A 57,671-nucleotide genomic window follows, 5' to 3' on the forward strand; every position below is an offset into this window, starting at 1 on the left:
GCTGCTTCCAGCGAGACGACTTCGGCGCTGATTGGACCGTCCACAATGGCGGTGATTTCTGTGATCACTGCTTTAAAATCCCGGCCTTCTCTGGCAATCAGCGACGGGTTCGTGGTGACGCCATCGATGATTCCCAGTTCCTCGGCCTTCCTGATCTCTTCCACATTTGCCGTATCTAAAAAATATTTCATCTGGTTCTCTCCTTGTTTCATCCCCCACCCACCGGTGGAAAAATCAAAACCGCATCCCCGTCCTGCAATGGGGTACCCAGCCCAGCCAGGGCGAAGATCACGATGCCATTGACAAAGACGGCAATTCCCGGATTTAGCTGATGGGCATCATTAAAAATTCGCTTATACAGTACCCGTCCATAAATATTGCATAACTGATCCAGGGCATCGGCAACCGTCGCCCCATTTGACAGAGTCAGGGACTGATTCTTGTTACCACCCATCTGGGCTTTTAAGCCCATGATGGTGGTAATTTCTACGGTAATCATTTGATTGGCGTTTGTGATGCAACCATTTTACAGCAAGCCCCGGGCTGCCAGCAGCGCGGCGGCTTCCGGCAGGTCCAGTTCGACCAGTTTTTCCCGGCTGGGTACGCCGTCCTGACCCCAGTTTCGGGCTTCATAATACTCGTCGAGCATCAGGTCCAGATCTTCCTGAGAAATCCGCTGGCCACTGGAGCCACCGGCCTTGATGGTTTCCTCGATGATCCGTTTGGGGAAGGTATCGTCGGCCCGGGTAAAACCGGCCGAGATATTAAAGACCCGGGCCAGATTATTGACCCGTTCCCCGACCTTGCCAACATCTTCCTTGGTCAGGGCAATGCCGCTGGCACTGCTGACCAGATCGGCGGTGTTTTGCTCGGCAATCGCCGGCACGGCCATATCCATCAGAAAACCGCACATCGTCGGGCAGTCGGTGGTGGCACAGCGAATATCCTGGTTCCACTTGGTCAGCCAGCCCTTACCAGCCACAGCAAAGCGGTCATAGGCGTTGGGCACCGGTATCCCAAAGACTTCCTGGAAAGCATAGCCGCGGTTATGGTCAGCCCCGGTATAGCTGGTGGCAAAATTAAGGCCATGTGCCTTGGCGCCCCGGGGATCATAGGCCGGCAGTTCCAGTCCTTTAATGTGCATGGCAAAATAGCCGGCGTCACCACGAACCTTGTCAGCCATGATCCGGGAGCCGTCACACAGCAGCGCACCGATGCCCTCGCGCCGGAAAGCGATTTCCTCAATCAGCTGGGTCACCACCTGATGATTGCCAAAGCGCAGATCAAGCCCATTGGTGTCCGCGGCGGTCAGCATCCCCCGCTCAAACAGCTCCATCGCAAAGGCGATCGTGACGCCCACCGACATGGTGTCCAGGCCATACTTGTCGCAGAGCATATCATTATAGATAATGCTGTCAACACTTTCGACACCCACGACACTGCCGAGGCTGTAATAGGTCTCGTATTCGGGATCCGACATGCCCCCTTCATAGGCCCGGCCCTGGGCCAGTTTCAGCTGAGTACAGCCCACCGGACAGCCGTAGCAATGTTCACTGCCCTTGTTGCGGCTGATGCTGGCTTCCACCCCAATGGCTGTCGAATAGTCCTTTTCGCCGGTGTTGCGATAGTTTTCTGAGGGAAAAATACCCATCGCCGAGGTGGCTTCCACCACCATCGGCGTGCCCAGTTTGGAAAACTCCGGATAAAGCACCGGGCTTTGTTTCATCGCATCCAGCATGAATTTCCGGGCTGCTTCAAAGGCTTCCGGGTTGGCCAGCGGTACCTGACCGCTACCGCGGATGGCAATCGCCTTGAGGTTCTTGGACCCCATCACCGCGCCCACTCCTTTGCGGCCAAAGGCCCGGCGTTCATTGATGATCGCCGCCATTTTCGACAGGTTTTCGCCGGCCTGGCCAATACAGGCAATCCGGGTATTATGATCATTTACATCCTGCTTAATAATACTCTGGGTGATTTGGGTATCCATACCCCAAAGTTTTGCAGCATTTTTGATGGTGACCTTGTCGTCTTTAATATGAAGATAAACCGGGGTGTCCGATTGTCCCTCAATAATCAGTACATCGTAACCGGCAAATTTCAGTTCCACCGGGAAGTAGCCGCCGGACAGGGACATCCCCACCGCTCCGGTCAGCGGTGATTTGGTGGTTACCGCCATCCGGCTGGCACAGGGCGCCGGGGTACCACTCAGCGGACCCGGTGCAAAAATCAGCTTGTTATCCGGCCCCAGCGGATCAACATCACCGGGGACCTCATCAAACAGGTATTTAACCCCAAAACCGGCGCCGCCAATATAATCTCTGGCAATCGCTTCCGGTAAATCTTCAACCGTTACTGTTTTTGTTGTAAGATTTACCCGCAACACTTTTCCCATATAACCGCCCTGAAACATTTCACTACCTCCTAGTAATCTAAAAATGACTAACCATATCATTTTTGTATTCGTTTCTGATCAGGTACTTGATAACGTTATCATATCACTTTAGAAAATTTTAAGCAATATCCTGATTTAATCACAACTAAAATTTAAGCTCGCTTTTATATGACCGTCCTGTTTAATTCTAAACATCGTTTGCTAAAAAAATCAGTGACACTGCTTGCCCCGCCGTTTAAATTAATTATAAGTAATTTACGAAATAATTATTGAGTTTAGAACCGAACTATGTTATTCTTTTGTCTTGTGTTAAATATAATGAAAGGAGGTAATTTTCATGTCAAATCATTCAAACATCGCCAATCCATCACCCCTTGGCCTTTTAGGCTTTGCGATGACCACCATCCTGCTGAATTTGCACAATGCTGGTTTTATTCCACTTTCAATCGTTATTATTTCAATGGGATTTGCGCTTGGTGGTGCCGCTCAAATCATTGCTGGCGTCATGGAGTTCAAGAAAAACAATACTTTTGGAGCAACAGCCTTTACTGCTTATGGCTTTTTCTGGTGGTCACTGATCATCATCTGGATCAAACCATTTCCTGGAATCGAAGCAGCCGATCCACTCAGCATGGGCTTTTATTTAGGACTATGGTGTCTATTCAGCTTTTTTATGTTTATTGGTACGCTCAAACATAATCGGGCTACTCAAATTGTATTTGGTTCACTAACGGTGCTATTTTTATTACTGGCCGCAGCAAACTTCACCGGTTCAGAATCGATCCATACGATTGCTGGATATGTTGGAATCTTCTGTGGACTTTCAGCGTTTTACAATGCCGTCGGACAGATTCTTAATCAGGAATTCGGTAAGACAATCCTGCCATTATAATTATTTCTCAAATTTTCTTACCAAAAAGGGCTATTACATTTTTGTAATAGCCCTTTTTTTGATGACCCCTTGATTGATCAACGGTATTTACGCTAAAAACTGCTGCCAGGTTGTTTCAAAAATTCGATTTCTGCCGGGGTGGACACACGCTTTAGCATCACGTTGCGATGAGGATAGCGGCCAAATTGATCAATGATCTGCTTGTGCATGATTTCGTATTCCAGTGTCGTCGGATCACCCAGCTCTTCAAAAAGAACCACGGCTGTTTGATGAATGCCGGCCACTTCCGAATGCATAAAGGGCATCAGGACAAACCGCTGCTGTTCCTGTGACAGTCGGTTAAAATCCGGATGGCGGATGGCTTCCTGAGCCAACATCAGGGCCATCCCATCCTGGGCAAAAGCCTGATGATCTTCCCGGTTTAAGTTTCGGGAAAACTGATCCAGCAGAATGATCTCCGCCAGCCGTCCTTCGATCGTTTCCCGCCAGTCTGATAAAAGACCATTGCAACCGTCACGCCAGAGATCATAGAAATGCTCCCGGATTGATAAGTCAAAGGCATCATTCTTCTGAAACCAGAAAGGCTGGTTTTGGAGATCGAACCAGAAATCCAGCACCGCTTTAGCAGCCGGATGGGTGAGCTTTTGGGGCGCATTAAAGACATGGGCAAGAATTTCGGTTTTTCGGTCAGTACAGGCCTGGTAAAGCGCTAGGGCTTCCGTCTGGTAACGGTTTTTATAGTCATCGTCACGAATCAGCATCAGATTGACATCAATACCAGATTTGGAAGCGGCCGCGGCCGCTTCAGAAAGATAGGCGCCGCCAACCAGATCACCCAGAACACGTGAAAAGCTGCCGTTGATTACTTTTTCAATCTGACCTAGCAGGCTGTGGCAATGCCTGAGAATTTGCAGGAACGGTTCAGTGGCATCTTTCATCGCGACTTCATACGCTTCTCGGTCGTTGACTTTATTTTTTGCTGCCGCAATAACCCGGCCATAAGCTATCATATCTGTATCAGCCAATGCCAGACAGGCCTGGCGTATCTCGGCGCCCAGCACAATCGATTCCGTCAGCAGCGGGTTTTCCCCACTTTTTCTGAGACTGCCATCACAGGACATTTCCAGTAGTGCCGCTGCCATCGCAGCCGCTGTTGCCGCCGCACTACCGGCCGCCGGCCCCGGAAAATCACAAACTGACATTTTTGTCAGATAATCAGCTACTGTTAAATCACTAATTTTATACATTGTTTATCTCCAATCTATCGATTTAATTAGAGTCAGGCACCGTCAAATGGTGTTAAACCCGCCTTTTATTTTTTACTTTTAATTTAACTTTGTTGCCATCCACCGAGATTTCATCAATACTTCTTAAAAAGCTGGAAAACCGACTGAATCCATAATCTTGTATATTAAAATGATTATGCATCGTTTTTAAAGCATCATGTATTTTGGAAAGATTTTCAACCACTCCGCCACTTCTCGTTATCATTTCAATAATTTCGTCTTTAACCGTATTGAAATCCACGTCATTTTTCATCTTTACAAAGACAGTTCCATCTTTTTCTTCAATACAAATTTTCGAAAATTCTTCTCGAATAAAAACATTGAGTTTCGTATAACCATAATTTCTGACATCAAAATCAGTATATAATTTGCCGAGTGATGAACCAACCTGTCCCAGGGAAACATAATCGGCTTCTGCAATCATGTCTAATATTGATTCCTGGATTTGACTGATGGGTGTAACATTTGATTCGATCAGCTCCAGTGTTTTGGTGCTATTTCCATTCTGACGATTCTCGATAGTCGCTTCGATCTTGGGTTCATCAGAAGCAATCAAATCAAGATGAACAAATTTATTACAGGCTTTGGTAAGTGCAAGTGGTGTTTTAGATTCACCCATACCGATGACATACGCTTGCGATTCCCGTAATCTCATTGCCAGTTTGGTAAAATCACTGTCACTGGTTACAATGCAAAATACATCAATATTGTGGGAGTATAGCATGTCCATTGCATCGATAACCATGGCCATGTCAGTTGCATTTTTTCCCTTTGTATAATCAAATTGTTGAATCGGCTGGATTGAGTATTCCAGTAAAATATCTTCATTCCACCCATAAGTTCTTTTCCAGTTACCATAAATTCTTCTGATTGACACCGTGCCAAAAGCATTTAGCTCGTCAAATATGCTTTTCACATACTTTGCACTGACATTGTCGACATCAATCAATAACGCGATATTGTTTTCGTTCAATATATTCCTCCATTAATTTTTCTTATCAGTGAAGTGGGCCTGGCACTTCAATATTATCAAATTTTTATTTTTTATCCGTTCCATTATTATAACCATAATAACATATAATTACCGAAAAGACTCTGTTAATAACGATGAAAGTAACCGACTCAATGTATTTTTTCCTCAACCTGGGATATCTCGAACCAGACAGAAAAAGTATTATCCGGTAACGAATCCAGGGAGTTTTGCAAGAAACTGTGCCCGAATTGCATCAAAACGAAAAAAACTGGTTTTAATTTAAAAAATGCCTTAGTATATAGCGTGTAGGAGGGAAACGCATGAAACTCATATTTAAAACTGATCCCAACATTGCTGCAGAAACGGCGCTTATTTTTACGCATCCACAGGAACCGGAGATAAAACAACAGATTGAGACGGCCATTCAAATGAATGAAAAAACCATCACTGCACTTACTGCGTTGAATAACCGGAATATCCAGTTACCGATCCGGACAATCCTGATTGTCGAATCAGAAGAACGCATGTGCAATTTACGTCTAAAAACCGGTGAGTTGTATTTATACCCCAAGCGGCTAAAATATGCAGAGGCCGATTTCATTAACAATGGTTTTATCCGGATCAACAATCAAACGATCGTCAATATCAAAGAAGTAAAACAATTTGCACCCACAACAAATGCCAGAATTGAAATCACATTAAGTGATGGTTCCACATATTTTATCAGCCGGCATTACATTAAAAATTTTAGGAGGGCTCTATCATGATAAAAGATTTAAAACAATCATTCTTTCAGGTATTCGCAGTTACATCGGTCTGGGTAACACTACTACTCACTATTTTCTTTAACGGTCAAACCATCGCCTTGAATTATCTGTGGAACTTAATTGGCATTTCCACTATTTGCGCACTTTTATTTGGTGTTATTTACAGTGGTTTGTGGAACTATCTTACCTTTAAACCAATTACCAATATTCTGCTTACTTCATTTTTGAATATCGCAGGTGGCTTAACCGCCGTTTGGCTGTTTTCTTCTGAAATGTTTAATTTTATTGCCCCCTGGATTCCCGGCATGATGATTCTTTCGCTCATATTACACACCTTAGCTTTCTATGTGTATGCAAAGATAGACGCTAAAAAAAGTGCTGCAGAGCTTAATGACCTGGTAAAAAACAAAAATTAATACCAGCCATTCGCCTGCACATGAACAGCAAATTAAAAAGCCTTCCTGAGACAAAACAGTAACTGTCACAGGAAGGTTTTTTCAGGGTTAGATGCGATTTTCTCACACGCAAACAATCTGGTTTTTGCCCGTTTTTTTTGCGAGATACATGGCATCGTCAACGATTCTAAACAAACTTTGTGCTTCACAATTTGCCTGGGCACCGGAAATACCAATGCTTAAAGTAATCTCAGTCGCTATCTGGTACTCCCCATTTTGGACCGCTTTCCTGATCGATTCTCCGATGACCATGGCCCTGTCTAATTCTGTTTCCGGCAGCAGAATGACAAACTCATCGCCACCCCATCGCGCCACAATATCAGTTTTTCTTACTGCTTTGCGAATTGTTGCCGCGACTGATTTTAAGATTTCATCCCCGATCTGATGACCGTATTGGTCATTGATACTTTTAAAATCATCGATATCCATTAACATCAGGGTATAATCGCGCTTGAAGTTCTTAAACCTGGTCTGCTCGTTGATTAATGCTTCTTCAAAATAATGCCGGGATGATAGTTGCGTCAAACGATCCCGGTTAATCAAATCGGTTAGTTCGTCATAGGCTTGTTTTAAACTTTTTGTGCGTTGTTCCACCAATTTTCTGAGTAAATGGGTCCGTTCTTCCAGTTCTTTCAGCGGAAAGGACTCATCACTTTCATGCACATCAGTAGGAAAAGAAAGGTGCATGCCAACAATTTCCACCTTTTTATTGTCGCGGTGCATGACCAGCAGTAACCGTAAATTATTGAACTTAATCGTTTGCTCAAGAATCACGGTTTCCAGATCCAGTTCCGCCGCCACCAGGGCATTGTTTGAATCAATCAATTGAAATTCCTGCTGATGAAAGTGGGCCTGAATTTGGTTGGGGGCCGATTCAATGTCTTTTTCATACAGCAATAAAGCTTCTGCGAGACTGTAAGATCTTTCATCCAAACCCGTCCCATAACCACAGAATGATTTGGCGAACAAGGCTGCTGTTTTAGTCAGGTCGCGTTCCGTCAGATAAGCGTTGATATATTGGTCGAAGTGATTTTTGAAGGGGGTGATATTTTCATCTTTTATCGTATCATTCATCATAGACCTCCAGTTAAGCTGAATCAGGCAGCGCCAGTTTTATAACCATTTTTTTTATGATTGTTTTTTTCTTTATTTTTGTAATATAATAAGGCTAGTCACTAATATTATCAGACAGAAAGGATTACTCAATTGAAGACACTCATCTATAATAATATTTTAGAAACGATCGGCCATACCCCGATGGTTCGGATAAATCATTTAAATCCCAACCCTAATGTGGAAATTCTCGCCAAGTTCGAAGGCTTTAACCCAACCGGCAGCATCAAGGACCGGATTGCCCTTAAAATGGTGGAACAGGCCGAGGCTGAAGGCGTTTTAACCAAAGACAAGATCATCATTGAACCGACCAGCGGCAATACCGGGATTGGTTTAGCGATGATCGCTGCCGTCAAAGGCTATCAACTGGAAATCGTCATGAGCGAAGCCGTCTCTATCGAACGCCGCAAAATGATTCAGGCCTTTGGTGCCACCGTTACCCTGACCTCGCCCACCGAAGGAACTGATGGCGCGATTCGCAAGGTGCGGGAACTCATAGCCGCATATCCGGAACGTTATTTTAATCCTGATCAATTCAGCAATAAATATAATAAGCTCGCCCACTATTCCACCACGGCCGAGGAAATCTGGGAACAAACTGAGGGGAACATTACTCACGTGGTTTCTTCTTTAGGTACCTCCGGCACCATTATGGGGGTTGGCATGGGCCTTCGCCAGCACAATCCGGACGTTAAAATTGTGGAAGCCCAACCGGTCCTTGGTCATTACATCCAGGGCCTTAAGAACATGGAAGAAGCCATTGTTCCAGCCCTGTATCAACCCGATGCCATTGACGAACATATCATGGTTGAATCGGAGATCGCTTTTGATTTTGCCCGACAAATCGTCAAAAAAGAAGGGATCTTCGTGGGCATGAGCAGTGGCGCGGCAATGTATGCCGCTACCGAGGTGGCCAAAAAAATTGATTCCGGTGTAATCGTGGTGATCTTCCCGGACCGCGGCGAAAAATATCTCAGTACCGATTTATTTAAACTGTGAGGCTGTCGATAAACTACCGTACCGACCAATTGTTAATCTGTTGTTCGCCGCGGAATCGGACAGGCGATGCCGTGTCCGCTCCGATGCGTACAACATGATGTAACAATTCTCGGCACTGGGTTATCTTTTTTGACAGTCTGGTAGCGGCCTAGCTGGCCGCTATTTTTATGCCAGATATCCTCATCCCCTTAATCCTTAAGCAGCGGACTCGGGCGACCTTCCCACAACAGATACAAACGATGCAGAGCGCGGGTGCAGCCAATGTAAAGCAGCCGTTTGTCAGCCTCACTGCGGTAATTGGCGGCGTTGACGTCGCAGATAAAGACGGCATCAAACTCCAGACCTTTTGACAGATACATCGGCATGATCGATACGCCCTCGATCTCAGCGACCGTATCATGGCGGATCAGATTGACTGCCATTTTTTTCTTTAAGGCCTCAAAAAGGACCATCGTATTTTTCTGGGTTTTTAAAATCAGCCCGATCGATTGGTATCCATCTTTAACGCATTGGTTGATCGCATCACAAAGTTTTTCAACCAGGCTTTCGGTATCGGTCGCCCCCAGTAGCACCGGCTCAGCCCCACTGCGGTTGAAGCTCTCCACCGGGATAGCATCGTCAATGAATTTTTTACTGAAACGTAAAATCTCGCTGGTGCAGCGATAACTCTTGTTCATCGTCACCAGGGCGCTTTTCTTACGGTTCAAGCGCTCTGTGATCGCTTCATAAAAGCTGAGATCTTCATTTTTGTCCAGGGTCTGATTGATATCCCCCAGAATGGTCAGCTTGGCTTTTAAAAACAGCCGATTAAGAATTTCATAGTGGAGGGGATAATAATCCTGACCTTCATCGATGATCACCTGCTTAATGGAGGCGTATTCTTTGGCACCAAACAACCGTAAGCTCAGATACCCCAAGGCAATGGCATCATCGTAGTTCAGGTTGTGGTGGGCCAGATTTCGTTTGGTCACCGCCAGCATTTTGTCAATGTCATCCGGCAGGGCAATCCCCGCGGCAAGTTTAAAAAAGTAATCGTGTTTCTCAAAAAGCTGCTGGTAGAGATTCAGGGCATCGATTTCGGCAAAGCGCATCATTTCATTGCGGACCGAACTTTTCAGCGGCCGACGCCATTTTCCATAGACGGTTTCGTTGATCGCCTCTTCCAGATAGCCCAGTTTGGTTTTCAGGGGCGTATCGGGATTAATTTGCAGGCGTCTGATTATTTCAGCCCGGGTAAAAATTGTTTCACCTTTATAACGGATATCCCGGATCTTCATCAAGCGCCGGGGAATATCATCAATGAAACGATCGAGAATTGCAATAAAATCCGCCGAAGCCTTAAATGCCATGCTGTCATTCTTGAGCCGACTCTGGGGGCCATTTGACAAAACTCGTTCCAGAAAAATGTTCTTTGTTTCAAATTTTCGTTCGATCAGATCCTTGAGAATTTCGTCAAAGATGACGGTCCGGACATTTTCTTCGCCCAGTTCGGGAATGACGTTGGCAATGTACTGCTCAAACAGTTTATGCGGCGAGACAATGATAATTTCCCGGCCCTGAAGACGGTCAGATAAGCCCTGGTACATCAGATAGGCCGCCCGGTGCAGGGCAATTGAGGTTTTGCCGCTGCCGGCCACGCCCTGAACAATCAACAGGTCGTTTTCCATATCCCGAATTACCAGATCCTGATCCCGCTGGATCGATTCGACAATGGTTTTCATTTTTGGCGAGGTATTGCTGGATAACAGCTTCCTGAGAAAATCATCAAAGACCTGCAAATCGGCATCAAAAAAGAAATCCAGATGACCCGCGGTGATTTCAAATTGGCGTTTTAACAGCAGCTTGCCTTCAATCCGACCAACCGGAGCATCATACCAGGCATCGCCGGGCGCAAAACGATAGAAAACGCTGGCCACCGGTGACCGCCAGTCATGGATCAGCATTTTATAGGCGTTTTCTTTTTTTAGCGAATGGTGACCAATATAAATTGATTCGGTATGCTCGCTCTCACTGAAGTAAAAATCGATCCGGGCAAAATAGGGCGTGTCGAGAATGTCCCGAAGTTTGGTGATCTTGGCTTCGGTAAATTCATAAAGGGCCGTTCGCTCTGTCACTGGCGCCATCGCCTGGCTCAATTCAACCAGGGCTTCAAAGCCATCAGAACCGTAGAGACTGCCAATCCCGTGGGAAGTACTTTCACGGATTTCTTTTTTAGCGGCCTGAATCATTTCCCGGTTTTTCTCATTCGCATTAATGGCGTCATCCAATTGAAGGCTGGCTTCTACAATGGTTTCCTGCAGTCTTTGTTCTTCAATCCACCAAATGTTGTTATTATCATTCATTAAACATACCCCTTTATCTAAATCAGCAATGCCCGTGCAAAGCTTAGCTTGATATTTTACCACAACCCGGTACTTTCGACCAGTCATGTTGTTTTTGGGGTTTTATGATACTCACGAGTTAAGTTAATTTGAGCCCAGGTCTGATCGCCGCCATCATTTCCGGAATCTGCTACTTCGTTGCGTTTGTCTGCCAGATCGCCACCCGGTCATCCGGGGCAACATACATCTGATCGCCTTCTTCAATCTCATAGCTGTCATAAAATGCATCAATTGAGCTGAGTACGGCATTAACCCGGACCGGCGCCGGGGCATGGACATCGGTCAGTAAATAGTTCTTTTCCAGATCCGGAGTTGAGAGTTTGGCCCAGATCGTGGCCCAGCTGCTATAAACATCGGTCAGGGAGTCGCCCTGTTTTTGTGCCACCGCCGTCACCGTGGTCAAGGCCCCCAGATCGGCAATGTTTTCTGACAGGGTCAGGGTGCCATTAACCGACTCTCCGGTTGAAATGGTATAGTTCCCATAATAGTCAATGATTTTCTGGGACAGTTCATCATATTTTTGATACTCGGCCTCCGTCCACCAGACATTGTAATTGCCCTTCTCATCATATAACGAGCCGCTTTTATCAAAGGCATGACTGATTTCGTGGGCAATGACAGCGCCGATGCCGCCCAGGTTTTGTCCATTGCTTTGATTTTCATCAAAATATGGCGCTTGTAAGATGGCCGCCGGAAAGACGATTTCATTATTGGCCGGATTGTAGTAAGCATTAACTTCCTGGGGCGTCATATACCATTGCTCCCGGTTGACACCTTTTTTATATTCATCATCGTCATATTGGCGGGTCGCCTTCATCAGGGCCACTACATTGGCCAGATAAGTGCCGCCGTCTTGCGGCGCGGTCACCTGGAGCCTGTCGCCAATGGTTGGCCACTGATCGGGATAACCAATTTTTAAATCCATGGTATCCAGCTTCAGAATCGCTTTTGCTTTGGTCGCCGGGCTCATCCAATCCTGGGCGTTGATGATGTCCTTGTACTCATCCATGATCGTCGCCACCATCGTCTTAACATCCTGCTTGGCTGCTTCATTAAAGTATTTTTCGGCATAGATCTTGCCAAATTCCCATTTTAGCAGGCTTTCCACCTCGTCAAAGGCCAGCCGCTGATCGGTTTTTTTCTCTGTTGAGCCATCCAGTTTCATGGCCATCTCCAGTTTAAGATCCCGGTAAGCGACCGGAGCATAGTCGGCCAAATCATTTAAGACGACAAATTTCGTATACTCTTTCAGCACCGGCAGGTTTTCTTCGGTCAACATCGCATTGATCTGTTTGATGGCCTCCACTTCAAAGACCACATAGTGATCCTCGCTGCCAAGCCCTTGGGCGGCCAGATACTTCGCCATATTAATATTGCCATAAAGAGCCAGCAGTTGATCATAGCTATAGACATTATAGTAGCGCTCCGGGTCATAAAATTCCTCCGGTGCTAAGGCCTGGGCAGCCACAGCGCTGGCAAAAGTATAAACCGCTTCGGCATTTTTCCCGGCGGCCTCTTTATCCTCACCGCTAAGCACCAGCATATCCCGGATGTACCCTTTATAGGCGTCGCAGTATTCCTTCATTGATGGGTCTTCCATGTATTCTTTGCCGATTAAGGCATCCATCGACTCAAAGCCCACCATCAGCGTGTCCGAATTCATATCATCCTGATAATAATCGTAACGAATCAGGCTGGACTGGCCGACGGCCGACAGGTTGCTCAATCCCTCCAGATACTCATCCAGATTTCGGGCTGATTCAATCTTTTCCAGATACGGTGTCACCGCGGTCAGACCCTGGGCGTTGCGCGCGTCGAGATCGATGGCACAGGCATACAAATCGCTGATCTTTTGCTCACTGCTACCCTGAAGATAGGTTTTACCGCTGGTTGACAACTCACTGACAATCCCCTGTAGCTGGCTTGTTGTTTTTTCATCTAATTCATAAAAATAGTCCCATTCTCCTTCGGTTGCCGGAATCGTCTTTTCCGCCAGCAGATCATAATTAGTGGCGCCATAAAAGTCTTCGGACACACTTGGTTTAACTGCTTTTCCGGCCTGTGAATTGGCACAACCAGTGAAACTGATAAACGCCAGGACAACCATCACCAGGGCTAGTTTTTGCATAACTTTATTGTTTTTCATTTCATCTCCTTATTGGGGAATCATTTCGTATAAAACTTGGTACCGTTTACGTTATAACACCGCACGGTGGCTCCGACTGCCTAATCGATGGTCTGAACCTCAACGGGAATCCACATTTTGGGATTGTAATTAAGGGTGTATTTATATTTCGAAACATTGTTCTCACCTAAATCTTCCAACACATAAGTAACGTTGTCACTTAACCCGATATAATGCTTTTTGTAACTGCCGTCCTCATCTTCAACGATGACTTCCAACTGATTGTCTTCGGTGTCGGCGGTAATTGACATTTTGCCGGTCATTTGAAATAAAACGTCGCCCTCAATACAATTGATCACCGTCAACTGTCGGATCACATTAAAGTTATCAGCCTGTTGCGACAAATTGTAAGAAACTTTTTCGGCTTCACTTTCGCAACCAGTCAGCAGCAGCAAGCCCATCAGGGCTATCATTAATACTATTTTTTTCATAAAATCTTTCCTTTCACTTTTTAAAAATTTCGATCGCATCATCATCTAAATCATTTAATTTTTTTAGTTAAGGGTGCCTGGCGTCCAGCCTGATCCAATGATTCTCCAAATAGACGGCATTATAGGCATGGACACAATACCCCAGGGAGTCATCGTCAGCCAGAGTAAGATGCTGAAAACAAAAGCCGGTGGAGATCGCTTGGGATCGCAACAGAGCGGCCAGCAAATTAGCTTTGGCATGACAAATACCGGTCTGGTGGATCAGCACATCCGAAGCCTTTGCCGTAATCACCTGGGCATTGCAGTCAAACGAATGGGGAATTCCATCCCTGACAAATGCATAGGCTGCTCTGGCCTTGTCAACATCATTCATCACCACTGTAAATAACTGCTTCGTTTTATTGTGGATGGCCATATGATGAAAATCAATCATGTCCGTTGCTAATAAAAATTTTTGCGTCATTGTTCATTTCCTTTCGAGTTGGTCAGGGCCTGTCGCCACATTAGGCGGATTATTCCCTGCCGATCTCACTTTTTGCCGACACGCTGATAAGCCAGCCGTTCGGCCCCATTCTTAAGATAAATCAGGCCACAATAGGTGAAGCCATTTTTAGCGAGGACATGCTGCATGACACGATTGTCCCGATGGGTATCAATCCTAATATTGGGACAGGTTTTTTCGCACCAGTCAAAAATCGCTCCGGTCAGTCCGGGAATATTGCCGGCACTGGCCATCAAATATCCGGTCGTAGTCGGAATCACCTTCCCGCAGCAGCACGAACACCGCCTCAATCCGGCCGTCAATGACACAGACATAACTGATCTGCTTTTGGATGTCGTCCGCAATCAGGCTCTGTTGAGGATGACCATCAGCCCATTGATGGGGGTTTCCCGTCGCCGCCATCATGGTGCGGGCATGGCTGTAAATTTCTTCGATCACCGGGATGTCTTCTGTTTGGGTATGTCGAAACTGCATTTTTCGACCCTCATCATCATTTTGCAGATCCATATCGTACCTCCGTTAAAAATAATAAATTCAGTGTGCTGATACCGTGGCTCTGGAACCGAGAACCATTAATAATTCTCTTTTTAAGTTAAGTGTGCCTGGGATGGGGGCTATCATTCCTATTCTTGTCATGATATTTCCTCCTTTAAATCAGTTGAATCAGTTGCCTTTGAAAAAAGTTCAACGTATCTTGAAATTTGTTCTTCAAGACGGCTCAGGCTCATTATCCCCGCTTCCCGCAGGGTTTCCTTTTCCTGAATAAACAGGATGACTGCCGGTGCCGTAAAAACACTAAAACTTGCGGAAAGAGCAGGCGATTTTTGGATATCCACTTTAACCGCAGAAATGTCGGGATAGTTGCCGAGCATCTGATCAAGTTTGGGCAGCAGATCGCAACAGACACTGCAGATATTGCTGCCAAAGTAAACCAACAACATGTCATTTTCCTTTTTTAAAGCATCGATTTCAGTAATTGAGTTAATTTGTTTCATCGCTTCCGCCCCTCTTCTATTAATTTTCCGGCAAACTATTTTATCTGTTCCAACTGGGTTTTTCTGGGATAAAAACCAAAACGCTCATAGAAGCTGAAAGCTTTTTCATTGCCGACCGCTACCGACACGATTTTTGTGCGCGCCCCCATTTCATCCATCCAGGCAATGGCATTGCTTAACAGCGTTTCACCGAGGCCCAGCCCCCGATAGGTTTCCAGAACATAGAGAGATTCTATTTCAGCATCGCCAGAAAATTCGACCCGGGAAATACAGTAGCCGACACTTTCGGCAGTTTCCTGATCCACCGCAATTTCAATTCGCAGCTGGCCATTTTTGGCCTTCAGGAGCAGATTTTTTTTACGCATTTCGAAAGTGACGTTTTCATAGTGTGATTTAAAATTCACGGCAGCGTCACGATGATGCCGGTTCAGCGCTTCCCACAGCATCTGGATGTCATCCAGCAACGATTCATCGCCGCTGCGATAGGTAATGGTTGACGTATGATTTTTTTGATGTTTCATCGGGTTTTTCTCCTTGTTTATGAATCCGATCGTTGATAACCCCGGTGACAAGTCAAGGGTGCCGGGTACCGGGCCTCATTTAACAGGGAATCGATCTGGCCGATTGGGAGCTCGATTAATGGAGAGCCCTGAGCTTTGTGACATTTGCAACACAAAAATCCGAACAAACTAGAAAATCCCATCTAAATGTGACATTTGCAACAACAAGGTGAAAGGGTTGCAGACTAGGTGAAAGGGTTGGTGAAAGGGTTAAATGGCGTTATTATGCCAAACGAAAGGATCGAAGGCATTTTTTACCCATTGCGAAAAATTTGTCAAAAAAAGTTAAACAGTTATACGGGGAAAAAACCGGCCCAACCCTTTCACCCTTTCGCTTTTTGATAAAAACCAATCACGGTGAACCAACCACTAATGATTTTGAATCAGACATCAGTCCGGTAGCACCATCGAATCGATCTGATCATAAATCAGTTTTTCTTCTGCGCAGTGGCCCATTTTCCCGCCACTGAATGCAAAGTTCCCAATGACCTGTCCGTCTCGCTGTTTAACCGCCGTCGCAATATCATGATGTACCTTGTCACTGTTTCGCAGATCGGCAAATTGCTGAAAAGTGATGATGGTAACCTGTTTTCCCGAAAAATCTGCGTTTTGAAGAAAGGTATTCATCGCTGGTACGGCATTGCTTGCCCAGATCGGCTGCATTAAATAGACATCCGTTGCGCCAGTGATTTCATTCCAGGGGTTGCCCTGGAGTTTTGATCCTTTTTTAAATAGCGCCTGCAGAAAGTTGCCTTTTTTCTGCTCCCGCAATTCAATTATCTTACCACCGAGACGTTCATTTAAGCGTTTTGCACCACTTCTGGTATTGCCATCTTTTGAAAAAAAGACGATGACTACGCGATTATCACTAACCATATTGTTCCTCCGTTAAAAATAATAAATTCAGTGTGCCTGGCATCTGGGTGAAATCAAGCCTTCCCGTTTCAGCGCTCGGATCCGGTTGGCGTGGGTATTATCGACGGCCGGAGGCGCCACTCCGTCAAACTCCATCATCAGATTGACCATCGTTTCGGCGTACAGCCCCAGTTTGATCAGGCAGGAATTGCCGTCGGTATACAGATAGTCTTCGGCCAGACTGCCCATCCCGGCCAGCACCGGAAAGTGATCGTTTAAAAAAGCGTAGTTTGATTTCATATAACATCCCCTCAATGCATGCGTAATCGTTCGAATTGATTTATTGTATCATTTAATGTCGTAGTGGGAAAGATTTAATCAGGTTTTGGGACAAATAAAAAACACAGGATTTTACGCCTGTGCTTTTTTCTAAAATGAATCCGCTGATTTCGGTCCAAAGCTTTTTTACATATGTTCCAGCAGCTGAATCTTTAACCCATTGGGGTCGGTGATAAAGCAAAACTTGATGTGCGGAGCCGGCTGAAACGGGCCGCTGTGCAGGGCAATACCCTGCTCTTTTAACGCTGCCATGGTTTGATCCAGAGATGCCACTTCAAAGCCCAGCGAAATACTGGCGCCGATGCTAAACTCCGAGACGGCCTGATTGCAAACCAGTTCCAGCTTGGTTTCGCCGTCCCCTAAAAAGGCCAGTTCCATTCCCGGGCCAGCCGGCCGACGGCTCTCTACCGTCAAACCGACGACATCAGTATAAAAGCGAATCGATTCATCCAGATCTTTAACCGTGACGGTTACCCATGATAAATTCATAACGTTCTCCTTTGCGGATGTAAATTTTATTTGCATCAGTTATTTTAGCTATTGTAGCATAAAATCGATCTTTGCAAAAGTGGATCAACCGTATTGAGTGGCGGGATTTTTTTCTGTCATCATTACAGAGATTTTTTTATTGACAAATGCGTTTCCAGCCTTTAAAATATAAAATATCACATGATATGTATCGCGCGTTACATATCGCCTGTATTTTTGAAAGGACTACACACCATGCCTCCTAAAATAAAAATCAAAGAAGATGCCATCCTCGATGTGGCGCTGGAAATTACCAGAACATCCGGCATCGAAGGGTTAAATGCCAGGGAAATTGCCAGAATTCTGGGTTGTTCGATCCAACCAGTCTTTCGGACATTTCAGAATATGGATAATTTAAAAACGGCCCTTTATCAAAAGGTCGAGGATTATTTTAATACCTATATGCAAGATGGCATGAATCATCGTATCCCCTTTTTAGGGATGGGCCTGGCCTACATTAGTTTTGCCAGCGAAGAAAAGAATCTTTTTAAGCTGCTGTTTATGTCCGAGGCGCTTCATGTTGACAGCCCGATGGATATGATTTCCGGGGACGATAATCAGGAAGTGATCGAAATGATTGCCGGGATGACGGGGTTAAATCACGACCATTCCAAAAAACTCTATGTTGATATCTGGCTGTTAACCCATGGGATTGCCTCGCTGGTGGCAACCAATCAATGTCATTTCAGTCACGATGAAATCGAAGCGATCCTGATGGATACCTTTAAAGGTTATCTGAATTTATTTACCATGAAAGAAGAGGAACAATCATGAGACTATTTTTTTCAAGCCGTCACCCTTTGCGCACTGCCATTCTGCTTGGACTGCTACCGATTTTATTTGCCACGGCCGCTGGCGTCATCAGTGTTGTGTTGGCCTTCAATGAGACCCAAACCCTGATTGCCCAAACGCTATCTTTTGGCATCTCAATTCTACTGGGTCTGTTGCTGGTGGCCCGGTCGAAACTGGGGTTGGAGGCCTTTGGTTTCAGAGGCATAGAGCGTCACAGCAGTCCGGTGGCTCTGTATTTTCTGCCACTTTTAGCGGCCGAACTGCTGCCTTTTTTGAACGGCTTTGATCTGAGCCTGTCACTGACCCAAGTTGGGCTTCTCTTTATCTTTGCCGCCGTGGTCGGGATCAACGAGGAATTATTTTTCCGCGGCCTGATGTTTAAAATCCTCCAGACAAAAAGCGTGAAATATGGGGTCATTGCCTCTTCGCTGCTGTTTGGCATCGGTCATGCCTTTACCGCCCTCAGCGGCAGCGATCCGCTGTATGTGCTGATTCTGATTGTTTTTGCCGGACTGTTTGGTCTGATCTGTGCGGAACTGGTGGTCCTTACCAAAAGTATTATCCCCGTGATTGTCTGGCACGGCCTCCACGATTTTATTGCCAACATCACCCTGGAAACCGGAACTGTTTTAAATATGACGCTGCTGCTGGTTCAAACAGCCATCCTCTGCCTGTATGCGGTATTCTTATGGCGTAAGCTGCAGTTTGAAAAAGTGGATGTTACCGTAGAGGTTGAGTAAAAAGTAAATAGAAAGATCCAATTCAAAGTCGGGTGATAAACCCGGCTTTTTTTGCTGCCCAATTGCCCCGTGATCCTATTTTCGACAATAGGCAGCATTTTTTCGTAAACATCAGTATCTTATCCTCTTCCGCGATTATTCCGCTATACTTTAGGCACTTTTTCCACTATACTAAAAACGCTAACATCATTGAATTTAAAAGAAAAATCAAATCAAAAAAGGAGAAACCATGAAAAGAAACATAATCCTGTCCCTGTCTCTGGCCCTTGTCCTGTTGGTTGGTTGTCTGGCCCTCGCCGGATGCACTAGCGCCAAAAAAGACGGTGCCCAGACTGAAACCTCGGATGCCATCGTCCCCACTGATTACAGCCAGAGCGAACACTGGCTCAATGTTCCCACTGAAATAACCAAAGAGGTGGATGTTTTCTACCTGTATCCCTCCGCCTGGGCCAAGGTCAATGCTGACGATCCGATTATCTGCGAAATTGACAATCCGGTCATGCTGCAGCAGTCCAAACTGGCCTTTGACCGACAGGCAACGACTTTTGAAACCTCTGCCAATATTTTTGCCCCCTTCTACCGTCAGGACGACGCCGGCTCGACCCTGGCCATGGATTTTGACGAACAGCAGGACATTGTTAAGGGCGTACCGCTGACCGATGCCACCGCCGCCTTTGAATACTATCTCGAGCATTACAACAATGGCCGGCCCTTTATTCTGGCCAGCCATTCTCAGGGTTCCAACGTGATGATCTATATCCTGCAGGATTACATGAAAGAACACCCGGATGTTTATAAACGGATGGTAGCCGCCTATGTCCTTGGCTATTCCATCACCGACGATTACCTGGCCGATAACCCTGACCTCAAATTTGCCACCGGTTCCGGCGACACCGGGGTGATTATTTCCTACAACACCCAGGCCCCAACTATTGAAGGCTCTGATGGCGTAGTTCTGCCCACCGCCCATGTGATCAACCCGATCAGTTGGACCACCGCAGAAACGGTCGCGCCAGCCTCGGACAATCTCGGTTCGCTGCAATTAAATACCGACGGGTCCGTGGTTAAAAATGCCGATGGCAGCCCGGTTAAGGTGATGAACTTTGCTGATGCCCAGGTCAATAACACCAAAAATGTCCTGATCTGCAGCACGGTCGATGTCAATCAATATGCACCCGGCGGTGGCACCTTCGGCCGCGGCGTTTTCCATTCTTTTGATTTTCCGTTTTACTATTTTAATCTTCGCGCCAACGCAGAAGAACGGGCGGCTAACTACCTGAAAGAACATAAATAAGTCGTTGTTACCGCAAATCTTAAAAGCTACAACAGTACCGACAATTGTTACATCATGTTGTACGCATCGGAGCGGACACGGCAGAGCCTGTCCGATTCCGCGGCGAACAACAGATTAACAATTGGTCGGTACTGTAGTTTATCGATAACCTCACTCAATTCTGTACTGGCAGAATTGAGTTTTTTTTAATTTTTATCATTTTTTTGATTAGCATGAATATTCACCGGCGAATTGGTTATAAATATAACGCAGTGTCAAATAAGAATAACCAACTGCAAAAAGAGAGTAACTTGTTAGGAGAAATCAATGAATAAATATGGAACACTTAGAGAAAAAAAAGGTAACAGCCTGATTGAATTTCCGGATGATTACGTTATTATCGATATCGAAACCACCGGTTTCAGTCCCCGAAACTGCGAAATTATTGAGATCGGGGCTGTCAAGGTCCGCGACAATAGAATCGCCTCCGTCTTTCAGATGCTGATCAAACCAAAGAACCCGATCAGTTCTTATATTACCAATTTGACTGGTATCACCAATCACATGCTCGCGGATGCCAGCCCCATTGCCGAGGTACTGGATGCTTTCGTTTCCTTCATTGGCGACAATATTTTAATTGGCCATAAGGTTAATTCGGATGTGAATTTTTTGTATGATCACTGCAAAACCAATATCGGCCATGATCTGACCAATGATTTTATTGATATCCGGGAGCTGTTCCGGGAACGGCAGCGCTCGGTTCTCAATCAACAACTGACCTCCCTGTGTGAAAAATGTGCCATCCAGAACACCAACGCCCATCGGGCCTTATCCGATTGTCTGGTCGGCAATAATCTGTACCAGTCGTTAAAGTATCATGACGGTTCCATTGCCTGTGTGGAAGAGCTGGATAGCCTGATCCTGGCCACAGAGTTTAATCTCAAACATTCTCCCTATAAAAAGAAATGTCAAAATCTGTCTGCCCCGATTGAGAAATTTGCGCAAATTTCCTTATAATTGCAAACCGCTATTTTCTAATTTTCCCCTCTAAAAAGCGGAGCTGATCTTGATCAGTTCCGCTTTTCGTTTTTGCTTTTTTAATGCCTTACCGCTATTTTCCAACTTTTCGTTCAAAGGCAGCCAGATGACTTTCAGATGCTTTTTTCAGAGATTCAAACACAGTCCGGACGGTGTCTGGCAGTTCCTGATCCAGAAAACGGTTATACATATCGATGTTCATAATCTCCGCCTGAACCCCGATAGCATAACTCTCTTTCAGTGATGCCGGCAGCACAACCTTGCTGGCAGCGTCATTAACCGGTACCGCAAAGCCATTGGCTTCAAAAAGCGGTGTCAACGAGGCAATGTGTTTAGCTTCAGCTTTGACAATATTGGAATAAGGTCGAATCGCGCCGTAGGTTTCAATGATTTTGGCATATTCGGCTTCGGCAGCATATTCATCCTGAATGGCATAGGTCAGCATTTCCTCCAGGGTCAGGTTGTCATCAGCTAGCGCCCCGGCTGAGCCATAGGCTGCCTCTTCCGCCATCACAGCACCCATGGAACCTATTAAGGTGAAAGCCAACAGCAGAACGGTCAGTAATTTTGATAAACGTTTCATTTTACACATCTCCTTAAGATTTTTTAGGCGTTTGCGAAACGGTTGATCGCTTCGAAGCGTCTTTTTTATTTCTGAGCTCATCATAATATCGATCTGTGTCAATCGGGTGTCAGAAACACACGAACCATTTGGGGTTCGATTATTTTCAGTTTTGTTTAAGCAAACCTGCTCTGAATCAGCAATCGTCCAACTATATATGTAGTAGCCAAATCAATTAGTCGTGAGTATTCAGAAAGTTGAATTTTCGCTTGCAATCAACCACCATCTGATTTACAATGTAAACAATAACATCTCCGATAATAGCAAACCTGATGAAAGTCAGGGACGCAAAGCCACGGGTCTAAGGCATTATGCTACGACAGCCGGGTTGCCGAAGAGGGCGCAGTTGATAATGCTGTATGCCTTTCCAGGCATACAGTTTTTTTTATGGAGATCAGCAAGAAAGGAGTCTTTTTATGAAAAAAAGATTAATTCTCGTTTTGGTCCTGGCGCTGGCGCTTTCCGCACCGGCAACTGCTTTGGCTGCGCCAAAGAATTCAGACAAATCTAGCGGTAACGCATCCCCTAAAAAGGATATTATTGTCGCCCCTGCTCCGGTTCCTGAACCGGTGGTGGTTCCGGTTGAAACCAGCACCCCTGACAGCACGGACACAACTGTTACTGATCCGGTCACCGACCCCGTTGAAGATGTGACCGCCGAAGAAGTAACCTCCCCAGAAGTAAGCAAGCCCGGAAAAAAACCGGCCAAACCGCAACAGGTCTTCAAGCAGGAACTGAACGAACAGAAAAAAGAACTGACCCAACAAAAAAGCGTTTTAGCTGAAGAAAAAGACGCCCTGGAAGCCGAAATGGCAGCCCTCCTGGCAGCTGGCGACACGGCCGGTGCAGAAGCGCTGCAAGCCGAGCTGGACAGTCTCAAAGCCGAGCTGACCGGACTCCAGTCACAAATCAAACAGATCATCAATCAGCGCTATATGGTGGTGAAAACCATGTATACCGATGAAGAACTGGCTCAATTTGAAAGTGTTTCGGCCCTGATTGAAAAGATGCTGGAAGACGCCAAAGCCCTGGATGCCGGTAGTGTTACCATCAACAATCAGTTGATTAAATTTGACGCGCCGGTTTACATCAAAGGCGGCGACATTATGGTTCCAGTTAAAGCCATCACCGAAAAACTGGAAGCTGAAGTGGTCTTTAATGAAGAAACCAAAACGCTGACCATCACCAAAGACACTGCCGTGATCGAAATCACCGCTGCTGGCGTCACCGCCACTATCGATGGCACCCCAGTGGACATCACCGATCGAGTCCAGGTAACCTGCGGTCGCACCTTCATTCCTCTGGATCTGCTGGCTTACATCCTGAATCTGGATGTAAGCTACGATAGTGACAATGAAATCATCGATGTTGATGTACCGATTGATGAAACCACCGATCCAGCCACCGAAACGCCAGTTGATGATGGCGCGACTGAACCAGTCACCGAAACTCCGGTTGATGATGGCACCACTGATCCAGTCATCGAAACGCCGGTTGATGACGCCACCACTGATCCGGTTACCGAAACTTCGGTTGATGATGGCACCACCGATCCAGTCACCGAAACTCCAGTTGATGATGGCACCACCGATCCTGCCCCTGAAACTCCTGTTGTTGAACTGACTCCAGACCCTGTCGTACCGGAACTGGAACCCGTTATTTAATTCATTTAATTAAGTAATCTGAATAAAGATATCTGGCAAAAGCAATTTTGCTGATATAGATTTTCTTCTTCTTTGACCAACCTGAAACACTCATTTCAGGTTGGTCTTTTATTTTTGCATAAATTAAAACCACCGGCACTGCCGATGGTTAAGGTTGTCGATAAACTACCGTACCGACCAAATATTTCTATTAACTCTGTTCAGTAAAAAGAAATACAGACATTTTTTAGCTTCGGAAGACTTTCATGGTCTGTTCCACATCCGCCTGCATGGCGACCCGACCGATCTCGGCGATTTCATCGAAGCGCAGGTCTCGGCCGGGGTTTTGCTCGTAACAGGCTTTAACTGCCTGACCGCCGGACAGCGACATATAAGTGAAATAATTAATTTTTGAAATTCCTGCAGCGATGGATTTCCGGAAGTCAGCGGCACTAACGCCGGATCCGCCGTGCATCACCAGCGGGACATCCACCAGCTCGTGAATCGCACCAATCCGCTCAAAATCGAGACAGGGTTCGGCCTCATAAACGCCGTGGGCAGTGCCAAAAGCAATCGCCAGCGCATCCACCCCGGTGGCCTCCACGAAAGCTTTGGCCATCTCGGGATCGGTGTAGCATGCTGCCGGGGTCAGATCTTTTTCCTCAGGATCAGCAGCCCCACCACCTTCCGGCCGCAGCACCCGTCCCAGCTCGGCTTCCACCGAGACGCCCAGATAATGAGCCACCCGGACAATTTCCCGGGTGTTGGTCAGATTTTCCGCGTAGGGCAGTCTTGACCCGTCATACATCACCGAGGTGAAACCCATTTTCATGGCGTGAAGCAGATAGCCCAGGTCTTCGCCGTGATCGAGATGGACGCAGACCTCCACCCGGGCCTGGTCGGCCAGCCGAATCATTACCGGGCCGATAACTTCCAGCGGAATCAGGCTCTCATGGATCTGAGCATGCATAATGATCACTGGCTGGTTTGCGGCTTCGGCCGCCGCGATCACCGCCCGGACGCTTTCCAGATTGAGCGTGTTAAAAGCTCCCACCCCTGTTCCGTCAGCCTGAGCCCGTTTTAAAATAGTCGTCAGATTAACACGCATGATTTTCCTCCTTAATACTCCGACAGGCCACCACATCCACCCCGGTACCGCAGATGTTCGGGATCACCACATCCCCCATCAGGCAGGGTCCGATAAGCCTGGTTTTGCGGATGACATTCATCGCCAGAGCCATATATTTTTTAGGAATCGGGGCGGCTGTTTTAACCGGCAACAGATAAGCCTTATCTCCACATTCTACCATTACCGTACTGGTTAATGTTCTTTCTGGCGTGGTGATCTCCTTTAGCGCAAATTTTTTACCTCTTTTACAGCCTTCTCCCTCCACACTGTCCAGAACACCCTTTTTTAGATGAACCGTGATGACGCATTCCTTGGGACAGGTGGTGCAGCAGACTTTTATGTCAGTATTATTGATTACGTTCTTGTTCATTTTAATTTCTTGCGGCTCCTGATGCATTATTTCACCTCCCGGACGGATACGGTTATGGATTGTTCTGAACCATTAAGCCCATTTATTTCCTCTGGCTTCAGCACCACCGTTTGCATTACACTGGGCTTAAAGGCCTGAGGTTTACCCTGATAAAGGATTGTTGTGCCAGCTTGAATCACAACCGCGGCTTGATCTAAGGGTTTTCGCACCCTGAATAAAATCCGGATTTCCTTTTGTAACAGGATGGTCAGCTTTGCCGGTACGGTGTAACTGACATTTTCTCCGGGTTCGATCGTGATCGTTGTTTTATTTTCGGACGGTCTGTTTTCACTGACCGCCGCTGCCTTTTGCTGCAGCGCGTAGGCCGCGGCAGCGGTTCCCGCCTGTTCGGCTTCCAGCGTCACGTTGTCGACCAAATCATGGACATGGAGAACGTTTCCGCATGCAAAGATTCCCGGCTGGTCGGTGGCCAGCTCTTCGTCGACCAGCGGGCCGTTAGTCCGGGGATTCAGGCTGACTCCGGATTTTTGGGACAGTTCATTTTCGGGAATCAGACCAATCGACAGCAACAAGGTATCACAGGCAATCACTTCCCGGGTTTCCTCTATCACCACGAAGTTTTCATCAACCTTAGCCACCTCGACTGCTTCCAGATGCGGATAGCCGATAATATTTGTTACCGTGGTTGACAAATGCAGCGGGATATCAAAATCGTCCAGGCAATTTTTGATGTTCCGGTATAGCCCGTTGGCATAGGGCATCAACTCGTAAACGCCCAAAACCAGCATCCCTTCAAGGGTCAGCCGCCGTGCCATGATCAGGCCAATATCGCCGGAACCGAGAATCACAATGCGTTCGCCTGGTTTACGGTTTTCGATGTTGACATAGCGCTGGGCCAGCCCGGCGGTCAGTACCCCGGCCGGTCGGGAGCCAGGAATTTTAATGGCCCCCCGGGTCCGTTCACGACAGCCCATCGCCAGCACAATCGCCCCGGCCGCCAGAACCAGCATACCGTCTTCGTTCATCGCTTTCACCTGGCGCTCCGGGGTCAAATCAATGACCATGGACTTTAAATAAACGTCGATACCGGCCGCCGCCACCTGGTTGATAAACAGCTCGGCGTATTCCGGTCCGGTAAGTTCCTGCTTGAAATAACTGAGGCCAAAACCGCTGTGAATGCACTGATTGAGAATCCCCCCCAGTTCGTCGTTGCGTTCGATGATGGCGACGGTGGTGCCCTTTTCCTTGGCTTTGAGGGCCGCCGCCATGCCGGCTGGGCCACCGCCGATGACGACCACATCATAGTCTAACTGTTTCATTTCACACCTCCCTTGACCGCTCCGCAGAGCAGTTGGGATCCGTCATCTTCGAGACAGATGTCAGAAACCGGCAAGCCCAGTTCCCGGCTTAGAATGGAAATGACTTTGTACTGACAGAAACCGCTCTGACAGCGTCCCATCCCGGCCCGGGTTCGGCGTTTAATCGCGTCCAGGGTGTGGGCCGGGATCGCCCCGTGGATGGCGTCGACGATTTCGCCTTCGGTCACTGTTTCACAACGGCAGACAATCCGGCCATAGGCAGAATTGTGCTTGATCAACGCATCCTGTTCGGCAATCGATAACGCATCAAAATCGGTCGGTTTCTCCCGATATGGATTATAATCCGCTTTAGGCACCATTTCCAGTCCGGCATTATCCAGCAGATCCCGGACCTGTTCGGCAATCGCCGGGGCCGAGGCCACCCCCGGGGACTGAATCCCGGCGGCGTGGATGAAGCCTTTGACAGTCTGGGATTCGGCAATGTAAAAATCATTGTTGTTGTCCAGCACCACCGGCCGCAACCCGGCAAAGGTGTGGATGATCTTACCGGCGTCGAGTTCCGGTAAAATCTTATGCACCCCGTCGATCAGAGCCTGGATCCCCGGCGCATAATTGTTGACGGCTTCCTTGTCATCCATCATCGTCGCTGTGGAACCGACGATGGTGTTGCCATGCACCGTGGGAATGCAGGCAATCCCCTTGGTTTCCGGTCCGGGACATGGAAACATCACCGTTTGGGGCTTATTGACCATATCCTTATCCAATACCAGTAGATCGCCATGGCGCGGTTTCATCTGGTATTCGGCAATCCCGACCAGCCTGGCCACCTCATCGGCATGGTTGCCGGCGGCGTTGACGATATAATCGCAGGTATAGGTAGTATCCGGAGTTGTGATCACAAATCCATCCTGCATTTTGTTAATGGTTGTTACCGGCTGACTGGTCAGAATATCGACGCCGTTGGCTTTGGCATTTTCAGCAAAGGCGATGGCCACCTCAAAAGGATCAACCACGGTGGCCGTAGGGGCATAAAGCGCATGTCTGGCTTCGGCAGCCAGATGGGGCTCGCGGTTGCACATCTGCTTGGCATCGATGATGGCCAGATCTTTAACGCCGTTTTTGATACCAAATTCCAGCTTGTGTTTTAACACCGCTTCATCGGCATCGCTAAATCCGATCACGAAGATCCCCGGATTGATAATCCCGAAGTTCAGATCCCTGGCCAGCTGCGGATAAAGATTGGCGCCCCGGACATTGATCTTTGCTTTCAGGCTCCCCGGGGTCGGATCATAACCCGGGTGAACCACCCCGCCGTTTCCTTTGGTGGCCCCGATCCCGATATCAGTGCCCCGCTCCAGCAGGGCCGCTGTCAGTTGATATTTTGAACATTCATGGGCAATGGCCGTACCGGTAATACCGCCGCCAATGATAATAATGTCGTAATGATTCATTCTCTTTTCCTCTCGTAAATGGTGTGTGTATTTTACGCCGTTGTTTATTCTGCTTCGTAGGGGCGGGTAGAACCCGCCCGCAGACGTCCGTCTTGCAACCCATGTTCCGTTTAAACACCCTACCGCATCAGCATTCCGCCGGTGGCATCGATGGTGGTTCCGGTAAGATAAGACGCCGGTTCTGAAGCCATAAAGACGACGATATTGGCGATGTCTTCCGGCTGGGCCACCCGACCGATGGGAATCCGGCTTTCGTAATAACCGGGGTTGGCGGCGATGTTGTCGCGGATCATGTCGGTGTCGACCACCCCCAGGGCGATGCCGTTGACGGTGATCCCTTTGGATGACAGTTCCCGAGCCATTGAAATGGTCATGGCCACCATCCCGGCTTTGCTGGCAGCGTAGTGGGCGTGACCAGTGGTAGAACCGTTAAAGGCCGCCTGGGAATTAATGTTGATGATCCGCCCGGGCCGCTGCTTGGCCAAGTTAATTTTAGCAAAATACTGGGAGGTCAGAAAGGGTGCTGTCAGATTGACATCGATGGTCTCTTCCCAATCTGATAAGGGAATATCCTGAATCCAGCCAGTCAGCCAGATCCCGGCGTTGTTGATCAGAATATCCAGATCCCCCAATAGTGCTTCGGCTTCCTTCATCATCACCTGGATATCATCGGCATTATTCATGTTCGCCCCCAAAGGATAGGCTTTTACCCCCATCGATTTGGCTTCTTCCACCACTTCCAATAATTCTTTCGAGGATTTTCTGGCTGTGACTACCACATTAACCCCTTCCGCCGCCAACCCCAGAGCAATCGCCCGGCCCACCCCCCGGGAACCCCCGGTGATGATCGCGTTTTTTCCTGTTAATTTCAAATCCATTTTAATACTCGTCCCAGATCCCATCCAGGGCATTGATGACCTTTAAGTAGCGGTTGTACTTCTTTTCGTACATCGCCCGCTTGTCCGGGTTGGGCACCGCGGTAAAGGCGATTTCCACCATCACGTCCGAAGCCGCCTTGAAGCTTTCGTAGGCGCCAGTGGCGACCCCGGCACAGATGGCTGCCCCCAGGGCCCCCAGTTCGGTGCATTCGGTGACTTCGATGGGCACCTGCAGAATATCGGCAAACATCTGTACCCAAACCCGGGATTTGGCCACCCCGCCAGCAATCCGGATGCTTTTGGGGGCCTTCCGATATTTTAATAACTTTTCAATATGATATTTGTGGCTGAAAACAATCCCTTCATAAACGGCTCGCAGCATATTGTCGCGGTTATGATAACTGGACAGCCCGACAAAGCAGGCTTTGGCGTTGATGTTGACATTGCTGGCATAGAGAAACGGCAGGAAAACCACACCGCAATCTTCATCGGCGACACAGTTGACACAATTGTTGGAATACTCATAGACGTCCTGCTCTTTCAGGTCAATGTCCCGGAGGATTTCGGTTAAAAACCATTCCAGATTGCTGGCCGAGGTCGGGCTGCCTTCGAGGATCATCCAATAGCCGGGAATCGGATAAATGGAGGTCATAAACAGATCCTTGTCCACCACCGGTTGCTTGCTGATATACTCGTTGATGCTCCAGGTACCGGCCACCACGCACATCTTGTCTTCGTCAGTGATCCCCACGGCCATTGCCGAGGCGTGAATATCCATACAGCCTCCGGCCACCGGGGTGCCTTCTGCCAGACCGGTCAGTTCAGCTACTGCTTTGGTGACGGTACCGCAGACTTCGCCGGAATAACGCAACGGCGGCAGTTTATCATAAATGCTTTCCAGCCCCATATCGGCCAGCAGCTCCCGATCGTATTTGACATCCCGGACATTCATTAAACTGGAACCGGACATATCAGCAATTTCGCCATAGGCTTCCCCGGTTAAGCGGAAACGGATGTAGTCCTTGCACATGAAGATCCAGCGGGTTTCTTCCAGCACCGCGGGTTGATGATCCATAAACCAGCGCAACAGGGTGGTCGGCTGTCCGGCAAAAACGCTCTGCATCGTTTTCGGTAAGATCCTGTCGTGGGTGCCGTCGTTCTGCCATTTGATGACGTATTCCCGGCCCCGGACATCGGTGGAGATCATCCCGTTGGTGGTCTGAGTGCCATCGGCCCGGACCAGATAGAGGCCGTTGCCATGACCGGTGGCAGCAAGCCCGATGATCTCGCTGCCGTCGATACCGGCTTTGGCGATCACTCCTTTGATGGCTTTGACATTGGCCTGCCACATTTCTTCGACGTTACGCTCGGTGAAGCCCGGTTGCGGCTGATACATCGCAGTTTTGGAACTGGAAATAGCGACCTCATTGCCTTTTAAATCATACAGTGCGGCCTTAATCATGGTGCCGCCATTGTCCAGACCCAATAAATATTTTCCCATTTTGTAACCTCCAATTTATTTTTTGAATTTTAAACGATTTGCTTGTTCGATGTTTCGGACGATTGATAATGACCATGGGTCAGACCCTCGCCCCGACAGTATGATGCAGTACGTTTTTGTTTTTGTTTTTGTTTATGCTTTACATCGTTGTCAATCATCGGTTCGTAGGGGCGGGTAGTACCCGCCCGTAATCCCCCTGCTCACCAAAAAAAGTCCTGCTTAATAAATGCGACATATCATCACATTTATTAAGCAGGACTCACACAATTACCATCCGGCACATTCTATTTTGTTTTATTATAAATTCATTGCCACACTACCACAGCGACTTGTCGCTGACCGTCAAGCCTTTAAAGCCGCAGGTTTTGATCTTGTTCATCATCTCCCGGTCGCGGATAAAGCCGCCGGCCAATAAGGGAATTTTTGCCACCGCCGTCAGTTTTTGATAACAATCCAGAGCCATAATCGCTGGCAACAGCTCGGCGCCATCAACCCGGGAACAGTCAATAATTTTAAGGGCTGTCTCAAAAGAACGCGAATCATGAAGAAAAAATCGCTGAAAGGTTACCAGGCCACATTGTTTTGCCATCCCCAGCTTGCCACTGTCGGTTGACATGACCCCATCGACATGGTAATAGTTTTTTAACAGTTTCATCCCCACATGGTCTTTTCCAAAACCGCCCAGCAACTCCAAATTGATAAGGGCCTTTTTATCTTTAGCGTGAACCAGTTTGACCAGCTCCTGCAGATTGGCAATATGGGCTTCGGTCAGCAAAACCACCTGGGCCTCGCTGTTTAGGGCAATTTCCAGATCATTTAGCCTGCGAATGGAAGGAATAACCTGAAATTCTGAAAAATCAATCCAACTCATTTTATCTCCTCATTGCCTAGATCATAGCACAGTGAGAATGAAACCGTCAACATTTTTTTATATGGTGAATAGCCCTGCTTCACTTGCATAATTACAAGGTGCTACTTATCTTTTAAAAACTCACTGACGATGGTTTTGTAAATGAGCGGCTGTTCAATATGATGGAGATGGGACGCGCCGGGGATCACTGCCATCGAGCCCCGGGGAAAGGCCATTTGAAAATCCTTGACCATTTTGACTCCGGCTTCATCGTTGTCGCCACAGGTTAAAAGTACCGGCACCGGAATTTGAGGGAGCCGGGGCATCAGATCAAACTGCTTGAGCTTGCCGTTGACCGTGAATTCGCTGGGACCCCACATGGTTAAATAAACATCCATATTCAGTTTACCAAATGAGGCCATTACACTATCCGGCCAGGGATCCAGGCGACAGAGGTATTTTTCGTAATAAGCGCCAGTGGCCATCTCGTAGTCGGCGCCAAATTCCTGATTCTTTTCGGCTTCAATGATGATCTTCTGGATCGCTTCGGGCAGATTAGAAATGTTTTCGATGGCACATTCCTCCCACAGCGGGGTGCTCAGATAAGGCGCCGAAAGGATCAGTGCTTTGACAAACTGCGGCTGCTTATCCAACATATAGGCACAAATCAGTCCGCATCCCCAGGATAGCCCCAGCAAGATCACCTCACGGAGCTGTAAGCCCTGAATCACCGCATCCAGCTCGGAGACAAAGTATTCCAGGGAATAATCATTATTATTATCAGCCCGATCCGAGTTTCCGCTGCCCAGCTGATCATAGAAATAGACCGGTCGGTCCTCGCTGAAGTCAGAAAGAATTTCCGGCGTACTTACAAACCCCGGGCCGCCGTGAACCACCAGCAGCGGTGTTTGTTTGGATTCTTCGCCATAAACTGAATACCATATTTTCTTGCCCTGATAGCTGATATAATCTTCTCTCATCTTGACATCTCCTTTTTTCCAAGTGATTTTTAGGTAATTGCAAAAGTTCCGTGATGATTCGCCACTGTTTTAAGTCTTTGTTTAAACTTACCCTTTTTATTTTCAGATTAACAATTTTGGGGGTCCTGACGATTTCAGGTGCGCAGAGTGGCTACCAGTCGATCGGTGTTAAGCAGCAGATCCAGGGCATCCAGCGGGCTGCTGACGACAATATCCGCCGCCAGCAGCGACGGCACGCAGCAGCCTTCTGTTCCCATCACCACAATCGCCAGCCGACTTTCGGCAAACATTTCCCGGTCATTGTTACCGTTGCCGATGGCAATGTTAGTCGCACCGCCTAGCGCCTCGACAAATGCTTTTTTCTTTTGGGAAATATTATCCTTGGCAAAAATCTCAATCGTCACCGGCAGGTCACCGCATTGCTCCCGCACCAGCCCAAAGGTATCGGCAGTGAGAATATGCACCTCTACCAACTTCGCCAAAGCGACCAGCCGTTCTTTGAGCCCTGCCACCAGATAGCCATCAACCGCCAGGGTGCCATTATAATCAAAGGTCACATGCGCCACCGTGATGGGCTCGTGACCGGGAATTTCCAGATTAATCATTTTTCACCTCTCCGTTTTCATCATATACATTTAAGACAATCACCGTGGCGGCTTTCTTTTGACAGTCTTTTTTGAGCCGGTTGCACATCACCTGGTAAGCCGCTGGGTTGAGTCCCTGGGGCGGGGTGTTGACGATAATTAGTTTGGGCCGGCGGATCCGGGCCATGCCATATTCCAGCCGGATGTATTCGGCATCGCTGAGGTCGCTGATCCGGGTTTTCAGTTTATCATGAAGACCCATCATTTTGGCCACCATGTTGAGTTTTACCCGATTTTCCCGGATCTGGAGCAACATCGCAATCAGCACCGTGCTGACCCGAGTTTTGGCCTGTCGCAGGTGAGGATTTTCAAAGATAATGGCATATTCCTGCTTGCGCAGCCGTTTTAACTGCTCCTGTTTGTCGCTGGTAAAGGTGATCCGGTTAAAAATCAGCCGTTCGTTAGGTTCCAAAGACAGGCCCGATATTTTTTTAAGAAAAGTACTCTTTTCAGCTGGGGATGCAAAGGTTTTTTCCTTAAAGCCGTTCTTTTCCACCGCAAACGTGCGCTTGCCACCTTTACGGATCTGCAGCAACGAAAAATCCCGGTAATTGTCCAGCGACTGACCGGATTTTTTAAAGACCTCCAGCATCGCCAGGGTCATGTCATTGACCAGGGCAAAATCTTCCAGTGAAAAGACGCCATCCAGTTTGTTGATCAGTTCCAGGGCACCAAATACTTCGGCTTCGTCAATCCCCAGTGGCACCGCAATTTCGGAGGTGATAGTCAGACCCATGGCCTGGTTCAGACTACCAACTGTCAACCGGTATTGTCGGGAATCCTTGATATACAGTGGTAATCCCTCAAAAACAGATTGGGCGGCAATCCCCTGGCCCGGCCGCAGTTTCAGCTGATAAAGATCCTCCGCTCCGGGACTTTTGATGATCAGCGGATAAATAAAGGGGCCCCGGTCATCTTCATCTTTAAACCAGATAATTGCCGCCCTGGCTTCGGTTACCAGCAGGATCTCGTCCAGGGTGGTACTGAACAGCCGGGGCAGGGAGGTGATTTCGTTCAGCTTTTCCTGGAAACGGACCATGCATTCGTCGTGGGTCAGCCGCTTCTCAGCCGTGTAGTCGTTAAAAAGCCGGGATTTCAACTGGCTGGCGGTTTCCCGGATGACCCGGGCCCCTTCCAGATTTCCGAATTCGTCAAAATTCACCTCAGCAAAACCGTGAATATCAATAAAACGCTGGGCCGCGTAGCGATTAAGGGGGGCCGTTCGGCTGATATAAGACACATAGCTGGCCTTGCGGGTGGGGTCATTGGCATGGACAATATACTCAAAGCGGTCGGTTTTCAAGGCTTCCTTCTGAATCTCAGTCATGGTATACCAGCAGTAGGGCTGGGCATTGACACAATAGGCATTGGTATTCTCATCAAGCCGGTTGATATAAACATATGTCGCCAGATTGCCGCCTTTGGAGTGACCGAGGATATTGCGTTCACCCAGAATTCCGGCCATGTGCTGATCATAAAAATCGATGGCCTTATGGTGATGGACGGTGACAATACCCAACGACGCGATCAGACAGCCGCCCCAGTCCAACACAATGCTGGTGGGATTCATCTGTTCACAACCACTGAAAATAACCGCCCCGTTATTTTCGCGGTCTACCAGGGCGATACCCACAAAGCTGGTTTTATTCTTATCAGCAGTATTGCCGTAGGAACCATAATTGTCGTTGACATAGCCGGTAATCACCACATCACCCAGATTGTCGCTGGATGCGTAAATCCGTTTAAAATGAGCCTGCCGTCTTTTTTTGTATTGGTACCCATTTGCTGAACGGCTGATAAAACCAGGATAGATTGAATAGCTGCATTGTTCCACCAAATCGATATATTCATCCAGCTTCATCGGGGTTTCCCGGGTAATCCGATTTTTGTATTGCGGCGGCAAATGAAAATAAACTAGTTCCAGCAACAGGTATTTTTCAATGTCCAGCAGGTTGCTCATTTTCAGGCTCATGGTATTCCTCTTTTCTAATGATTATCCTTAGTTAACGAATCATATCATAATCAGCTGCAAATTAAAAGCTGACGTTGTGTCAAAAGCGCACAACTCCCGGTTATCCGATGCTTTAAAGCGTTAAAAAGTGACCCGTTACTAAATAATTACTGCTTCCGATTATCTGCATCGGTACGGATTTTATAGCGCAGCGGATAAAAAAAATCTTCAATCCGCGTTGCAAATGCAACTTTTTTTCCGGATGAAGTGCTGTATACTGTCGCCATAGCAAGTTACCAACACGCTTTGATATCTGAAGCGACGACAATTCGATTGGATATGATCCGTTACACTGCTATTTTATCTGGCCACAAGGTTTATCCCTTTTGACGGGATAAAATCAATTTACAAATTTATTCGCGAGAGGTAAAAAATGGAAACGAAAAATTATTTTGCGCCACCGGAAATTATCGATGTGGCCGTCGGTGTGGGCATTAAAAAGGTCTCAACACCTTATTTGAAGGAATTCATGCTGGCCATTCTGGCCGGCGTATTCATTGGCTTTGCTTCTGAAGGCTCGACCATGGCGTCCTTCAATCTGTTGGCTGATCCCAGCACCTTTGGTCTGGGACGCGTCCTGGCCGGCGCCATATTCGGAACCGGTTTGATGCTGGTCATCATTGCCGGAGCCGAGATGTTTACCGGTCAGACCCTGATTATCGCCGCGGTGCTTGACAGAAAAGTCAAACTTGGTCGGATGCTGTCCAACTGGGGGCTCGTCTGGATTGGCAACCTGGTCGGCGGATTATTTCTGGCCTATATGATGGTCAATTCCGGTCTTTTGAACAGCGGTGACAATCTGCTGGGCGCGATGACCATCAAGATCGCTGCCGGTAAGGTGGCACTACCCTTTATGTCGGCCTTCTGGCTGGGCCTGATGTGTAACTGGTTGGTCTGCCTGGCAATCTGGATGTCCTTTGCTGCTAAAGATATAGTCGGCAAAATTCTGGCTATCTTCTTCCCGATCTGGCTGTTTATCACCTCCGGGTTTGAACACAGCGTGGCCAATATGTATTATATTCCGGCCGGGATATTAGCCAAAGCCAATCCCAAATGGGTTGAAGCGGCCCTGGCCAATGGCGTCACCCCTGAAAAACTGGACGCCCTCAACTGGACCTCCTTTTTTCTCAACAACGAACTCCCGGTCACCCTTGGCAATATCGTTGGCGGTGGTATTCTGGTCGCCGGATATTACTGGTTTATTTATAAATCTGGTAAGAAACCGTCCGATCCCCCTACCCCAAACTAGCGGCTGATCGGTCAAACAACAAAAGTATCCGGTGATTCACAGCGTTCCAAATAAAAAAAATATTTTTTATTCATGTTGCAAATGCAACTGTTATTTCCAATAACCTGATATATAATGTAATTATAGCAAGTTACCAGAACGCATTGAACCCTGAATCGATTAAGATTCGGTTTCGATGAGATCTCGTCACAGCTGCCCCTTCATCTGTTTCTTCGGATTCAGATGAAGACGATTTCTTATTTATTTTCATTGTTGTCTGTTTTTTTCTGACGATTATGGGTATAACAAAACTGTATGAGAAATTTTCAACCCCGGTTCATCCCCGTCAGACGGGATAACATAGATACAAATTTAGTCGAGAGAGGTAAAAAGATGAAAGATATGTTTTGTTTTCAATGTGAACAAACTGCCAAAGGAACTGGATGTGAGGTCAGCGGAGTCTGTGGTAAAACACCACCCGTTGCTGATCTCCAGGATAAGTTAGTCGGTGCATGTATTGGATTGGCTAAAGCTGTTAAAAAAACAGCCGCTACTGAAGCCACTGATGCCTGTATCAAAAAAGCCCTGTTCACTACTGTTACTAATGTCAGTTTTGACGAAGAAAGCTTAAAAGTCATGGTTGACTGTGTCGACAAAATGAAAGCCGAGCTGGACCCTACTGCGGTAGATTACGATATGGCAAAACTCTGGGATGACAATGAAGACATCCGTTCTTTAAAAACTCTAATCTTGTTAGGCGTTAAAGGGGTTGCTGCCTACGCTCACCATGCCGCTATTTTAGGATATAAAGATCCAGTCGTTGATGCCTTCTTCTACGAAGCTTTAGACGCTGTGGGCTCGGATTTAGGAATGGGCGAATTGTTACCACTGGTACTAAAAACCGGGGAAATCAACCTGGCATGTATGGCCCTGCTGGACAAAGCCAATACCGAAACCTATGGTACCCCAGTCCCAACTGAAGTTCCTTTAACCATTGAAAAAGGACCTTTTATCATCATCACTGGTCATGATTTACATGATTTAAAATTATTACTTGAACAAACCGAAGGCAAAGGCATTAACATTTACACCCATGGCGAAATGCTGCCCGCCCACGCTTATCCGGAACTTAAAAAATATCCTCACTTAAAAGGAAACTTTGGAACCGCATGGCAGAATCAACAAAAAGAATTTGCCGCTGTCCCAGCTCCGGTTCTGTTCACCACTAACTGTATTATGCCCGTCAAAGAAAGCTACTCTGACCGCATTTTCACCACCGATATGGTTCAATACCCAGGTATGATCCATGTTGGTAAAGAAAAAGATTTTGCCCCAGTGATTGCCAAAGCGCTGGAACTGGGTGGATATCCTGAAGATAAAGAAATGACTGGCATCAATGGCGGAAAAACACTGTTAACCGGCTTTGGTCACGGCACCGTTTTAGGCGTTGCTGACAAGGTTATCGCTGCTGTTAAAGCCGGCGATATCAAACACTTCTTCCTGGTTGGCGGCTGTGACGGCGCTAAAACCGGACGTAACTACTACACCGAATTTGTTGAAAAAACTCCAGCTGATACGGTTGTCTTAACCCTGGCCTGTGGTAAATACCGCTTCAATGATCTTGATCTGGGTACCATTGGCGGCTTACCTCGTCTGATGGATATGGGTCAATGTAATGATGCTTACTCAGCCATTCAGGTTGCTGTTGCTCTGTCCGGTGCCTTTGAATGTGGCGTTAATGACTTACCACTTAGCATGGTATTGTCCTGGTACGAACAAAAAGCCGTTTGTATCCTGCTGACCCTGTTACACCTCGGCATCAAAAACATCTTATTGGGACCATCATTGCCAGCCTTTATTTCACCAAACGTATTAAACGTTCTGGTTGAAAACTACAACATCGGACCAATCACCACACCAGAAGCTGACCTGGCAAAATTACTGAGCTAATCTCAACTTCCAAAAATAAATTTTAACATCATCTCACAAATTGATAGTCTGTCAGGGAACCTAAATCAGGTACTTTGGCAGACTTCAATTTTATAACTACGAATACTAAAAAACTTGAAGGAGGACTTGTTTATGGGTTACCAAACTACACCTGAAAAAATGAACGCTATCTTCTCAGACTTATCAAAAAACTATCTCATCTATGCCCCTAAACGGTTTGTGGGCGATGGCACTTTTACCCACATCGACACCATCCGTTATGGTGAAATCACTGATCTATCTGAAATTGAATTTACTGAAAAATCTGACTACTCTTTTAAAGAGGTCTTACTCCCCATCTCTGAAACGCTTTTTTATTTTACCGAAAATGAAATGAAAGAAGCCGACGCTCCCAAAAAAGGGGCCATCGTGTTCTTGCGTAGCTGTGATTTGCACGGGCTGAAACGGATGGATACGATTTATCTGGAAAACGGCGCCGTTGACACCTATTACAAACGGCTGCGAGACAATACCAAATTTATTCTGATGGGTTGCGAAAACTCCTTTGAAAACTGCTTCTGTGTTTCCATGGGTACCCAGCAGAGCGAAGATTATGATGCCTATCTCAAGGTTGATGGCGATACCGTGCTGGTCGACAGCCACTGGGACTACCTGGATGCCGCCCTAACCGGTGCTACCCTAACTGAGGTAATTCCAGATTCGGTCACTGCCAATGATACCGTCGTAACAATCCCGGAAACGGTTCCTCAAACCCTGTTTGATTCCCCGTTCTGGGAAGAATATGGCAACCGCTGTATTGCCTGCGGACGTTGTAACTTTGTCTGTCCTACCTGTACCTGTTTCACAATGCAGGATATTTTCTACACCGACAACGGCAAAGCCGGCGAACGGCGGCGGGTTTGGGCTTCCTGTCATGTCGACGGCTATACCGATATGGCTGGCGGACATGCCTTTAGAAATGACAAGGGTCAACGGATGCGCTTCAAGGTGCTGCATAAGGTCAATGATTATAAACGGCGCTTCGGTACCCACATGTGTATCGGTTGTGGCCGCTGTGACGATGTCTGTCCCGAATATATTTCGTTTGCCAATTGTATCAATAAGCTGAATACCTTAGTGAGTGACGCTGCAAAGGAGGAAAACTAAATGACTGAACTTAATCCTTATATTCCTTTCCTTTCGAAAATCACCGAAGTGATCAAACATACCGAAATCGAGTTTACCTTCCGGATGACCTATGTCGGTGATGTCAAACCAGGCCAGTTTTTTGAGGTATCTTTACCGAAGTTTGGGGAAGCGCCCATTTCGGTCAGCGGCATCAGTGACGGCACCGTCGATCTGACGATCCGTAAAGTCGGCAAGGTTACCGATGAAATCTTTGAAAATTATGTCGGCGATACCCTATTTTTGCGGGGTCCCTACGGCAACGGCTTTGAGATTAGCAACTACAAGGGCAAAGAAATTCTGCTGGTCGCCGGCGGCACCGGTCTATCGCCGGTCAAAGGGATCGTCGATTATTTTTCGGCTCATCCCGAAGACTGCAAAGGCTTTACCCTCCTGGTCGGTTTTAAATCCCCCAAAGATATGCTGTTTAAGAAAGATTTTGAAATCTGGAAGAAAAACATCAATGTGATTATGACAGTCGATTATCCGGACGAACATTATGATGGCAACTGCGGCCTGGTGACCCAATATATTCCGGATCTGATGATCAAAGGTCTGACTGATGCGGTCGGGATCGTTGTCGGTCCCCCGATCATGATGAAATGCACGATCAACGATCTGCTGGCCAAGGGCTTCAAGGAAGAAAACCTGTGGATCTCCCAGGAACGAAAAATGTGCTGCGGCATCGGCAAATGCGGTCACTGCAAAATCGATGACACCTATATTTGTCTGGACGGCCCGGTTTTTAATTATACCAAGGGAAAATTTTTAAAGGATTAGGAGGAAGCCATGTTAGATCTGAATACTAAAAAGATAAAGAAAAATGCCTATCGCGTCACTAAGGTCCGTGGGGAAACCGCCTCCCGAGTCCGGGTTCCCGGGGGCTTATTAACCGCTGAGCTGCTGCCACTGATTCAAAACATTGCTGAAACCTATGGCAATGGCCGGATCCATTTAACCACCCGTCAGGGCTTTGAGATTCCCGGCATCAAATATAGCGATATGGACGCCGTTAATGCCCTGCTCCAGCCGATTATTGATAAACTGGAAATTAATCAGGAAATCCCCGGCAAGGGCTATACTTCCGCCGGCACCCGAAACGTATCGGCTTGTATCGGCAGCAATACCTGTCCTTTTGCCACCTATAACACCACCAATTTTGCCAAGCGGATGGAAAAGGAAATCTTTCCCAATGACCTCCATTTTAAGGTGGCCTTTACCGGCTGTGCCAATGACTGCATCAAAACGCGGATGCATGACTTTGGCATCATCGGCATGACCGAACCGCAATACGAAAAAGAACGCTGTATGGGCTGTCAGGCCTGTGTCAAGGCCTGTAAGAAGAAATCGGTGGATGCCTTATCGGTGGAAAATTACCGGATTGTCCGCAACACCGAAAAATGTGTCGGCTGCGGCGAATGTGTCATCAACTGCCCGACCCGAGCCTGGACTCGCAGCCCGGAAACCTACTACCGGCTGGTGATTATGGGCCGCACTGGCAAACGGAACCCCCGGCTGGCCGAAGACTTCCTGGTCTGGGCAACTGAAGATGCGATTATCAAAATTGTCAAAAACACCTATGCCTATGTGACCAACTATATCGATAAAGAAGCCCCCGGCGGCAAAGAGCACATTGGCTACATCATCGACCGTACTGGTTTTGAAGAATACAAAAAATGGGCCATGGAAGGGGTCGAGCTGGATCCCCGGACTATTGTCAAAGGCCCGGTTTACTGGAGTGGCATTCACTACGATTGATTTATTTTATAATGTTCCAACTAAAAACGACTTAATCTCAAAAGATTAAGTCGTTTTTTTTTCAATAACTTAGGTTCTAGGCTTTGGCGATTTCTTTGCCGAAGTCGATGGCTGATGCCTGTTGGGCGTCATCGGGGTTCCACTGATTGCGGAGACCCTCATTGATTATTTCAAAACCGGCGCCAGTCAGCCATTCATTTAAGACCTTGGTGGACTCGCCGCTCCAACCGTAGCAACCAAAGGCCGCGGCCTTTTTATTTTTAAACTTCAGCTCTTTCATCAGATGAACAAAGCCGGCAATGGAGTGGAGAATGCTACCGCCGATGGTTGGCGAGCCAATCAGTACCGTTTTAGATTTAAAAACCTCGGTGATCAGATCATTCTCATCGCTTTTGGCCAGGTTGAAAACCTTAACTTCGACATCCGGATCGGTCAGGCCAATCCCTTCGGCGATTTTTTCGGCCAGGTTTTTAGTGCCGTTCCACATTGTATCGTAGATGATGGTGATCTGGTTTTCCTGATAATCCCCGGCCCATTGAGCATATTTCTCAACGATTTGCATCGGGTTGTCATTCCAGATGACGCCATGGCTGGTGGCGATAATATCAATGGTCAGATTAAAGGCAATAATTTCGTCCAGTTTTTTTCGCAAGATAGCGCTGAAGGGAGTCAGAATATTGGCATAGTATTTCATCGCTTCTTTGTACAAGTCACATTGATCAACCAGGTTATTATACAGTCTTTCGGTGGCATAATGCTGGCCAAAGGCGTCATTACTGAATAAGATATTGTCGCCAGTCAGATAGCTGGCCATACTATCGGGCCAATGAAGCATCCGCATTTCGACAAAAATCAGTTCTTTACCATTACCCAGATCCAACTTATCGCCAGTTTTCACCACCTGGAAATTCCAATCCTGATGATACTGACCCTTTAATGACTTAACGGCGTTTTCGGTACAGTAAATCGGCACATCGGGTATTAATTTCATCAGTTCCGGCAGCGCACCGCTGTGGTCGACTTCACCATGGTTGGCAACAATATAGTCGATTTCGTTTAAGTCTATTACCTGCGCCAAATTTTCCACATACTCTTTGGCAAAAGGCATCCAGACCGTGTCGATTAAAACCGTCTTTTCTTCCTCAATCAGATAAGAATTGTAGGTGGAGCCATGATTGGTTGAAAACTCATTGCCATGAAACTGCTGCAGCTCCCAATCGACCTTACCAACCCAGCTGACATTGTTTTTAATTTGTTTTTTCATTCTCTATTTCCTTTCAGATCATTTATTAGTACGATGAACCTTGTATCTCAATCCATCGTCTGATAGCTATATACCCCTAATCTTCATCGATAATCTTTTCAATCGCCCAATATCGCCAAACAAAATGACTTCTCTCACACAGCCTAGCAGCTGAGCAGTAGAAGTCTCAGGTTATTATTAGCCTTTCTATCTTAATGCAATTTATCCATTCAAATTGCTTTCATTTTTCGATATCACCTGGACCGCGGTCCTTGACTCTGTCTGATTTCGACTTAAAATAATCCCGATGCCCAACCAGATCATCACCCCGTAGGTAAACAGGTTTTGGGGAAATACCGGAATCGGGTAAACATTGGCAAAAATAATAAAAACCAAAGCCACCACGGCTACTGCCGGTAAAATCAGCTGGACACCCCGCCAGCTGCGGTTTTTGTAAAAGTACACCATCGCACCGATTGAGGTAAAGATATAAGAAAGCAGCAATGCCAGAGTTCCGGTTAAAGCCGCATAGCCAGCCAGCTCAATTGCCACGAGCCTAAAGCTGACCACGATCATCATGGTTATGGCGGCGACAAAAACATTCAAGCCCACATGGGGGGTATTGTTTTTTTTATCAACCCTGGCCAGTGACGGGCATAACATTCCATCCCGACTCATCGTAAACAATACTCTGGCCCCGGCGTTGACGCAGCCCAGGGTACTGGTAAAAAAGGATATTGCCATACACAGCAGCATCACAATTGCAAACTCAGTTCCCAGATATCGGGCAATCAGATCACTTAATGGCGCGTTACTACCTGTAAAAGCCGCCATCCCTTCAGTTGTCTGTCCAAAGCCAATCACCTGAGCGTAGGAAACAAGCACATAGAAAATTCCGGTGATAATAATCCCACTGGTAATAGCCAGAGGAATGGTCAGCTGGGGGTTTTTACTTTCTTCGCCAAGCGCTGAAGCTCCCTCGAAACCGGCAAAGGCCAGGAAACCAAAAACCGAAGCATAGCCCAGCGATGATAGGTTATTATTGCCCAGAGTGAAGGGTACCAGGTTCAAACCAGTCGACTGCCGGGAACTGCCAAGAATAATCCCGGCGACTAATAAGATCAATCCCATCGAAATTATCTCAATCAATAACATCACCCAAGTGCTTGTTTCGGCGTCCCGATGCGCCAGCCCGAAAATCATTCCCATTAAAAGCAGCCCGATAAACAGCCAGTGAATGGTTATCCCAAAAATACTCAACAGGATTTCAAGATAGGCGCAGGATACCATAATACAACTGACACTGAGCACCAAATAAGCCAACACAATCAGCCATCCTGAAATAAAACCGGCCCTTCGTCCCATTGTTTTTTCGACAAAATAGTATACCGAACCTGCCGAAGGAAAGGTCTGGTTCAGTTTCACGATCGAAACCGCCACGCAACCGACAATCACCAGGGATACTAAAAAAACGAGCGGTACTGAAGAACCCACATGCGATCCAATCATCCCCGCCGTGATTGCAATGGATGCTGAAGGACCCATAATGGCAACTGATAAGGCAATTGTCTGAAATATATTCAAGCTGTCTTTTTTAAGACGATCCCCTGTCATTGGCTCGACCTTTCTGCAAACAATAAGCCATTTTTGACTGCTGTTCTAATCGCGGCATTTTTGCCCTTGACATCCAACTTCTTATAAACATTCTGGAGATGGGTTTTAACGGTGGCGGGGGCGATATAAAGCCGTTTGGCTATTTCTTCCCGTTTTAAACCTTCAGCGGTCAGCCGCAATACTTCCTGTTCCCGTTGGGTCAGACAGATTTGAGGCAATTCGCCATTTTCCAGACTTTGCATGTAAACTTCGCTGATTGACAACAGTTTATGAATAAAAGCATCTTTCGGTTGACGATTACAGATTTCTCTCAGCATCTCAATCAGATCCGGTGCATTTTCGACAAAGGGCATGAAAATACCATCGAGATGGGCTTCAGAAAGAATCTTATTTAATGCTACGATACCTGCTTCGACGCCATAAAGATAGTATTTTGCAATGGCATTAAAGATCCCATTATGGATAAAGCCCAACTGATTATGATAAATTGTAAAGTACTCAACAAAACTCTCGGCCAGGATTTCCAGTTTGATATAATTCCGGGATGCGGTAACGGCCTTGCCGTAAACCAGATAATTAAAAGCGATCCCCTGATAAAACAGATCAGCGGTATTCATATCCCCGATCTGCAGCCAGTAAGGAATCTTCTCTGTCTGTTTCAAATTGGCATAAATATAGCCCTTGCAAATGTCCATGGTGGTGTTGAAAATGGGATTTCGGACCTCCTGAATTTCCTTTTCCAATTCCCCAAGACGATTCAGGGCAGCGGTTATCTTTCCCTGTAAAATCATCAGCCGAATCAGCACAAAATTGGCGCAGATAATAATACTGTACTGATCTTTGGTACGGGCTTTGTAGATGGCCTTTTGACTATTGCGTTCGGCCTCATCCCAATTACCAGTTTCGAGACTGTATTCGGCCCGGGCCAGATATTCTGAGCCCGTTCCACAGCCATTGGTATATTGAGGATAAACCGGGAATTTCTCAATGATCAGTTGGGCCGTTTTTTGGTACAAACCCGGTTCTCTGAAATAATTATAGGTCAGATGAGGTGAGCCAAAGGTAAATTCATTTTCCCTCAGTAAAATGTAGGACTGTTCCCCGTTTAAAAGACTGAGAATCAGTTCATTAGCCGCTGTTGATTCTTCAATATGATTAAATACCGTAAATTTTTTGATGATATTGATCTCTGCCAGAACCCGGTTTCGATAGGTCTGTTCAATCCCATCCTGATGATTATAGAACCGTTCCAACTGATCCAATTGCCGGCGACAGCCAATGGCCGTTTGTTCATTCCCCCGGATCAGAGCAATCAGAATTGATTGCAAATAAGCAATTGGATACTGTCGCAGCAGGGCGATGGGAGCTTTTTCGAACATCTCCCCAGAACCTTCAAATTCAGCCAGTTCATTGCGGATGTTTTCAGGATTGTTTAAATGCTCAAGAATCCGCTTAATTTCCCCACCACGGTAAAAACAGGCATAGGCCTTTGTAAAATTCATTTTGTCCAGATACCATTCCCCTAAACGACAGTACAAGTCCTGTTTTTCTGTAGCGATAAGATTTTGCTTTGATCGTAAAAAATCAAGCAGGACAAAATGAATTTGATAGCTATGATTGACTTCATCAAAATAAATAAATGAATTTTCGTTTCTGATTTTTTTTAAGGTGTCCGCCGTGTGTGCATCACCTGTAATAAATTGCGCTTGTTCGGCCGTAAAACTGTCCATAATTGAAAGTTTTATCAGAAAGGCTTGAGTCGACTCATCGTAAGCATCAAAAAGGGTCAAACTGATCAGCTCATCGATGGTCATGTTCATCCCCACCGGTATCCCCTTTTCCAGACCAAGCAGCAGCATATAAGTCAGCGTGATCCAGCCACCGGCGTACTCGTTTATCTTTTGCAAGTCTTTCTCGGAAATGGTTTCCATCATCATCGTGCAGTAATCCCGGACTTCAGCTTCAGTAAATTTTAAAATTTCCTGGGTCATCATGCGGCAGAAGCCTTTGGCTACCAGCTCGGTACGATTTAGATTTCCCGAGCTCCGGGTAATAATGATCAGATGAAAATCTTCGATCCGCTCGGTAACAATCAATTCAATCAGACGATCGAGGGGTTCATATGCGGTCAAATGATAATCATCAAGCACCATAAATAAACTATCATCGGTATTCATCTTGCTTAAAACCGACAATACCTGGTCCATCTGGGGTACATCCACCGGAAACCCCAACTGCTTCAATGTTTGGCCGGTGTTTTGATCCCATTTGCCAATCTCCTCGCAGACCTTATCCCATTTATAATCCGCAGAACCATTTTCTGGCTGAAAGGTGATCCAGATTGGTTTGATCTTTTTCATTTCCAGAAAATTTCTGACCGCCGTGGTTTTACCATAGCCCATGGGGGCCTCCACGATGGTCAGAGGATAATCGTAAATCTCAGCTAATTGATCATTAATGCGTTCTCTTTTTAAGAATTGTATTTTCACTCTAATGTCTCATTTCTTAGTTTCAATTTATTGCAAATTGGTTATTAACACACTCTTTATCATTCATAATAGCTGGATTTTTAGCATATGTTAAGTTTTTTTTTAGGACATTCGCGGATTTATGGTTCGATCTAAATATCGGCTCGCCTTAGCCCTCAATATTAATAATATGTTCGGCCCAATCTTCATAAAATGAAGCCTCATGAGAAACCAGAATCAGTGTCCCGGTCCACTTGATCAGTTCTTTTTTTAACACCTCTTTGGCATCGGTATCGAGATGGTTGGTCGGCTCATCCAGGATCAGGAAATTGGCACTGGTCAGCATCAGAATACAGATCTTGACCTTGGCCTGTTCCCCACCACTGAGGGTAGCGACCCCCTGAAGCATGCTTTTTGCTTTTAGTCCACACTGGGCCAGATAACGCCGCAGCTGACTCTGGGACAGCTTGGGATAGACCTCGGACACCACCTGAATGGGAGTCAGATTGGGGTTGTCCCAATTGAGATCCTGCTCAAAATAGGCGATTTTGATGTTATCGGCAAACTTGAATTTCCCTGCTATCGGTGGAATCTGTTTGACCAGGGTTTTCAGCAGGGTTGATTTCCCAATCCCGTTGAATCCGGTGATCACCGTTTTCTGGCCCGACTCAATTTTAAAATTCATTTTCGAGAGTAATGGATAGTCGTAGCCAATCTCCAGATCCTTGACACTTAAGGAGCGCTGGGTCGAAATGTGGGTAGCCGTCAATCGGAAATTTGGTTTTGGTACCAGTTCCGGTGGTGGAATCCGATCGATGCGATCCAATTGTTTCTGTCTGCTCTTGGCCATGCTGGCGGTGGAAGCCCGGGCTTTGTTTTTAGAAATATAATCTTCAAATTTCTTGATCTCTTTTTTCTGGGCTTCAAATTCTCGGATATAGCTCTCCCGGCGCAGCCCTTTTAAGGTGATAAACTTGGTAATGTTGCCACTGTATTTTTTGATGGTGGAAAACTCGATGTCGCAGACACAGGTGGTGATCTTGTCCAGAAAATCGAAGTCATGAGAAATCACCAGAAAGGTACCCTCATAGGCTTTTAAATAATCAGTGAGCCATTCCACATGTTCCTTATCGAGAAAGTTGGTGGGTTCATCCAGAAGCAGCACATTCGGTTCTTCCAGTAGTAGCTTGGCCAGAATAACCTTGGCCCGCTGGCCACCGCTGAGTTGTTCCAGAATGCTGTCCATTCCCAGCGCCGTAATCCCCAGACCATCGGCAATTTTTAAGATCCGGCTTTCCAATTCGTAAAAGCCGGAATTTTCCAGCAAACTCTGTAGATCGGAGGCTCTGTTCATGGCTTTCTCACTGCAATCGCTGCCCATGTCTTCATAGATTTTGGTCAGCTGTGCTTCTATTTCATAGAGCTCGTGAAACGATGTTTTCAGATAGTCAAACACCGTTACATCCTGATCAATTTTGGCATGCTGGTCCAGATACCCGACCTTGATCCCTTTTTGCCAGCGAATTTCCCCACCATCGGGAATAATTTCGCCGATTAAGGTATTTAAAAGGGTTGTCTTCCCGGTACCGTTGCGCCCGACAATCCCCATATGCTCCCCTTTGAATAATTCGAAGGAAGCCTCCTGATATAAAATTTTATCACCAAACGAATGTGATAGATTAATTACGTCCAATAGTCCCATTTACATTTCTCCTGGTTGTTAAGAATTTTTAGCAAAAATAAAACAGAGAGCCATTTTATACTGACTCTCTGTCATTATAAAAGGCCATAACGAACATTGCGTTATGGCCTGAAAACTTTCCTGCTGGTTACCGGTTTAAGCGCATCAAAATAAAGTATAGCAATACTACACTTTAAAAACGCTTAGACCGATGAGAATAAAAGTTTTAGTTTATCATTAGGCTCTAAACAATGTCTCATCGTATCTTTCATTGTCAGAGCTGCTTCAATGGTTAAAATCATCTTGTTACACCTTCTGCTATTAGTTTATCAAAACAGACTGAACTTGTCAATTGACATTAAAAAACCAGGACCGTCCTTTAAGGATGGCACTGGTTTTTGTTGTTACATCAGTTTGCTGATGTTCTTGGTAAAGGCGACGACGTCGTCAAGCGGCAATCCGGCAATCAGGCGGGCCTGATTGTAAAGCAGCTCGGTATAGAGGGCAAACTGGTCATCATCAGCTTCGTAGAAGTTTCGCAGTTTTTCGTATACCGGATGATTCTTATTGATTTCCAGTACTTTCTTAGCTTTGACATCACCGCCCTGAGGCATGGTGTTCAGGGTCATTTCCATTTCGATGGACAGATCCCCTTCGGTGGAAAGATAAGCCACGTCATCTTTCAGGTGAGTCGTGGTTTTTACCTTGACGACCTCATCCCCGATCAGCTCTTTCATTTTGGTCAGCAGTTTTTCATCCGTTTCAGATGTTTCAGTGGCCTCATCAGCAGTATCTTCTTCCGGTGCTTCCAGTCCCAGATTCTGACTGGATACCGAACGGAATTCCTTTTCCTGGTATTGTCTTAGGGTCTGAGTCACAAATTCATCAATGGTTTCGGTTAAATAAAGGATCTCATAGTCTTTGTTTTTGATGATCGAAACCTGGGGCAGTTTTTCCAGCTGGCTGACTGATGAACCAGTGGCGTAGTAAATATATTTCTGATCTTCTGGCATCCGTTCCACATATTCTTTAAGGGTAACCATCTTACCTTCTTTTGATGAATAAAAGAGCAGGAAGTCCTGAAGTTTTTCCTTATCCTGGCCCCATTTATCATAGGTCCCGACCTTGATCTGATTACCAAAGGCTGTAAAGAATTTCTCATAGGTTTCCCGGTCGTTGGTCAGCATTTTTTTGAGTTCTTCCGAAATTCGGGTATCGATTTTACGGCTGATCAAGCGCAGTTGCCGATCCTGCTGCAGCATTTCCCGGGAAATATTCAATGAAATATCCTCGGAATCCACTACCCCTTTGACAAAACTAAAGTAGTCCGGCAGCAGTTCGCTGCATTTTTCCATAATCAGAACCCCGTTGGAATAAAGCTCCAGGCCTTTTTCATAGTCCCGGGTGTAGTAATCAAAGGGGGCTTGACCGGGGATATAAAGAATCGCCTTGTAGCTCATTGCTCCTTCGATACTCAGGTGAACATGAGCCAGCGGAGCATCAAAACCCAGCCGTTTGTCGTGATAGAAGTTGTTATAATCCTCATCAGTGAGTTCGTTTTTATTTTTTCGCCAGATCGGAATCATTGAGTTCAGAACATCATCTGCCAGATAGGCTTCGTATTCCGGATTCTCACTATCTTTGCTGTCTTCTTTGACCCGGCTCTTTTCATCAACCATCTTAATCGGGTAACGGATAAAATTGGAGTAATGTTCAACCAGATGGCGGATGCGGTAGGGTTCCAGATAGTCATCGTAGTTATTGTCTTCCGTATTTTCTTTGAGATGGAGGGTGATTTTTGAACCATGGGTGGTGCGGGTTCCCGGTTCTATGGTATAACCGTCAGCCCCTTCTGAAACCCATAAACAGGCTTGATCGGTATCAAGAGCTTTTGTTTCCACCTCAACCTTATCAGCCACCATAAAGGCTGAATAGAAGCCGACCCCAAACTGGCCGATGATGTCAAAATCCTCATCCATTTCCTGATCGTTTTTAAAGTCGCTGGAACCACTTTTGGCAATGGTTCCGAGGTTGTCTTCCAGTTCGGCTGCGGTCATCCCGATCCCGGTATCTTCGATCGTCAGGGTCCGATTATCCTTGTTGGGATGAATACGAATGTAGTAATCTTCCTTATTAAAGGTTTTATCTTTGTCTGTTAATGTTTTGTAGTAAACCTTGTCGATGGCATCCGATGCGTTTGAAATCAATTCTCTTAAAAATATTTCTTTGTTGGTGTAAATTGAATTGATCATTAAATCCATGAGACGCTTGGATTCTGATTTAAACTGCTTTTTTTCCATAACATACCTCTTCTTCATCTTGTTTATTGTTAGCACTCTTTCTTTAAGAGTGCTAACAATATTGTAAGTAACTTTATTAAAAGTGTCAACACTTTTAATGATTTTTTAAGGCTAAAGGATCTTGAATTTAATTTTTCACATGACTGGATAGAAAGATCTGATAAAAACTTGCTAAAAACAGAAATGCCCGGACAATCATCGTTGCCGGGCATTCCGTTTCCGTATTACAGTTTAAATTCGGTGGTAAAGCGACGAATCGCTTCTTCGGTGTTTTCTTTGCTGCCAAAGGCGGTCAGTCGGAAATAGCCTTCACCGCTTGGTCCGAAGCCTACTCCGGGTGTTCCAACAATGTTGGCCTCGTTGAGGAGTTTGTCAAAGAAGGTCCAGGAATCCATACCGGCCGGTGTTTTGAGCCAGATATAGGGAGCATTGACGCCGCCGAAAACTTCAATGCCGGTACTGGCAACGCCTTCACGGATCATTTTGGCGTTATTCATATAATATGCCACCAGGGCTTTGATCTGCGCCTGACCGGCTTCGGTATAAACCGCTTCGGCTCCTTTTTGGATAATATAAGGAACACCATTGAATTTAGTGCAGTGTCGACGGTTCCACAGCTTATTGATTTCGACCGGTTCGCCGGCTTCGGTATAACCCATTACTTGTTTCGGTACGACCACGTAGGAGCAACGGGTTCCGGTAAAGCCGGCATTTTTAGAGAAGCTGCGGAATTCAACGGCAACCTCTTTGGCGCCCTCAATTTCGTAGATACTGTGAGGCACATCGTCTTCCTGAATATAGGCTTCATAGGCGGCGTCATATAGAATAATGGCCTGGTTGGCTTTGGCATAGTCCACCCATTTTTTCAGTTCGGTTTTATTGATGGTGGTTCCGGTGGGATTATTGGGGAAACACAGATATATCAGATCCACCTTTTCGGTTGGCAATTGTGGTACGAAGCCATTTTCGGCGGTGCAGGGTATATAAACCATATCGCTCCACTTGCCGTCGGCGCCTAATGTTCCGCTACGGCCAGCCATGACGTTGCTGTCGACATAGACCGGATAAACGGGATCAGTGATAGCGATTTTGGTATTCTGGCTGAATATTTCCTGGAAGTTGGCGGTATCGCTTTTGGAACCGTCGCTGACAAAAATTTCGTCGGCAGCCAAATCGACTCCCCGGGTTTTAAAATCAAACTCGATGATTTTTTCTAGTAAAAAATCATAGCCTTGTTCCGGGCCATAGCCCTTAAATGTTTTTTCGTCAGCCATTTCGTCAACTGCGGTATGCAGGCCGGTGATGACTGCCTCCGGCAATGGTTTGGTCACATCGCCGATTCCCAAGCGAATGATGTTCGCCTCGGGATTGGCGTTTTTATAAGCTTCCACCCGTCTCGCTATTTCTGAAAAAAGGTAGGAACCAGGTAATTTAAGATAATTTTCATTAATTAATGCCATTTTATTTTTTTCCTTTCGTTTTGAATTATTTAGTCCACTTGGAAAAATCCAGGGTGGCGAAGTAGTCGGCTGGGGTTTCGGCGCGTCGAATCAGTTCGGTACTGCCATCTTCTTTTAGCAACACTTCAGCGGAACGCAGCTTGCCGTTGTAATTGTAGCCCATGGCAAAACCGTGGGCGCCGGTATCGTGGAGGACCACCAGATCGCCGATATCAATTTTAGGCAGTGGTCTGTCGATGGCAAACTTATCATTATTTTCGCATAAACCCCCGGTGACGTCATAGACATGATCCAGCGGGGCGTCTTCCTTGCCCATCACGGTGATATGGTGATAGGCACCATACATGGCGGGTCGCATCAGGTTGGCGGCACAGGCATCAAGACCGATGTATTCCTTATGGGTGTGTTTTTCATGCAGAGCGGTGGTGACCAGATGGCCAAATGGTCCTAACACAAAGCGACCCAATTCGGTGTAGATGGCAATATCACCCATGCCAGCCGGAACCAGAATTTCTTCGAAGGCTTTTTGTACGCCTCGGCCAACTTCGTAAATATCAGTCGGTTGCTGATCGGGCAGATAAGGAATCCCGACGCCGCCAGACAAGTTGATAAAGGCAATATGAGCACCTGTTTCCTGATTCAGCTCCACCGCAGTCTGGAAGAGAATCCGCGCCAGGGCTGGATAATATTCATTGGCAATGGTATTGCTGGCTAAAAAAGCATGAATCCCAAAATGTTTAACCCCTTTGCTTTTTAAGATTTTGAATCCGTCGGTCATTTGTTCCCGGGTGAATCCGTATTTGGCCACCTGAGGGGTATCCATGATAGCATTGTCGATGACAAAGTCGCCGCCGGGATTAAAGCGGCAGCTGATCGTTTCCGGCAGTCCCGCGACCTCTTCGAGAAAGTCAATATGGGTGATATCATCCAGAGTAATCAGGGCGTCCAGTTTTCTGGCTAATACGAAGTCCTCTGTGGGAGTTACATTGGAGGTGAACATAATATCCGCGCCGGTAAAACCAACGGTGTCTGACATCATCAGTTCGGTATATGATGAGCAGTCCACGCCGCAACCTTCTTCTTTTAAAATCTGCAAAATGGTTGGATTAGGGGTCGCCTTAACGGCAAAGTATTCTTTATAACCCTTATTCCAGGAAAAAGCTTCCTGCAGGTTACGCACATTTTCCCGGATCCCTTTTTCATCATATAGATGGAAGGGAGTTGGGAATTCTTTGACTATTTCTTCTAACTTTTCTTTGTTTACAAACGTCTTTTTCATATCTAATTTCCTTTCGTCATTTCAATCAGCTTTATTTCATTTTTCATGGAGTCTTTAAATAAATCCACCAGATTCCGCTTCCGGGAGTAAAGGCAGGTAGAATGTTCACCATTATTGACATCGCCGGTGAGAACATTGGTCGAGTCGGCAATCAGCCGAATCTGCTGGAGCGGTTGCGCAGCAATATGGATAGTAGCTCCTGCCAGGGTAAAGGATCCATTGGTGATGATGACCATCTTGATACCCCGATTAATGGCTGCTTTTATATCCGGCAGCACGGTTTCGAGAATCTGACCGGGCACTGAAATATATACCCGTTCCCGGGCTTCCAGAATCATATTTCGCAGTTTGTTGAGAATATTGTTTTCCCCTTTGATGGTGATATAGCCTTCCACTGCATCCCGCTTACTTGGGATCGTGGCGAGCAAATCTTGCTTGGATTCCTGCAGTTTTCTGATCTTATTCTCACAGAATTCGGCAATCGCCACTGGGGTGTAGCGGATGGTTGCTTCCTCAATCACATAAGCGCCCCCTTTTTCCACCAGGGACGCCAGCGATGTGTAGGCGTTGGATCTTGAAATGCCAGTTGTCTTGGCCACCTCGTAGCCATTCAAATCACCTTCAGCAAGCAGCGTTAAATAAATAGACGCCTCATGCCTTGTCAGTCCAAATTGTGTGAGTCGTTCAACGATATCCATAACCATCAGTCCTTAATTTTAAAAATCTGTAAATTGTCGACCCGATCTACCAGATCAGGCGCTCATCAATTTAGTGTTCCTATTTAGTAAGTCTACACTAGTTTTAATCTTCTGTCAAGAATGATTATAAAAAAAACAGCATAAAAAATCTATGCTGTTTTTTTCATTAACTTTGTTATTTACGGGCCGACGTATTGATCGTTGGCGAAGGTTCCCACATAGGTGGTGCCGTCGGCCATGGTCAGGGTGCCTTTCCCATCCATCATGCCTTCTTTAAATTCGCCCACATAGGTATTGCCGTTGTCTGTCTTGGTGCCATAACCATCCAGCTTGCCGTATTTCCATTCGCCTTCAAATTTCGTTCCTTCATAGCCGGTGGCGGTACCCTGACCGTGAAGCTTGCCATCCTTCCATTCGCCCTCATAGATCACATCCTCGGAGTATGTGAACTTCCCGTAACCATTGGGCACGTCATCTTTCCACTCACCAGTATAAATACCGCCGCCATAGCTGTGGGTGCGAACACAGCCGCCAGCTGCCAATAGCAGACTTGTTACTATTAATATCGCAAATAATTTTGATATTATCTTTTTTCTCATCCGATCCCCCTGTTTTATTGATGCATCCTTTTCATACGCCTCAGCTTTTAAAGAATTGTCTTCTTATTATACCGCATCAATCCCTGATAATAAATATTAAAACCACGATGATCGATAATTTTTATAAAACTATTCGAAAGCTGGCAATGAGCGTTCTTTCTGGCGATCAGTTACCAATCACAAACAGAGTTCGGGTTAAGATCATATAAAGTCCGGTCCCGGCGATGATGCTGAGAAAAACATTTTCTTTAAATCGATGAACAACAATCACCACGACCACACTTAACAGCTCGGGTAAGCCAAAGGGATAGACGGTCAGGATGGTATTTCGCAGACAGAAAACCACCAGAATAATCATAATGGCCGCCGGTAGAACCGTTCCCAGGTAGCTGACCGTCTCCGGTAGCTCCTTTTTCCCGCCAAAAAACAAGAATGGCAGAGATCGAGTCAGAATAGTAACCAACGCCACAACTGTCAGTGCTTCCAGGGTATTGATCCAATCAGTACTCATAACTGATTTCCTCCGCAGGCTCTGCTAAACCGGCTTCTAATTCCAGGCCACGGTTCTTTATTTGTTTGTGTGATCGGGATTTCAACATAATCAACACCAGAACACTAGCAGCCAAAGCTGGCAGAATAAACTGACCGGGGCCCAGGATAAAATAACAGGTCAAGGCACTGATCAGCCCGGTGATCGCCGGTAAATGATAATCCATCGACTCCCATTGATTCATACAGACAGTAATAAAGAAAGCCGTGGCTGAAAACTCAATACCGGCCAGATCATAGGGTATCAGCTGTCCAAACAAAGCTCCGGCCAGACAACTGAGAATCCAGAACAGATGAAGAATCAGGGTGATGTAAAAATCCGTTTTCCTGGCATCCACATCATCCGGATAATCGATGCTACAAAATATGGAATAGACCTCATCAGTAAGGGTTACGATCATATAGGGGTATTTCCGTCCCATCTTGCGGAACTGATCAATGAAGGCAATCCCATAAAAAATATGCCGGGCATTGACAAAAAATGTCATCATCGCAATGGCACCCAATGAAGCCCCGGCAGTCAGCAGCGAGACCATGACAATCTGCATCGACCCGGCATAAATAAAAACGCCTGATAAAAACGACCAGCCGGCGTAATACCCGGCTTCATCCATCAAAACGCCAAACGCGATACCAATAAACAGATAGGGAAAAAAAACTGGGATCGTCTGTTTGAAGGCAAATATAAAACTTTTCATTATGAGACCCTCCCTTAACGCTCGGTTGATTTGAGCCTTATTTTAACACGCAAAAATACGCCATACAATAATTTAAATGTATGGCGTACAAATTAACACTAAATCTTATAAATGATCCAGGATGTTATTCAAGATTATCAGCCCCTGTTCCAGTTCGGCCAGGGTTTCCGGAGCGCAGACCGACATCCTCACCGCCCGGCAGGGTAAATTATTCCCGACGGTAAACCGCTCGGCGCCGTAAACCCGAACCCCTTTTTCCATAGCCAGTACTTCAAAGGCTGATCCGCTAATGGTTCCCGGCAACTCCAGCCAGCGAAATATTCCGGTTTCTTCACCGTGACAGGTGTAGTTCCGTAAGTAACGGTTTACCAACTTATTGCGCTGTCTGGCATTCTGTTGGTGGCTTTTGATAAATTGATCCAGCTGTCCAGAGACGATGATCCGGGCCGCCAACACTGCCATCAACGGGGAAACGGATATATTCAGATTATACAGAGCCTTCGAAACCGGCTTTCGATAAGCCTGGGGAACTGACAGATAAGCCATTCGTAAACCGGGGGCCAGGGTCTTGGACATGCTGGCAATATAGATAGCCTGCCCCGGCGCAAAGGATGCCACCGCCGGTTGAGTATTTTGACCAAGAAAATGGTAGGCGCCATCTTCGATGATAAAAATATTCTGCTCTTGGGCAATCTGCGCCAGGGCCCGGCGACGGTCAGAGGACATGGTATGAGTGGTGGGATTATGATTGTCAGGAATCAGATAGACCCCTTTGATATTTTCGTTTCGGCAGGCATCAAGCAGCGCTTCTTCATCCATTTCCCCGTCGCGATGACGGATCGGTATCAGCTGAATTCCCAGCATTGAAGCGGTAGTTTTGAGTCCCGAATAAGTATGGGGGTCGGCACCGATTTTATCACCGTGACGACAAAGTCCGGCCAGAATGGCGGTGATGGCATTTTGGCCGCCGTTGGAAAATAAGATACTCTCTGGTTTCGGACTGAAGCCGCCTTTTTCCATCAGCTTCACCGCTGTATCTTTCAGCCAGATGTCGGCATTGGGGCGGCTGTAATTAAACAGCTTATCAGCATCCGCTTCGTTGAGCATTTCTTTCAAACAGCCGATCAATGGTCCAAAGGTGGCGGTATCGGGGAAAACCGCGCCCAGCTCAATCAGATTCCGGGGTTTATCATCCGGTAACAGGTAGGCATTTGCCAGCGCATCGAAGGATACAAAGGTACCGCTACCCACCGTGGCACTTAGGAGGCCTTTTAATTCGCAGACCTTGCAGGCTTTGGACACAGTGCTGACATTGATATCCAGAAAATCGGCTAGTTCTCGCTGCGGCGGCAGCTTCGTCCCCGGTAGCAGGTTGCCCTTTTTAATATCCTGCTCCAGCTGTCGGGCCAGCGAAAGATACAGGGGTTTAACCTGATGGTTTAGCGTTGGTTTCCAGGACATCGGATAATCTTCAAATGAATTGACCGGCATGAGCTGCGCCTCCTTTTAGACTGATTTTTATTCCATTCTATCGAAAACCCCTGCCGGCGTCAAGCCAGCAGGGGTTTTTATGGCACTTATTGAGAATTGTCTCAGTTTTTAATAATATTTTTGAGTTTCTCGCAGGTTTGCTCCAGATCCCTGGTCAAAGCGGCGATATCATCAAGTTTCTCATCCGGGAAAGCCTCCTTGATCCCGATTCCGGGAATGGCCAGGAGATTTTCCAGCTCATCGTGGATATCTTCCAGATTATCTTTTAGGGTATTGATCTGGTTTTTAGCATCGATCTGATTTTTGATACCATCGACAATCACAGCTTCGTCATCAAGACGGTATTCTGAAACATCTTCAACTACCGTGCAATCAAAACCAAGGATATTCTTGACGGTGGTGGCGAAAGTTTTTTTTGCTTCCTCTTCCCCGTGAACCAGAAAGATCTTCTTTGGTTTTTCTTTAAACCCGGACAACCACTTTAACAGATCATTTTTATCGGCATGGGCAGAAAACCCCTCCAAAAAATAGATTTCAGCACTGACTCTGATCCGCTCCCGGAGAATCCGGACGTATTTCTCCCCGCTGATAATCGCC

The 57,671-nt window shown here is 46.6% G+C and carries 55 protein-coding genes and 1 riboswitch (1 of these 56 running past the window's edge); of the genes, 14 read left to right on the top strand and 41 right to left on the bottom strand.

The features are described 5' to 3' along the window. The 3 genes from ABGU93_RS04865 to ABGU93_RS04875 all read right to left on the bottom strand — a co-directional run. Positions 1–191: transaldolase family protein (locus tag ABGU93_RS04865; protein ID WP_347412368.1), on the bottom strand; the 191-nt coding region annotated here is incomplete at its 3' end. A 17-nt stretch (positions 192–208) separates the two neighbouring features. After that, positions 209–499, bottom strand: a complete 291-nt coding sequence (locus ABGU93_RS04870) for a MoaD/ThiS family protein (RefSeq protein WP_347412369.1) — start codon at positions 497–499, stop codon at positions 209–211. Between the two features lie 27 nt (positions 500–526). Next, positions 527–2,410, bottom strand: coding sequence for an aldehyde ferredoxin oxidoreductase family protein (locus ABGU93_RS04875; RefSeq protein WP_347412370.1), 1,884 nt, complete (start codon positions 2,408–2,410; stop codon positions 527–529). Between the two features lie 319 nt (positions 2,411–2,729). On the opposite strand from ABGU93_RS04875, the gene ABGU93_RS04880 reads away from it, so the two are divergent. After that, positions 2,730–3,284: an acetate uptake transporter gene (locus ABGU93_RS04880; RefSeq protein ID WP_347412371.1), complete on the top strand. Its 555-nt coding sequence runs from the start codon at positions 2,730–2,732 to the stop codon at positions 3,282–3,284. 92 nt (positions 3,285–3,376) lie between these two features. Here ABGU93_RS04880 and ABGU93_RS04885 read toward each other — a convergent pair whose 3' ends face one another. Continuing rightward, positions 3,377–4,531 carry a DUF924 family protein gene (locus ABGU93_RS04885; RefSeq protein ID WP_347412372.1) on the bottom strand — a complete coding sequence of 385 codons (1,155 nt, stop codon included), beginning with the start codon at positions 4,529–4,531 and terminating at the stop codon, positions 3,377–3,379. Between the two features lie 52 nt (positions 4,532–4,583). Then, positions 4,584–5,543, bottom strand: a complete 960-nt coding sequence (locus ABGU93_RS04890; protein WP_347412373.1) for an NYN domain-containing protein — start codon at positions 5,541–5,543, stop codon at positions 4,584–4,586. Positions 5,544–5,863: 320 nt separating this feature from the next. Between ABGU93_RS04890 and ABGU93_RS04895 the strand changes: the two genes are divergently transcribed. Together ABGU93_RS04895 and ABGU93_RS04900 are read left to right on the top strand one after the other, a co-directional pair. Continuing rightward, on the top strand, positions 5,864–6,310 hold the full coding sequence (locus tag ABGU93_RS04895) for a LytTR family DNA-binding domain-containing protein (protein WP_347412374.1): 447 nt from the start codon (positions 5,864–5,866) through the stop codon (positions 6,308–6,310). Further along, positions 6,307–6,726: a hypothetical protein gene (locus ABGU93_RS04900; RefSeq protein ID WP_347412375.1), complete on the top strand. Its 420-nt coding sequence runs from the start codon at positions 6,307–6,309 to the stop codon at positions 6,724–6,726. Before ABGU93_RS04895 ends, ABGU93_RS04900 begins: the two co-directional genes overlap by 4 nt. Before the next feature lie 102 nt (positions 6,727–6,828). Here ABGU93_RS04900 and ABGU93_RS04905 read toward each other — a convergent pair whose 3' ends face one another. Next, a complete protein-coding gene (locus ABGU93_RS04905; RefSeq protein ID WP_347412376.1) occupies positions 6,829–7,839 on the bottom strand; it encodes a diguanylate cyclase in 1,011 nt (336 codons plus the stop codon). A 144-nt stretch (positions 7,840–7,983) separates the two neighbouring features. On the opposite strand from ABGU93_RS04905, the gene ABGU93_RS04910 reads away from it, so the two are divergent. Beyond that, positions 7,984–8,877: a cysteine synthase family protein gene (locus ABGU93_RS04910; RefSeq protein ID WP_347412427.1), complete on the top strand. Its 894-nt coding sequence runs from the start codon at positions 7,984–7,986 to the stop codon at positions 8,875–8,877. A gap of 188 nt (positions 8,878–9,065) precedes the next feature. On the opposite strand, the gene ABGU93_RS04915 is transcribed toward ABGU93_RS04910, so the two are convergent. The 11 genes from ABGU93_RS04915 to ABGU93_RS04965 form a co-directional block, all read right to left on the bottom strand. Beyond that, complete coding sequence (locus ABGU93_RS04915; protein WP_347412377.1) at positions 9,066–11,219, bottom strand: 3'-5' exonuclease; 2,154 nt, start codon at positions 11,217–11,219, stop codon at positions 9,066–9,068. A 169-nt stretch (positions 11,220–11,388) separates the two neighbouring features. After that, positions 11,389–13,404, bottom strand: coding sequence for a M13 family metallopeptidase (locus ABGU93_RS04920; RefSeq protein WP_347412378.1), 2,016 nt, complete (start codon positions 13,402–13,404; stop codon positions 11,389–11,391). An 80-nt stretch (positions 13,405–13,484) separates the two neighbouring features. After that, the gene (locus tag ABGU93_RS04925; RefSeq protein ID WP_347412379.1) at positions 13,485–13,874 is read right to left on the bottom strand and encodes a hypothetical protein; all 390 of its coding nucleotides are present in this window, start codon (positions 13,872–13,874) and stop codon (positions 13,485–13,487) included. A 67-nt stretch (positions 13,875–13,941) separates the two neighbouring features. Beyond that, entirely contained in the window at positions 13,942–14,337 is a 396-nt protein-coding gene (locus tag ABGU93_RS04930; protein WP_347412380.1) for a transglutaminase domain-containing protein, read from the bottom strand. Between the two features lie 65 nt (positions 14,338–14,402). Next, positions 14,403–14,609, bottom strand: coding sequence for a hypothetical protein (locus ABGU93_RS04935; RefSeq protein ID WP_347412381.1), 207 nt, complete (start codon positions 14,607–14,609; stop codon positions 14,403–14,405). Further along, positions 14,563–14,883: a hypothetical protein gene (locus tag ABGU93_RS04940; protein ID WP_347412382.1), complete on the bottom strand. Its 321-nt coding sequence runs from the start codon at positions 14,881–14,883 to the stop codon at positions 14,563–14,565. Before ABGU93_RS04940 ends, ABGU93_RS04935 begins: the two co-directional genes overlap by 47 nt. A gap of 125 nt (positions 14,884–15,008) precedes the next feature. Next, positions 15,009–15,371: a thioredoxin family protein gene (locus tag ABGU93_RS04945; protein ID WP_347412383.1), complete on the bottom strand. Its 363-nt coding sequence runs from the start codon at positions 15,369–15,371 to the stop codon at positions 15,009–15,011. Between the two features lie 35 nt (positions 15,372–15,406). After that, positions 15,407–15,892 (bottom strand): GNAT family N-acetyltransferase, encoded by a 486-nt coding sequence (locus tag ABGU93_RS04950; RefSeq protein ID WP_347412384.1) that lies wholly within the window; start codon positions 15,890–15,892, stop codon positions 15,407–15,409. Positions 15,893–16,321: 429 nt separating this feature from the next. Next, complete coding sequence (locus ABGU93_RS04955) at positions 16,322–16,807, bottom strand: hypothetical protein (RefSeq protein ID WP_347412385.1); 486 nt, start codon at positions 16,805–16,807, stop codon at positions 16,322–16,324. Positions 16,808–16,834: 27 nt separating this feature from the next. Then, positions 16,835–17,086 carry a hypothetical protein gene (locus ABGU93_RS04960; protein ID WP_347412386.1) on the bottom strand — a complete coding sequence of 84 codons (252 nt, stop codon included), beginning with the start codon at positions 17,084–17,086 and terminating at the stop codon, positions 16,835–16,837. A 165-nt stretch (positions 17,087–17,251) separates the two neighbouring features. Then, on the bottom strand, positions 17,252–17,614 hold the full coding sequence (locus tag ABGU93_RS04965; protein ID WP_347412387.1) for a VOC family protein: 363 nt from the start codon (positions 17,612–17,614) through the stop codon (positions 17,252–17,254). Positions 17,615–17,830: 216 nt separating this feature from the next. On the opposite strand from ABGU93_RS04965, the gene ABGU93_RS04970 reads away from it, so the two are divergent. From ABGU93_RS04970 to ABGU93_RS04985, 4 genes are all read left to right on the top strand, one after another. Beyond that, complete coding sequence (locus tag ABGU93_RS04970; protein ID WP_347412388.1) at positions 17,831–18,427, top strand: TetR/AcrR family transcriptional regulator; 597 nt, start codon at positions 17,831–17,833, stop codon at positions 18,425–18,427. Then, complete coding sequence (locus tag ABGU93_RS04975; protein ID WP_347412389.1) at positions 18,424–19,185, top strand: CPBP family intramembrane glutamic endopeptidase; 762 nt, start codon at positions 18,424–18,426, stop codon at positions 19,183–19,185. Before ABGU93_RS04970 ends, ABGU93_RS04975 begins: the two co-directional genes overlap by 4 nt. Positions 19,186–19,414: 229 nt before the next feature. Beyond that, positions 19,415–20,479: a DUF3089 domain-containing protein gene (locus ABGU93_RS04980; RefSeq protein WP_347412390.1), complete on the top strand. Its 1,065-nt coding sequence runs from the start codon at positions 19,415–19,417 to the stop codon at positions 20,477–20,479. A 306-nt stretch (positions 20,480–20,785) separates the two neighbouring features. Then, positions 20,786–21,475, top strand: a complete 690-nt coding sequence (locus ABGU93_RS04985) for a 3'-5' exonuclease (RefSeq protein ID WP_347412391.1) — start codon at positions 20,786–20,788, stop codon at positions 21,473–21,475. A gap of 94 nt (positions 21,476–21,569) precedes the next feature. Here ABGU93_RS04985 and ABGU93_RS04990 read toward each other — a convergent pair whose 3' ends face one another. Next, positions 21,570–22,079 (bottom strand): hypothetical protein, encoded by a 510-nt coding sequence (locus tag ABGU93_RS04990; protein WP_347412392.1) that lies wholly within the window; start codon positions 22,077–22,079, stop codon positions 21,570–21,572. 291 nt (positions 22,080–22,370) lie between these two features. After that, positions 22,371–22,454: riboswitch (cyclic di-GMP riboswitch) on the top strand. Between the two features lie 80 nt (positions 22,455–22,534). Between ABGU93_RS04990 and ABGU93_RS04995 the strand changes: the two genes are divergently transcribed. Continuing rightward, a complete protein-coding gene (locus ABGU93_RS04995; protein ID WP_347412393.1) occupies positions 22,535–23,782 on the top strand; it encodes a stalk domain-containing protein in 1,248 nt (415 codons plus the stop codon). A 226-nt stretch (positions 23,783–24,008) separates the two neighbouring features. Here the strand turns inward: ABGU93_RS04995 and ABGU93_RS05000 are convergent, their stop codons facing one another. From ABGU93_RS05000 to ABGU93_RS05045, 10 genes are all read right to left on the bottom strand, one after another. Further along, positions 24,009–24,869: a class II fructose-bisphosphate aldolase gene (locus ABGU93_RS05000; RefSeq protein ID WP_347412394.1), complete on the bottom strand. Its 861-nt coding sequence runs from the start codon at positions 24,867–24,869 to the stop codon at positions 24,009–24,011. Beyond that, positions 24,859–25,287, bottom strand: a complete 429-nt coding sequence (locus ABGU93_RS05005) for a DUF1667 domain-containing protein (RefSeq protein WP_347412395.1) — start codon at positions 25,285–25,287, stop codon at positions 24,859–24,861. The genes ABGU93_RS05000 and ABGU93_RS05005 overlap by 11 nt, the downstream gene beginning before the upstream one ends. Then, complete coding sequence (locus ABGU93_RS05010) at positions 25,287–26,579, bottom strand: FAD-dependent oxidoreductase (RefSeq protein WP_347412396.1); 1,293 nt, start codon at positions 26,577–26,579, stop codon at positions 25,287–25,289. The genes ABGU93_RS05005 and ABGU93_RS05010 overlap by 1 nt, the downstream gene beginning before the upstream one ends. Beyond that, the gene (locus ABGU93_RS05015; RefSeq protein WP_347412397.1) at positions 26,576–28,030 is read right to left on the bottom strand and encodes an NAD(P)/FAD-dependent oxidoreductase; all 1,455 of its coding nucleotides are present in this window, start codon (positions 28,028–28,030) and stop codon (positions 26,576–26,578) included. Before ABGU93_RS05015 ends, ABGU93_RS05010 begins: the two co-directional genes overlap by 4 nt. A 119-nt stretch (positions 28,031–28,149) precedes the next feature. Then, on the bottom strand, positions 28,150–28,908 hold the full coding sequence (locus ABGU93_RS05020; protein ID WP_347412398.1) for an SDR family oxidoreductase: 759 nt from the start codon (positions 28,906–28,908) through the stop codon (positions 28,150–28,152). Position 28,909: 1 nt separating this feature from the next. Further along, complete coding sequence (locus ABGU93_RS05025) at positions 28,910–30,409, bottom strand: FGGY-family carbohydrate kinase (protein ID WP_347412399.1); 1,500 nt, start codon at positions 30,407–30,409, stop codon at positions 28,910–28,912. Between the two features lie 316 nt (positions 30,410–30,725). After that, positions 30,726–31,280, bottom strand: coding sequence for a glycerol-3-phosphate responsive antiterminator (locus ABGU93_RS05030; RefSeq protein ID WP_347412400.1), 555 nt, complete (start codon positions 31,278–31,280; stop codon positions 30,726–30,728). A 101-nt stretch (positions 31,281–31,381) separates the two neighbouring features. Continuing rightward, positions 31,382–32,239, bottom strand: a complete 858-nt coding sequence (locus tag ABGU93_RS05035; RefSeq protein WP_347412401.1) for a proline iminopeptidase-family hydrolase — start codon at positions 32,237–32,239, stop codon at positions 31,382–31,384. A gap of 134 nt (positions 32,240–32,373) precedes the next feature. Next, positions 32,374–32,844 (bottom strand): ATPase P, encoded by a 471-nt coding sequence (locus ABGU93_RS05040; RefSeq protein WP_347412402.1) that lies wholly within the window; start codon positions 32,842–32,844, stop codon positions 32,374–32,376. Further along, positions 32,837–34,855 (bottom strand): GAF domain-containing protein, encoded by a 2,019-nt coding sequence (locus ABGU93_RS05045; RefSeq protein WP_347412403.1) that lies wholly within the window; start codon positions 34,853–34,855, stop codon positions 32,837–32,839. Before ABGU93_RS05045 ends, ABGU93_RS05040 begins: the two co-directional genes overlap by 8 nt. A 412-nt stretch (positions 34,856–35,267) precedes the next feature. Here ABGU93_RS05045 and ABGU93_RS05050 point away from each other — a divergent pair, with 412 nt between their 5' ends. The 5 genes from ABGU93_RS05050 (at position 35,268) to asrC (ending at position 40,994) form a co-directional block, all read left to right on the top strand. Next, positions 35,268–36,143, top strand: a complete 876-nt coding sequence (locus ABGU93_RS05050; protein WP_347412404.1) for a formate/nitrite transporter family protein — start codon at positions 35,268–35,270, stop codon at positions 36,141–36,143. Positions 36,144–36,515: 372 nt separating this feature from the next. Beyond that, complete coding sequence (hcp, locus tag ABGU93_RS05055; RefSeq protein WP_347412405.1) at positions 36,516–38,072, top strand: hydroxylamine reductase; 1,557 nt, start codon at positions 36,516–36,518, stop codon at positions 38,070–38,072. A 132-nt stretch (positions 38,073–38,204) separates the two neighbouring features. After that, the gene (gene asrA / locus ABGU93_RS05060) at positions 38,205–39,218 is read left to right on the top strand and encodes an anaerobic sulfite reductase subunit AsrA (protein ID WP_347412406.1); all 1,014 of its coding nucleotides are present in this window, start codon (positions 38,205–38,207) and stop codon (positions 39,216–39,218) included. Then, positions 39,219–40,016, top strand: a complete 798-nt coding sequence (asrB, locus tag ABGU93_RS05065) for an anaerobic sulfite reductase subunit AsrB (RefSeq protein WP_347412407.1) — start codon at positions 39,219–39,221, stop codon at positions 40,014–40,016. A gap of 9 nt (positions 40,017–40,025) precedes the next feature. Beyond that, positions 40,026–40,994 carry a sulfite reductase subunit C gene (gene asrC, locus ABGU93_RS05070; protein WP_347412408.1) on the top strand — a complete coding sequence of 323 codons (969 nt, stop codon included), beginning with the start codon at positions 40,026–40,028 and terminating at the stop codon, positions 40,992–40,994. Positions 40,995–41,070: 76 nt separating this feature from the next. Here the strand turns inward: asrC and ABGU93_RS05075 are convergent, their stop codons facing one another. From ABGU93_RS05075 to ABGU93_RS05135, 13 genes are all read right to left on the bottom strand, one after another. Next, a complete protein-coding gene (locus tag ABGU93_RS05075; protein WP_026395547.1) occupies positions 41,071–42,258 on the bottom strand; it encodes an anaerobic nitric oxide reductase flavorubredoxin in 1,188 nt (395 codons plus the stop codon). A gap of 201 nt (positions 42,259–42,459) precedes the next feature. After that, positions 42,460–43,821 (bottom strand): APC family permease, encoded by a 1,362-nt coding sequence (locus ABGU93_RS05080; RefSeq protein ID WP_347412409.1) that lies wholly within the window; start codon positions 43,819–43,821, stop codon positions 42,460–42,462. Positions 43,822–43,847: 26 nt separating this feature from the next. After that, the gene (locus tag ABGU93_RS05085; RefSeq protein WP_347412410.1) at positions 43,848–46,340 is read right to left on the bottom strand and encodes a LuxR C-terminal-related transcriptional regulator; all 2,493 of its coding nucleotides are present in this window, start codon (positions 46,338–46,340) and stop codon (positions 43,848–43,850) included. Positions 46,341–46,488: 148 nt separating this feature from the next. Continuing rightward, on the bottom strand, positions 46,489–48,021 hold the full coding sequence (locus ABGU93_RS05090) for an ABC-F family ATP-binding cassette domain-containing protein (protein WP_347412411.1): 1,533 nt from the start codon (positions 48,019–48,021) through the stop codon (positions 46,489–46,491). Positions 48,022–48,404: 383 nt separating this feature from the next. Continuing rightward, on the bottom strand, positions 48,405–50,300 hold the full coding sequence (gene htpG / locus ABGU93_RS05095; protein WP_347412412.1) for a molecular chaperone HtpG: 1,896 nt from the start codon (positions 50,298–50,300) through the stop codon (positions 48,405–48,407). 224 nt (positions 50,301–50,524) lie between these two features. Next, positions 50,525–51,760 carry an LL-diaminopimelate aminotransferase gene (locus ABGU93_RS05100; protein WP_347412413.1) on the bottom strand — a complete coding sequence of 412 codons (1,236 nt, stop codon included), beginning with the start codon at positions 51,758–51,760 and terminating at the stop codon, positions 50,525–50,527. 25 nt (positions 51,761–51,785) lie between these two features. Then, entirely contained in the window at positions 51,786–53,039 is a 1,254-nt protein-coding gene (locus tag ABGU93_RS05105; RefSeq protein ID WP_347412414.1) for a diaminopimelate decarboxylase, read from the bottom strand. 2 nt (positions 53,040–53,041) lie between these two features. Then, on the bottom strand, positions 53,042–53,737 hold the full coding sequence (locus ABGU93_RS05110; RefSeq protein ID WP_347412415.1) for a helix-turn-helix domain-containing protein: 696 nt from the start codon (positions 53,735–53,737) through the stop codon (positions 53,042–53,044). 179 nt (positions 53,738–53,916) lie between these two features. Next, entirely contained in the window at positions 53,917–54,336 is a 420-nt protein-coding gene (locus ABGU93_RS05115) for a hypothetical protein (protein WP_347412416.1), read from the bottom strand. 166 nt (positions 54,337–54,502) lie between these two features. Further along, entirely contained in the window at positions 54,503–54,847 is a 345-nt protein-coding gene (locus ABGU93_RS05120) for an AzlD domain-containing protein (protein ID WP_347412417.1), read from the bottom strand. After that, complete coding sequence (locus tag ABGU93_RS05125; RefSeq protein ID WP_347412418.1) at positions 54,837–55,583, bottom strand: AzlC family ABC transporter permease; 747 nt, start codon at positions 55,581–55,583, stop codon at positions 54,837–54,839. Before ABGU93_RS05125 ends, ABGU93_RS05120 begins: the two co-directional genes overlap by 11 nt. Before the next feature lie 105 nt (positions 55,584–55,688). After that, complete coding sequence (locus ABGU93_RS05130) at positions 55,689–57,074, bottom strand: PLP-dependent aminotransferase family protein (RefSeq protein WP_347412419.1); 1,386 nt, start codon at positions 57,072–57,074, stop codon at positions 55,689–55,691. A gap of 101 nt (positions 57,075–57,175) precedes the next feature. Next, positions 57,176–57,671, bottom strand: partial view of an MBL fold metallo-hydrolase gene (locus ABGU93_RS05135; protein ID WP_347412420.1) — the end only. 1,142 nt of this gene lie beyond the right edge of the window; only the last 496 of its 1,638 coding nucleotides appear in the window; the start codon falls outside the window, past its right edge; it ends in the stop codon at positions 57,176–57,178.

The organism is Acetobacterium sp. (assembly GCF_039830195.1).
Classification (GTDB): domain Bacteria; phylum Bacillota; class Clostridia; order Eubacteriales; family Eubacteriaceae; genus Acetobacterium.

Bases quoted from the DNA above. Each gene is read 5' to 3' on its own strand.
- ABGU93_RS05120 (WP_347412417.1), bottom strand. From the start codon at position 54,847: ATGAGTACTGATTGGATCAATACCCTGGAAGCACTGACAGTTGTGGCG.
- ABGU93_RS04995 (WP_347412393.1), top strand. From the start codon at position 22,535: ATGAAAAAAAGATTAATTCTCGTTTTGGTCCTGGCGCTGGCGCTTTCC.
- ABGU93_RS05075 (WP_026395547.1), bottom strand. From the start codon at position 42,258: ATGAAAAAACAAATTAAAAACAATGTCAGCTGGGTTGGTAAGGTCGAT.
- ABGU93_RS04885 (WP_347412372.1), bottom strand. From the start codon at position 4,531: ATGTATAAAATTAGTGATTTAACAGTAGCTGATTATCTGACAAAAATG.
- ABGU93_RS04945 (WP_347412383.1), bottom strand. From the start codon at position 15,371: ATGAAACAAATTAACTCAATTACTGAAATCGATGCTTTAAAAAAGGAA.
- ABGU93_RS04980 (WP_347412390.1), top strand. From the start codon at position 19,415: ATGAAAAGAAACATAATCCTGTCCCTGTCTCTGGCCCTTGTCCTGTTG.
- ABGU93_RS05005 (WP_347412395.1), bottom strand. From the start codon at position 25,287: ATGCATCAGGAGCCGCAAGAAATTAAAATGAACAAGAACGTAATCAAT.
- ABGU93_RS05015 (WP_347412397.1), bottom strand. From the start codon at position 28,030: ATGAATCATTACGACATTATTATCATTGGCGGCGGTATTACCGGTACG.
- ABGU93_RS04915 (WP_347412377.1), bottom strand. From the start codon at position 11,219: ATGAATGATAATAACAACATTTGGTGGATTGAAGAACAAAGACTGCAG.
- ABGU93_RS04935 (WP_347412381.1), bottom strand. From the start codon at position 14,609: ATGGCCAGTGCCGGCAATATTCCCGGACTGACCGGAGCGATTTTTGAC.
- ABGU93_RS04905 (WP_347412376.1), bottom strand. From the start codon at position 7,839: ATGAATGATACGATAAAAGATGAAAATATCACCCCCTTCAAAAATCAC.
- ABGU93_RS05010 (WP_347412396.1), bottom strand. From the start codon at position 26,579: ATGAAACAGTTAGACTATGATGTGGTCGTCATCGGCGGTGGCCCAGCC.
- ABGU93_RS04950 (WP_347412384.1), bottom strand. From the start codon at position 15,892: ATGAAACATCAAAAAAATCATACGTCAACCATTACCTATCGCAGCGGC.
- ABGU93_RS04940 (WP_347412382.1), bottom strand. From the start codon at position 14,883: ATGGATCTGCAAAATGATGATGAGGGTCGAAAAATGCAGTTTCGACAT.
- ABGU93_RS04875 (WP_347412370.1), bottom strand. From the start codon at position 2,410: ATGTTTCAGGGCGGTTATATGGGAAAAGTGTTGCGGGTAAATCTTACA.
- ABGU93_RS04880 (WP_347412371.1), top strand. From the start codon at position 2,730: ATGTCAAATCATTCAAACATCGCCAATCCATCACCCCTTGGCCTTTTA.
- ABGU93_RS05115 (WP_347412416.1), bottom strand. From the start codon at position 54,336: ATGAGAAAAAAGATAATATCAAAATTATTTGCGATATTAATAGTAACA.
- ABGU93_RS04975 (WP_347412389.1), top strand. From the start codon at position 18,424: ATGAGACTATTTTTTTCAAGCCGTCACCCTTTGCGCACTGCCATTCTG.
- ABGU93_RS04925 (WP_347412379.1), bottom strand. From the start codon at position 13,874: ATGAAAAAAATAGTATTAATGATAGCCCTGATGGGCTTGCTGCTGCTG.
- ABGU93_RS05035 (WP_347412401.1), bottom strand. From the start codon at position 32,239: ATGAGAGAAGATTATATCAGCTATCAGGGCAAGAAAATATGGTATTCA.
- ABGU93_RS05105 (WP_347412414.1), bottom strand. From the start codon at position 53,039: ATGAAAAAGACGTTTGTAAACAAAGAAAAGTTAGAAGAAATAGTCAAA.
- ABGU93_RS05040 (WP_347412402.1), bottom strand. From the start codon at position 32,844: ATGATTAATCTGGAAATTCCCGGTCACGAGCCCATCACGGTGGCGCAT.
- ABGU93_RS05000 (WP_347412394.1), bottom strand. From the start codon at position 24,869: ATGCGTGTTAATCTGACGACTATTTTAAAACGGGCTCAGGCTGACGGA.
- ABGU93_RS05100 (WP_347412413.1), bottom strand. From the start codon at position 51,760: ATGGCATTAATTAATGAAAATTATCTTAAATTACCTGGTTCCTACCTT.
- ABGU93_RS05130 (WP_347412419.1), bottom strand. From the start codon at position 57,074: ATGCCGGTCAATTCATTTGAAGATTATCCGATGTCCTGGAAACCAACG.
- ABGU93_RS04870 (WP_347412369.1), bottom strand. From the start codon at position 499: ATGATTACCGTAGAAATTACCACCATCATGGGCTTAAAAGCCCAGATG.
- ABGU93_RS05030 (WP_347412400.1), bottom strand. From the start codon at position 31,280: ATGAGTTGGATTGATTTTTCAGAATTTCAGGTTATTCCTTCCATTCGC.
- ABGU93_RS05025 (WP_347412399.1), bottom strand. From the start codon at position 30,409: ATGGGAAAATATTTATTGGGTCTGGACAATGGCGGCACCATGATTAAG.
- ABGU93_RS05110 (WP_347412415.1), bottom strand. From the start codon at position 53,737: ATGGATATCGTTGAACGACTCACACAATTTGGACTGACAAGGCATGAG.
- ABGU93_RS05090 (WP_347412411.1), bottom strand. From the start codon at position 48,021: ATGGGACTATTGGACGTAATTAATCTATCACATTCGTTTGGTGATAAA.
- ABGU93_RS04965 (WP_347412387.1), bottom strand. From the start codon at position 17,614: ATGAATTTATCATGGGTAACCGTCACGGTTAAAGATCTGGATGAATCG.
- ABGU93_RS04900 (WP_347412375.1), top strand. From the start codon at position 6,307: ATGATAAAAGATTTAAAACAATCATTCTTTCAGGTATTCGCAGTTACA.
- ABGU93_RS04920 (WP_347412378.1), bottom strand. From the start codon at position 13,404: ATGAAAAACAATAAAGTTATGCAAAAACTAGCCCTGGTGATGGTTGTC.
- htpG (WP_347412412.1), bottom strand. From the start codon at position 50,300: ATGGAAAAAAAGCAGTTTAAATCAGAATCCAAGCGTCTCATGGATTTA.
- asrA (WP_347412406.1), top strand. From the start codon at position 38,205: ATGGGTTACCAAACTACACCTGAAAAAATGAACGCTATCTTCTCAGAC.
- ABGU93_RS05045 (WP_347412403.1), bottom strand. From the start codon at position 34,855: ATGAGCCTGAAAATGAGCAACCTGCTGGACATTGAAAAATACCTGTTG.
- ABGU93_RS05050 (WP_347412404.1), top strand. From the start codon at position 35,268: ATGGAAACGAAAAATTATTTTGCGCCACCGGAAATTATCGATGTGGCC.
- ABGU93_RS04955 (WP_347412385.1), bottom strand. From the start codon at position 16,807: ATGGTTAGTGATAATCGCGTAGTCATCGTCTTTTTTTCAAAAGATGGC.
- ABGU93_RS04895 (WP_347412374.1), top strand. From the start codon at position 5,864: ATGAAACTCATATTTAAAACTGATCCCAACATTGCTGCAGAAACGGCG.
- hcp (WP_347412405.1), top strand. From the start codon at position 36,516: ATGAAAGATATGTTTTGTTTTCAATGTGAACAAACTGCCAAAGGAACT.
- asrC (WP_347412408.1), top strand. From the start codon at position 40,026: ATGTTAGATCTGAATACTAAAAAGATAAAGAAAAATGCCTATCGCGTC.
- ABGU93_RS05020 (WP_347412398.1), bottom strand. From the start codon at position 28,908: ATGGATTTGAAATTAACAGGAAAAAACGCGATCATCACCGGGGGTTCC.
- ABGU93_RS05125 (WP_347412418.1), bottom strand. From the start codon at position 55,583: ATGAAAAGTTTTATATTTGCCTTCAAACAGACGATCCCAGTTTTTTTT.
- ABGU93_RS04930 (WP_347412380.1), bottom strand. From the start codon at position 14,337: ATGACGCAAAAATTTTTATTAGCAACGGACATGATTGATTTTCATCAT.
- ABGU93_RS04990 (WP_347412392.1), bottom strand. From the start codon at position 22,079: ATGAAACGTTTATCAAAATTACTGACCGTTCTGCTGTTGGCTTTCACC.
- ABGU93_RS04960 (WP_347412386.1), bottom strand. From the start codon at position 17,086: ATGAAATCAAACTACGCTTTTTTAAACGATCACTTTCCGGTGCTGGCC.
- asrB (WP_347412407.1), top strand. From the start codon at position 39,219: ATGACTGAACTTAATCCTTATATTCCTTTCCTTTCGAAAATCACCGAA.
- ABGU93_RS04985 (WP_347412391.1), top strand. From the start codon at position 20,786: ATGAATAAATATGGAACACTTAGAGAAAAAAAAGGTAACAGCCTGATT.